We start from the raw sequence: 57507 nt of genomic DNA, 5'->3' as shown, positions 1-57507 counted from the left end.
CAGGGGGCTCCGGGCTCGGGGGCGGTGGACGCCTGCCAGAAGCGCTCGACGAACGCGTCGATGCGCGGGTCCTCGGGGGAGTCGAGGGCGACCTGGGCGTCCCAGGCGCTGAGCACGATGGGCGACTCGAGGCCCTCGTAGGGCGAGACGACGGTGTAGGTGTCGGGAAGGGCGGCGATCAGCGCGTCGACGTCGGCCTGGGGGAGCGCGGGGTCGTAGGTCGCCCAGACGGCGCCGTGCTCGAGGTCGTGCACCGCGTTCTCGTTCGGGACGGGCTGGTCGTAGACGCCGCAGTTCATCCAGACGGCGTTGTGCGGGCCGCCCGCGGGGGAGTCTGCTCGTACTCGACCGCGCCGGTGACGTGATCGGCCTCGTTCTCGAAGGTCTGCAGCCCGTCGATGTTCCGCGCCTCGACGATCTGCTGGTTGCCGATGACCGTGACCGCGACGATGGCGCCGACGGCGAGGATCGCGAGCGACGTGAGCGTGATGATCCAGATGCGGCCGCTCCGCTTCTTGCGCTCCTGCTCGCGCTTGTAGGCCTCGACCTTCTCCTGGCGGGCGCGGTTCTTGGCGGACATCGTGTCTTTGGGCACGGCGGCGTTCTCTCGTTCCATCCGGGGGCGGTGGCGCCGTCGAGCGGCGCGGGCGCCCTGAGAGGCGCTCTCAGAGGATAACGAGACAGCCTCCGGATCGGATCAACGCGGCAGCGGGCCCTCAGCCTGCGAACGTCAGCCAGAGCAGCAGGCCGTTGAGCACGATGAGGAACACCGCGGCGAGGATCGCGCCCAGCGTGGTGAACCAGCGGTTGGCCTGATCGCCCATCAGCGCCTTGTCGCGCGTCAGCACCACCAGCGGCACGAGCGCGAACGGGATGCCGAACGACAGCACCACCTGGCTCAGCACGAGGGCGCGGGTCGGGTCGAAGCCGACGGCCAGCACGACGAGCGCCGGGATCAGCGTCACGAGCCTCCGCGTCACGAGCGGCACCCGCACGTGCAGCAGCCCGTGCATGATCTCGGCGCCGGCGTAGGCGCCGACCGAGGTCGAGGCGAGCCCGGAGGCGAGGAGCCCGACCGCGAACAGGGTCGCGATCACCGGTCCGAGCGCTGCCCCGATGGCGGCGTGCGCCCCCTCGAGGCTGTCGGTGCCGGCGACTCCGGCGAGCGAGTGCGCGGCGAGGAGGAGGATCGCGAGGTTCACGGTGCCGGCGATCGCGAGGGCGACGGTGACGTCGATCCGGGTCGCCGTGAGGATCCTCCGGCGGGCGCCGACCCCGTCGACACGGCCGAAGCGGTCGCGGGCGAGGGCGGAGTGGGCGTAGATGGCGTGCGGCATGACGGTCGCGCCGAGGATCGACGCGGCCAGCAGCACCGACTCCGATCCCTCGAAGCGCGGCACGAGCCCGGCGATCGCCGAGCCTGCGTCCGGCGGATCGACGACCACGCCGATCGTGAACCCGACGGCGATGACGATCATGAGCGCCGTGATGACGCGCTCGAAGGGGCGGGCACCTCCGCGGGTCTGGATGAGCAGGAGCGCGAGCGAGACCGCTCCGGTGAGCAGACCGCCCGCCAGCAGCGGCAGGCCGAAGAGCAGGTTCAGAGCGATCGCACCGCCGATGACCTCGGCCAGATCGGTCGCCATGGCGACGATCTCGGCCTGCACCCAGTAGGCGCGCCTGCCCCAGCGGCCGCGGAGCCGGTCGCCGAGCAGTTCGGGCAGGCTCCGGCCGGTCATCAGCCCGAGCTTCGCCGAGAGGTACTGGATGAGCCAGGCCATCAGGTTGCCCAGCACGACCACCCAGACGAGCAGGTAGCCGAAGCGGGCGCCCGCCGTCATATTGCTCGCGACATTGCCCGGATCGAGGTAGGCGACTCCGGCGACCATGGCCGGGCCGAGCAGGCGGAGGAGGCGGCCGTCGGCGGGACGCCGCGGAACGGCGGCGATCGGAGTGGTCATCGGGGTCCGTTCCGCACGTCGGGAGGGGCGTCTCGCGCGACCGCCGGCAGCGTCGCGGACCCCCACGATAGGGCACTGCGCAGGATCGCGGCAGAGGCGTCCCGCGGGCACGGTGGACGCGTTCGCGGGCTCCCGTCATACGTCCTGGACCGATTGCTACGCTTTTCCCATGACCCTCGATCGAGCCCTGCCAGCACGCCCGGACACCGGGATGGCCTACGCCGAATCGGTGCTGGACCTCATCGGGGACACCCCCCTCGTGAAGCTCGGCCCGGTCGCCTCCGGAGTGCAGGCCACCGTGCTCGTGAAGGTGGAGTACCTCAACCCCGGCGGATCCTCGAAGGACCGCATCGCCACGCGCATCATCGACGCGGCCGAGCGCGACGGGCTGCTGAAGCCCGGCGGCACGATCGTCGAGCCCACGAGCGGCAACACCGGCATCGGCCTGGCGCTCGTCGCGCAGCAGCGCGGCTACCGCTGCGTCTTCGTGCTGCCCGACAAGGTCGGCGAGGACAAGCGCAACGTGCTCACCGCGTACGGGGCCGAGATCGTCGTGACGCCCACGGCCGTCGCCCCCGAGGACCCCGACTCCTACTACTCCGTCTCGGACCGCCTCGCCCGCGAGATCCCGGGGGCCTTCAAGCCGAACCAGTACGCGAACCTCAACGGGCCGCTCAGCCACTACGAGACCACGGGCCCCGAGATCTGGCGCGACACCGCCGGCCGCATCACGCACTTCGTCGCCGGAGTGGGCACGGGCGGCACGATCAGCGGCACCGGCCGCTACCTCAAGGAGGTCTCGGACGGACGCGTGCAGACCATCGGCGCCGACCCCGAGGGCTCGGTCTACTCCGGCGGCGGCGGGCGCCCCTACCTGACCGAGGGCGTGGGCGAGGACTTCTGGCCCAGCGCCTACGACCCGAGCGTCGTCGACCGCATCATCGCCTCCAGCGACGCCGAGTCGTTCGCGATGACCCGGCGGCTCGCCCGCGAGGAGGGCCTGCTCGTCGGCGGCTCCAGCGGGCTCGCCGTCTCCGTCGCGCTCAAGGCGGCGGCCGACCTCGGCCCCGACGACGTGGTCGTCGTGCTCCTCCCCGACGGTGGGCGCGGCTACCTCGGCAAGATCTTCAACGACCGCTGGATGCGCTCCTACGGGTTCCTCGAGCACCGCGAGGAGGACACCGTGCGCGACGTCCTGCGCGCCCGCGCCGCGAATCCGCAGACCGGCGAGCTGCCCGACCTGGTGCACGCGCACCCGAGCGACACCGTGCGCGACGCGATCGAGATCATGACCACCTACGGCGTCTCGCAGCTGCCGGTGCTCACGGCCGAGCCGCCCGTGGTGATGGGCGAGGTCGTCGGAGCGGTGGACGAGCGCGAGCTGCTCGACCGCGTCTTCAGCGGGGCCGCGTCGATGACCGACCCGCTCGGCCCCTCCGCCGGAGCCCCGCTGGCCCTCATCGGGCTCGGCGAGAGCGTCTCGGCGGCCCGCGCGGCGCTCACCGAGAACAACGCGCTGCTCGTCACCGACGAGGGCAAGCCGGTCGCCGTCATCACGCGGCAGGACCTGCTGTCGTTCGCGACCGGGTAGCCGGCGCACCCTCCCTCCCGACTCCGCACCTCCTCTCGATCCGGAAAGCACGCTCATGCCCAAGAAGCAGCACTTCGACACCCGCGCCATCCACGCCGGACAGGAGTTCGACCCCACCACGGGCGCCGTCGTCCCGCCGGTCTACATGACCTCGACCTTCGTCCAGGACGGCATCGGAGGGTTCCGCGGCGGCTACGAGTACGCCCGGTCGGCGAACCCGACCCGCGACTCCCTGCAGGAGCTGATCGCGTCGATCGAGGGCGCCGACGTCGCCTACTCCTTCTCCTCGGGACTCGCGGCCGAGGACACCCTGATCCGCGCGGCGCTGGCTCCGGGCGACCACATCGTGCTGGGCAACGACGCGTACGGCGGCAGCCACCGGCTGATCGACCGGGTGCACGCGGCGTGGGGCATCCGCAACACCGCGGTCGACATGTCGAACCTGCGCGAGGTGCAGCGGGCGATCGTCCCGGGCGAGACCAAGATGCTGTGGGTCGAGACCCCGTCGAACCCGCTGATGACCATCAGCGACATCGCCGAGCTGGCCGATCTGGCCCACGCGCACGACCTGATCGTGGTCGTGGACAACACCTTCGCCTCGTCGGCGCTGCAGCAGCCGCTGGCCCTCGGTGCCGACGTGGTCGTGCACTCGACGACGAAGTACCTCGGCGGGCACTCCGACGTGGTGGGCGGCGCGCTGGCGCTGCGCTCCGGTCCGCTGGCCGAGAAGGTCGCGTTCCTGCAGTTCGCGGTCGGAGCGATCTCGAGCCCGATGGACGCGTGGCTCACGGTCCGCGGCATCAAGACGCTCGCGGTGCGCATGGAGCGGCACTCGAAGAACGCCCAGGCGGTCGCCGAGTTCCTGGCCGAGCACTCGGCCGTCACGGCGGTGCACTACCCCGGCCTGCCGACGCACCCGGGCCACGAGCTGGCGAAGCGCCAGATGTCGGGCTTCGGCGGCATGCTGTCGGTCGAGCTCGCGACGCCGCGCGCCGCGCGCAAGTTCGCGGAGTCGACGAAGCTGTTCCAGCTCGCCGAGTCGCTCGGCGGGGTGGAGTCGCTGATCGGCTACCCCAGCGAGATGACGCACGCGTCGGTCAAGGGCACGCCGCTCGAGGTCTCGGAGTCGCTCGTGCGCCTCTCCGTGGGCATCGAGGACGCGAGCGACCTGATCGCCGACCTGTCGGCGGCGCTGCCCAAGCGCTGAGCGAGGCGGGCGGCGCCCCGGCTCGATCTCCGGCTCGTGGGATCCGGTTCGGCTCGCAGGAACCGGCGGATTCCACGAGCCGGACGTGGTTTCGCGAGCCGGAGGTCGACGCCCGGGCCGCTCTGACCTGAACGGCGGCCTACTTGGCAGGATCTCGTGCGACAGCGCGATCCTGCCACTGCGAGGATCGCCGCATGATCTCCTCCGCACGCCGCCTCGTCGACCTCAGCCACACCGTCTCGGACGGCCTCGTGACCTACCCGGGGCTGCCCGCCCCGCGGATCCGGCCGCACCTCACCCGCGAGGCGTCGCGCGCCTCCTACGCCCCCGGCACCGAGTTCGCGCTGGACGTGATCGAGATGATCGGCAACACCGGCACGTACCTCGACAGCCCCTTCCACCGCTACGAGGGCGGGACCGATCTGGCCGGGCTCGATCTGGCGACGCTCGTCGACCTGCCGGCCGTCGTCGTCACGGCACGGGGCGACCGTGCGATCGGACCGGAGGCGTTCGACGGCCTCGACGTCCGCGGTGCGGCCGTGCTGCTCTCGACGGGGTGGGACGCGCTGTTCGGCGAGCCCGGGTACGCGAGCGACGCGCCCTTCCTCACGGAGGAGGGCGCCCGGGTGCTCGTCGCGGGCGGCGCCGTGCTCGTCGGCATCGACTCGCTGAACATCGACGACACGCAGGGCACGGGCTCCCGTCCCGCGCACTCGCTCCTCCTGGGGGCGGGGGTGCACGTCGTCGAGCACCTGACCGGGTTGTCCGAGCTGCCCCCGTCCGGAGCGCGCTTCACCGCGGTGCCCCCGAAGGTCAGCGGATTCGGGACCTTCCCCGTGCGCGCGTTCGCCGTGGTCGACGCCCCCTAGCGGCCGCGGGGGCCGGGAGCCGTCTGGTTATCCTGGAACGATGCACCCCGCCCTCGCCGCGCTCGGCCGCCGTGTCCGGCCCCGCACCCGGCTCGCCGCTCTCGGCCGCCGGGTCCGCCCGCGGACGCGACTGCTGGCGCTCGCGCGCGCGGCCGGGTCCTCGCCGCAGCGGCTCCGCGAGCGCCGGGCGGCGGCCGTGGCGGCCCGTCCGATCGACCACCCCTCCTCGCTCGCGTTCCGCCGCGAGCTGCTCGGTCTGGAGCTCGCGAACTGCTTCTCGCACCGCCCGGCCGTCGACAGCGGGAGCGACGTCGTGGTCACGATGACGACGCACGGCGAGCGCATCCGGCGCGTGCACGTGGCCCTGGAGTCGATCGCCCGCGGCGACGCCCGCCCGGCGCGGCTGGTGCTGTGGCTCGACGACCCGGCCCTCGCCGCCGACCTCCCGCGGCCGCTGCGACGACTGCAGCGGCGCGGCCTCGAGGTGCGGCTGGTCGAGAGCGGCTACCGGGTGCACACGAAGTACTACCCGCACCTGCTGTCGGGACGGGCGGGCGAGCGCGACCTCGTCACCTCGGACGACGACATCGTCTACCCGCGCCGGTGGCTCCGGGGCCTGGTCGACGCCCGCTCCCGCTACCCGCGAGAGACGGTGCTCTGCTACCGGGCCCACCGCGTCGCAGTGGTCGACGGCGCCGTCGCCCCGTACACGAGCTGGCGGCCGGTCGCCGACACCCGGGCGCGCTTCGACGTCTTCGGCACCTCCGTGTCGGGTCAGCTGTTCCCGCGCACCCTGATGGAGGAGGTGGCCCGCCACGGCGACGCCTTCCGCGAGGTCGCTCCCGACGCCGACGACATCTGGCTGCACGTGCGCGCGGTCGACGCGGGCCATCGCATCGCCCAGATCGAGCCGACCGCCCAGCTCTTCCCCTTCGTCCCCCGCACCCAGCAGACCGGCCTCTACCTCGTGAATTACTGGGACGGCGGCAACGACCGCCAGGCCGCGGCGAGCTACACGCCCGAGGTCACGGCTCGGATCGCCGGGGCGACTCCCGATCGGCAGGATCCGACCGCATGATGCGCCTCCTCTTCGTCAGCAACCTCTACCCGCCGCAGGTGCTCGGCGGCTACGAGATGACCTGCGCGCGGGTGGCGGAGGCGATGGCTGCGCGCGGCCACTCCGTGCGGGTGCTGACCACGCCGACCTACCTGCCTCCCGAGCCCTCGCCCGTCGAGGTGCACCGCACGCTGGGCCTGCGCACCTACTTCCCGCTGCCGCGGACCGGCGGCGAGATCGCCCAGCTGATGCACCACGAGAGCGCGGTGTCGCGCTTCGAGAACACGCGGATCATGCTCGAGGAGCTGCGCGACTTCGCCCCGACGCACGTCGTCGCCTTCAACCTCGTCGGCCTCGGCGGTCTCGCGCTGATCGATCTGCTGCGCACCGTCGACGCGGCCTGGATGTGGAACCTGGGCGACCGGGTCCCGAACCAGCTCGTCGACGGGCTCCCCGAGCCCGTGCTCGCCGTCTACGGAGCGGACGCCCCCGATCACTTCGCCCGCGGCGAGATCGTGGCGGTCAGCTCCGCTCTCGTCGAGTCGATCGAAGCGGGTGGCCGTCTGCTGGGCGACGTCGAGATCATCGGCCGCGGGGTGAGCACGCCGCCCGACTCCGACGCCCCGCGGAGCTACCGCGACGGGGGAGTGACCCGCTTCACGTTCGCCGCCTCGCTCGGCGAGCACAAGGGCGTCGACCTCGTGCTCGAGGCGGCCGCGGCTCTCGCGGGCGAGACGCGCGACTTCCGCGTCGACCTGTACGGCGACGGCAACGCGGCGGGCTACCGGGAGCGGGCGCTCGCCGCGGGCCTGGACGGCATCGTCGAGTTCCACGGCGCCCGCCCGCGCGAGGAGGTGCTCGCCGCTCATGAGCGAGCGGACGCGTTCCTCTTCCCGACCTGGTCGGGCGAGGCGTTCGGAGTCGCCCCGGTCGAGGCGGCGGCGGCGGGCTGCGTGCCGATCGTGACCGCGACGAGCGGGGTGGCCGAGTTCCTCATCGACGGTGTCGACTGCGTGAAGATCCCGCGCACCGCCGCGGCGCTGCTCGACGCGATGCGCGACGTGGTCTCGGGGGAGACCGATCTGGAGGCGCTCGGGCGCCGGGGACGCGCCGCGGCCCGCGGCCCGCTCTCGTTCGACCGGTCGATCGAGCTGATCGAGCGCTCGCTCGAGCGGCGGTCGCGACCGGGCGATCTCTCGGAGCGCACCGCCGACACCGGCCTGGAGGCCGACATCATGGACAAGGACCGCCGGGCGATGGATCTGCTCCACCGCCGGCTCTCCGGACGGGAGCACGACGATGACCACTGAGGACCAGTACCGGGACGCACCCGGCTCCGTGCCGACGAAGCTCGGCCGCGGCGGGCTGGCGCTGCGGGAGGCGGTGCACCGCCTGGTCGCGCCGTACTTCGAGCAGGCGCGCCTGCGCACCGAGGAGGTGGGCGCCGAGACCGCCGCTCTGCGCGACGAGCTGGCGGCGGTCCGCGCCGGGCTCGCGGCGCTGCACGCCGACACGACCGCGCTGCGGGAGGCGACGGAGGAGCTCCGCACCGCGCTCGCCGAGACGACCGCCTCGGCGGCGGAGGAGTCGGCGCACCGCCTGCGCGAGTCCGAGCACCGAGCGGACGGTGCCGAGGAGCGCCTCCGCGGCGTCGAGCTCGAGCTGCGCGCGCTGACGCGGCGGATGGCCGACGTGGTCGACAGCGGGCTCTGACGCCTCCGATCGTCGGGCGCCGGACGCTCCGCGCCAGACGATCCGGCCATACTTATATGTGGTTCCCTCGTCTCGATCGACAACGATCCATCGAGAGAGGCCGGACAATGGCACGACGAATCCCTTCAGAACTCCCCGCACGCCGGCGTAGCGAGGGAGGAGGGGCTCTCGCGGTCGCCGCGGCATCGGCGCTCGCGGCGGTCGCGATCGTGATCGGCGGTGCCGCTCCCGCGGAGGCCTCTCAGACCCTGTACTGCCCCGATGGCCAGTACTGCGCGTGGGAGGACGATCTGCGCCAGGGGCACATCTTCAACCACGTGGCGACTCTGGGCTACGTGGGCGACGGCTGGAACGACCGCTTCTCATCGCTTCAGAACCGCGGCAGGGACGTGGTCGTCTTCTACGAGCACGACTACGGAGCAGGCGACGGGCGCGTCGTCGGCCGCGGGGAGGTGGCGAAGCAGCTCCAGTTCGAGTGGACAGAGCAGGGGCGCCTCTGGAACGACCGCATCACCAGCGTGACGGCGTACTGATCCGTGGTGAAGGCAGTGCAGGTCCTGGCGGCGACGGTCGCGGCGGCCGGCGTCCTCGTCGTCAGCGGGTGCGTCGCCGGGCCGGATTCCGAGGAGGAGAGACCACCCGCCGTCGAGATCGTGCCGAACGCCGCCGTACTCGACGAAGCCTCCGGGACGATGCTCGGGCCGCTCGACGCCTACGGCCTCGATCCGCGGGAGCGCCGGCTGCTCGACCGCGCCTCCGATCTGCTGATCGAGGACTGCGTGCACCGCTCGGGTCGGGAGCTCACCCTCATCGACGTCCTCCAGTACCCGCCGTCGACCCAGTGGTCGCTGAACTACTTCGGCCCCTGGACGACCGAGCGAGCGGCGCGGACCGGGCTCGCCCCGCCGGCCGACGAGCGGGCCGAGGCTCGCCGAGCGGAGGACGAGGCCATGCCGGCCGACACCTACGCGGCGATCATGGACTGTCTGGACCCCGAGGCGATGACCGAGGAGGCGGCGGTGCTCGAGCAACGGGGCCCGGAGGAGTCGCTCGTCGAGCGCGGCCGCTCGTCGAGCTTCAGCTGGGCGAGCGAGGACGCGGTCTGGCAGGAGGCGCTCGGGCGCCTGCAGGGGTGCATGGGCGACCGCGGCTACGTCTACGACGCGTCGCGGAGCCCCTACCTCCCGACGATCACAGGCGAGCCGGACGGCGAGGCGGGGATCCGGGCGGCGCTCGATCACGTCGAGTGCCTGGGGGAGACGGGCGCCGCTCAGACGTTCGTCGACGTGGTCGCGGCGTACCAGGTCGCGTTCATCACCGAGAACGAGGGAGCCCTGGCGGCGGAGGAGAAGGAGACCCGGGAGCGCGTCGCGCTCGCCGAGAGGGTGATCAGTGAGCACTGACGCTCCCCGGCTCCGCCTCGGCCCGCGCCCCTCGGTGGTGGTCGTCGTGGTCGCCGTGGTGCTCGGCGCGATGGCCGCGGCGTTCCTCGCGGGGCTCGCCCTCCGCGAGCCCGACGCCGCCGCCTACGACAACGGCCTCCGCTCGCTCACGACCACCGGTGTCGTCGAGACTCGGACGATGCCCGTGCCGACGGCCCTCGGCACCGTCGGGGGAGGCGCGTCGGTCGAGGTGCGCGGATCGGCTCCGGCGGGAGCCGCGTCGGCGCAGATCACCGCCGCTCCGCTCGGTCCGGGCGCCGCGGTCGTCGACGGGGCGCTCCTGTTCGCCGTGGCCGAGGCCCCGGTGTTCGCTCTTGCGCTCGACGGACCGCACTACCGGGACCTCGTCCGCGGCGACGAGGGGGCGGACGTTCTCGCCCTGAACGGCGCGCTCTTCCGGCTCGGGTACGCGGCCGATCCCGAGGAGGACGCGTTCGACGGCGACACCGCGGCCTCGCTCGCCGCGTTCTACGACGACCGCGGCTACCGCGCCCCGCGCGGCCCGGACGTCGTCGCCGCACCGGTCGCCGTCACTCCGAGCACGGCGACTCCGAGCACCGCGACTCCGAGCACCGCCCCTCCGCTGCCGGCGGTCGCGTCGCCCGGCGCCCGAGGAGGTCGGCTGCCGTTCGCCGACGTCGTCGACCTCGATCGCAGCGACTTCACGGTCGGCACTGCACCGACCCTGTACTCGGTGGTCCCGTCCGAGGGAGCGGTGATGACCTGGACCGTGCCGATCGACCGGGTCGTCGCCCGCGTGGATGCGGCGACCGTCGACTCCCTGGCGACGGGCTCGGCAGTGACGATCGTCCAGCCGGCCTCCGGTGCGCGCGTCGCCGGTGTGCTCGAGAGCGTCGGCCCCTTCGCCCCGGCCGTGGACGACGCGCCGCCGGGCTACGACGTCACGGTGCTCGTCGCCGAGGGCGACCGCGCGGCCCTCGCTGCGGGCTCCTCCGTGTCGCTGACCTTCGGCGAGCGGGGCGCCGAGCGGATCGGAGTGCCGGCGACGGCGCTGCGGCAGGACGGCGCCACCACCTTCGTCCTCGTCCAGGAGGTCGGCGAGCCGAGGCGGGTCGACGTCGACGTCCGTGCTCTGGCCGACGGCTGGGCGCTGCTCGACGGCGAGCCGGCACTCGCTGTCGGCGACACCGTCGTGATCGGCTGACGCGGTGCCGGTTCTGCAGTGCCTCGCTCTCGAGCGCCGCTTCGACGCCGAGAACCACCCCCTGCGCGGCGTCGACCTGACCGTGGAGGCGGGCGAGTTCGTCGCGATCACGGGCCCGTCCGGCTCGGGCAAGTCGACGCTCCTGAGCGTCCTCGGACTCCTCGACACCCCCGATGCGGGAGCGGTGCTCGTCGACGGCATCGACACCGCGGCGATGAGCGGACGGCGGCTCGACGCGCTGCGCGGAGAGCGGTACGGCTTCGTCTTCCAGGACCCGCACCTGCTGCCCGGCCGGACGGCAGCGCAGAACGTCGCATTGAACACCACCGGGCTGGACCCGCAGGATCGGAGCGATCGCATCCTCCGGGTCCTCGGCGAGGTCGGCCTCGCGCACAAGGCGCTCACCCGCGTCGAGCTGCTCTCGGGAGGGGAGCGCCAGCGCGTCGCCCTCGCTCGCGCCCTCGTGCACCGACCGAGCGTCCTGCTCCTCGACGAGCCGACCGGCAGCCTCGACGAGGAGACGGGCGACGGGATCGTCGGGGTCCTCGAGTCGCTCCGGAACGGCGGGATGGCGCTCGTCGTCGTGACGCACGACTCGCGACTCGCCGCCCGTGCGGATCGGCACCTCTCGATGCGGCGCGGACGCCTCGAGGGGCCGACTGCCCCGATGCCTGCGGCGGTCCCGATCCCTGCGGCGGTCCCGATCCCTGCGCCGCCGCCGCGGGCGCGGCGCCGCCCGGCCGCGCTCCTGTCGGACGCGGTGCTCGGCCTCCTGGCGAGGCCCTCCCGCGCGCTGATCGCCGTGGCCGTCGTGGCGATCGGCGCCGGAGGACTGGTGGCCGCCGACGCCCTCACGGTGACGGCAGCGCGCCAGGTCGACGAGTCGGTCCGCAGTGCGGCCGGCGCCCTGGTGCGGATCACTCCGACCTCCGCCGACCGCGACGTCACCGAGGCCGATGCCGAGCGCCTCTCCGCGCTCGACGGCGTCCTGCACGTCGGGCTGCGCTGGGACGTCTCGGACCTGCGGGCACCGGTGACCCGTGCGCCCGCCGCCGTCCTCGACACCTCGGGGGACTCCGTGCCGGTGGTCGCCCTCGGAGGCGACGCGGTCGCGGCGCTCGGCCTCGTCACGGCGCCGGCCTCGGTGGGCGCACTGCTCGCGGCTCCGGCGCCGGTGGCCGACTCGATCGCGCTCGTCGGTCTCGAGGCGGCCGAGCGGCTCGGAGTCGTCCCCGGCGCCGACGGAGCGACGGTCTCGATCGGCGGCTCGTCCCTCAGCGTCGTCGGCACGATCACCGGGGCGGGTCCGGCGGCGGCCGATCTGACGCGCGCGATCGTCCTCTCCCCGGGTGCGGCGGCCCGCGTCTCGAAGGGCTCGACCTCGGGCGTGCTGCTGGCGACGACCGAGCCCGGACTCGCCCGGCCCGTGGCCGACATCGCGCCGACCGCACTCGATCCGGCCGCTCCCTCCGCCTTCGCCGCCGAGACGACCGCCGATCTCGCGGGGCTGCGCAGCCGCATCACCGCGCAGCTCGAGCAGCTGGTGCGCTCCACCGGGGCGGTGCTGCTGGTGCTCGCGATCGCCGGAGCCTTCGCCTCGGCCTGGAGCGCGGTGGCCGCTCGACGGTCCGAGATCGGCTTGCGTCGCGCGCTCGGCGCGTCCCGGGCCGGCATCGGTGCGCTCTTCGTGCTCGAGAGCGCGCTCACCGGCCTCGTCGGCGGGGGCCTCGGCACGGCACTGGGGATCGGAGTGGTGCTGGCCGCCTCCGCGGGTCAGGGCTGGACGCCGGTGCTCGCGGTCGGCGTGCTCGCGCAGGGCCCGCTGCTCGGCGCGCTCGTCGGCGGAGCGGCCGCCCTGATCCCCGCGCGGCGCTCGGCGGCCGTCGAACCGGCACGCGAGCTGCGGAGGTGAGCGTTCGCGACCCTCCCTGAGGGGGACCTTGCGGTCGGCTGAGCGAACCCGGATGATCGCCGTGAGCGGCCGATCTGCGCCGCAGCGACATCAGCACCATCCGGGGGGAAGCACGTGGATTCACGCGCGCGCACTGTCACCGGCGGCCTGGGGGCCGCCGTCGTCCTGTCCATCGGCGCAGCGGGGGTGCTCCTCGGAGCAGGGCCCGCTGCGGCCGCCGAGAACGACGGGATCCCCGCCAACGGCGGCACCGTGCAGCTCGATTTCGGCCCGGAGTGGGCGGGCTGGACCGCCGTCGCCGGTTTCCAGGTGCCCGGGTCAGGCGGGTCGATCAGCTGGACGACGGGGTCCTCGACACCGACGGCACGGGGGCCGTCACGACCTACGCCGGTCCGGTCGACATCTACCTGACGAACCCCAGCAACCCGCGGGACGACCCGCCCGCCGACGTGTACGAGGTGTTCGCCTACCGCGGCGAGACCGTGAGCTGGACGATCGACGCCGCCACCTATGAGGAGACGCTCGTCGGCGAGGCGCCGACGCCGGACGTGCCGAGTCTCGACACCCTCGAGAACGGCGGCCTGATCGCCGTCGGCGAGTACGACCTCGCGCCCGCGCAGTACGAGACGGGGGTCGCCTTCGACCTCACCGTCAGCGGACTGCAGTTCAGCGACGAGACGCCGGGCGACCTCGACGGCCTCGAGGTGACGAGCTACCTCTACTCCGAGCCGAAGGAGATCGGCACGTCCGTCGTCGCGGGCGGCGCCTACACGCAGACGATCCCCGCGGAGTTCACGACCGAGCCGCACACCTACGCCTCGTTCGACGAGTACGGACGTCTCATCGCCGCCGCGACGCTCGACGGCGGTGCCTCCAGCGAGGGCCCGGCCGCGACTCCGGCGCCGACCGCCACGGCGGCTCCCGTCGCCCCGTCGACTCCCGCAGCGGTGACGACGTCCGGGAGGACCGGACGCGGCACGCTCGCGAGCACCGGCGTCGAGACCGCAGGGCTCGCCGCCGGCGGTGCCGCGCTGCTCCTCGCCGGAGCCGTCTCGCTCGTCGCCGTGACGCGTCGCGCCTCGCGCGCCTGATCCGCGCGCGTTCTCGAAGGGGAGGCCGGGCATCCGCCCGGCCTCCCCTTTCTCTGCCGTGGGCGAGGACCGGGCACTGGTACCCGTCGGGATGCGCCATCCATGGATGGCCATACGGGCGTGTGCTTGGGTTCGTGTCACACGACGAGAGGCAGACCACATGAGCATCCGACGCACCGAGCAGACCGGCTCGACCCGACCGAGAACCGTCTCCCTGATCGCGGGGGGCCTCGCCGTCGCGGCTGTCGCCGTTCTCAGCGGCGGAGTCGCCCCTGCGCAGGCGTCGCAGACGTTGTACTGCCCTGCGGCGCAGTTCTGCGCGTGGGAGAACGATCTGCGCGACGGCCACCTCTACAACCACAACGCGACCCAGAGCTTCGTGGGTGACAGCTGGAACGACCGCTTCTCCTCGCTCGAGAACCGGCGGCTGAGCCGCGTCGTCTATTACCAGCACGCGTGGGGCCAGGGACATCAGCGGGAGCTCGGGAAGAACTCGACGGCGTTGCAGCTGCAGTTCGAATGGCGTCCGGACGGTGGCACCTGGAACGACCAGATCTCGAGCGTGACCGTCTACTGAGCGCATGCGCCAGCGCCGACGCACTGCCGTCCTTGCAGCGTGCGCCCTCGTGAGCGGCGTCCTCCTCCTCCTCGCGGGCTGCGCGCCGTCGGACCGCTCCGATCACGCCCGACCGGACATCGTCGTCGTCCCCGGCGCTGCGGTGCTCGACCCGGTCTCCGAGACCGTGCGTCTTCCGCTCGACGCCTTCGGCCCGGATGCTCTCGGCAGGCAGCGGATCCAGCGGGCATCCGATCTCCTGACCGAGGACTGCGCCGCGGAACGCGGCGTCGACGTCGCCCTCGTCGATGTGCTCGACTTCCCGCCCACGACCCTGGGCGATCTGAACTTCTTCGGGGTCTGGACCCGCGAGCGGGCTCTCAGGACGGGCCTCGGTCCCGCCTCGGATCCGCTCACCTCGGCACGGCTCGCGTGGGACGGGACCGTGCCGGGAGCCGCCTACGAGGTCGTGCTCGCCTGTCCGGACGAGTCCGACGAGGCGGCTGCGGCACTCGCTGAGCCGTCTCCGGCCGACTCGGTGCTCGCGCGCGGAACCGCCGAGAGCTGGGAGTGGGCGGAATCGGATCCGGTGTGGCGGGCGGCGCTCCTCCGCTACCGGGGCTGCATGCAGGAGCGCGGGTGGACCTTCGACGACGCCTGGACGCCCTACTCGCCGGTGCTCGCCGAAGCCGCCGACAGCGAGTCCGGGATCCGTGCCGCACTCGACCAGGTGGACTGCCTGCAGAGCACGGGGGCGGCGCAGGCCTTCGTCGACGTGGTCGCCGCCTACCAGGTGGCGTTCCTCGGGGAGAACGAGGCGGCGCTCACGGCGGAGGACGCGGAGTGGGAGGAGCGTCTGACGCTGGCCCGTCGGGTCATCGGCGAGCACGGCGGAGAGTGAGGAGAGTCGCGGCGGCGCCTCTCCGCCGCGCTCAGGCCGGCACGGCCGTGCGTGCCAGCAGCTCCGAGATGCGGCCGGTGCAGCCGCCGCAGCCCGTGCCCGCGCGGGTCGCGGTGCCGATGCACGCGACCGTGTCGTTCCCTGCGGCCGCCGCCTCCGTGATGGTGCCGGCCGAGACGCCGTTGCACCAGCAGACCGTGGCGTCGGGAGCGAACGGGTCGCCGGTGGGCGCGGCGCCCGCATCCGGGGCGTCCAGTCGCAGCAGGCTGGAGCGGTCCGCGGGCAGCTCGGAGCCGCGCTCGAACAGCAGCGTCAACTCGGCGCCCACCCGCGGCAGACCCACCGACACGAAGCCGCGGAGCACTCCGCCCACCGTCACGAGCTTCGCGTACCCGCCGCGGGCCGGGTCGGCCCAGACCGTCACCTCGGCGTGGTCGGCGCACGAGGCGGAGTGGGGAGCCGCGTCCCACGGCTCCGGAGTCGGGTCGCCGCCGGCCACCAGGTCGACGCCGTCGGCCTTCAGCATCACCACCGCGGGGCGTGCCTCGGGCACCCGCTCGTCCGCCTCCCGGCCCGCGGACTCCGCGGAGATCCGGGCCGCGAGGCGGTCGGCCTGCTGCCAGCCCGGCCCGATCAGTCCGCTCGGTCCGCCCTCGACGCGGCCGTCGGGCAGAGCGGAGCCGCGCGGCGCGACGTGCGCGCAGTCGCCGATCGCGTAGACGTCGGGGTCACTCCAGCTGCGCTGGTGCTCGTCGACGAGGATCCCGGTCGAGACGGCGAGGTCGGCGCTCGCCGCGAGCTCGGTGCGCGCGCCCACTCCGCACGACAGCACGAGCAGATCGCCCTCGATCTGCTTGCCGTCGGCGCAGACCAGCGCCTGGAAGTGCGCGCGGCCGAGGTCGTCGTGCGCGAGCAGGATGCTCTCGGAGCGGGCGTGCGAGACCATCTCGACCCCGGCCGCGCGCGCCGCTGCGGCGAGCATCCGCCCGCCGCCGTGGTCGAGGTTGCGGCCCATGGGGATGTCGCCGTGGTAGACGACGACGACCTCGGCGCCCTGCTCGGCCGCCGCGAGCGCGAACTCGACTCCCAGCACTCCCGCGCCCAGCACCACGATGCGGGAGCCGGCGCGGACGGCCTCGCGGACGGTGCGCGCGTCGGCGAGATCGCGCAGGGCGACCACGCGGTCGGGCAGCGGGGCGGCGCCGACGTCGAGCGTCTCGGGCGAGGCCGAGCGGACCCGGCGGTCGCGGCGCGCACGCTCCATGCCGGCGAGCGTGGGCACGTTCGCACGGGCGCCGGTGGCGAAGACGAGGCGGTCGTAGGCGAGGCGCTCGTCGTCGTGCAGGCGCACGACGTTCCGCGCGCGGTCGAGGCCGACGGCGGCGGCTCCGAGGCGAAAGACGACCCCCGCCTCCTCCGCCACGGCGCGGTCGCCGAGGTCGAGGCGCTCGCGCGGGGCACGGCCGACGGCGTACTCGGCGAGCAGCACGCGGTTGTAGGCGTCGTCGCTCTCGGCGCCGACGACGGTCAGCGCGACGGAGCCGGCGCGGACGGCGGGGAGCAGCTCCTCGACGAAGCGCGCGCCGACCGGGCCGTAGCCCAGGAGGACGACGCGCTCGGGGTGGCGGTCAGACGGCATCGGACGCTCCTTCCGCGCGCACCCAGACCCGGGTGCGCTTGAACTCCGGCATGGACGAGATCGGATCGACGACCGCCTCGGTGAGCAGATTGGCGCACTGGCGGCCCGCGTAGTGGAAGGGCAGGAACACGGTGTCGTGGCGGATGTCGGCGGTCACGCTCGCGCGGGCGGTGACGACTCCGCGCGCGTTGCCGATCGAGACGGAGGCTCCGTCGCGCACGCCCAGCCGCGACGCGGTGGCCGGGTGGATCTCGAGCCGCGCCTCCGGCCGCGCGGCGTCGAGCTCGGCGACCCGGCGGGTCTGCGTGCCCGACTGGTACTGCTGCAGGTAGCGCCCGGTGATCAGCGTCAGCTCGTCGCCGCGGTCGACGACCGAGCGGTCGGCGGCGGTGACCGCGACCATCCGCGCGCGGCCGTCGGGGTGGCCGAAGCGCTCGCCGAAGAGGCGGGGCGTGCCGGTGCTGCCGGCGGGGGTAGGGCCAGTAGGCCGCGACTCCCGTGTCGAGCAGGTCGTGCGAGAGGCCGGAGTAGTCGGCCGGGCCGCCCGCGGAGGCGCGCGCCAGTTCGTCGAACACCTCCGACGGCACGGTCGACCAGGTCGAGGGCGCGTCCAGGCGGCGGGCGAGCTCGCTCAGGATCCAGAGCTCGCTGCGGACGCCCGACGGCGGATCGAGGGCGCGGCGGCGGCGCAGCACCCGGCCCTCGAGCGAGGTCATGGTGCCCTCCTCCTCCGCCCACTGCGGCACGGGGAGGACGATGTCGGCGAGCGCCGCCGTCTCGGAGAGGAAGAAGTCGCAGACGACGAGGGTGTCGAGCGCGGCGAGTCCCGCCCGCACCGCGTCGACGTCGGGCGCCGAGACGACCACGTTCGAGCCGTGCACGAGGAGGCACTGGACGGAGCGGCCGAGCTCGCCCAGGAGGGCGACGGCGGGGAGGCCGGGTCCGGGGATCGACGCCTCGTCGACCCCCCAGACGCCGGCGACGTGGCGTCGCGCCTCCGGGTCGCGGATCGAGCGGTAGCCCGGCAGCTGATCGGCCTTCTGGCCGTGCTCGCGGCCGCCCTGCCCGTTGCCCTGCCCGGTGAGGGTGCCGTAGCCGGAGCCCGGCCGGCCGACGAGGCCGAGCACCAGCGCCAGGTTGATCGCCGCGGTGGCGGTGTCGGTGCCGTCGACGTGCTGCTCGACTCCGCGGCCCGTGAGCACGTAGGAGCGGCCCTCGGCGAGCCGCCGGGCGGTGCGGCGCAGCAGTTCCACCGGCACGCCCGTGACGGAGGAGGTGCGCTCGGGCCACCACGACGCGACGCTGCGGCGGACCGCGTCGAAGCCTGTCGTGCGCGCCTCGAGGTACTCCGTATCGGCGAGCCCCTCCGCGAGCACGAGGTGGGTGAGCCCGAGCAGCAGCGCGAGGTCGGTGCCGGGTGCGGGCTGGAGGTGGATCCCCGCGCCGTCCTCGGTGAGACGAGCGGTGGCGGAGCGGCGCGGATCGACGACCACGAGTCCGCCGCGTGAGCGCGCCCCCGCGAGGTGGGCGAGGAACGGCGGCATCGTCGCCGCGACGTTCGAGCCGAGCAGGAGGATCGTGTCGGCCTCGTCGAGGTCGGTCACGGGGAACGGCAGCCCCCGGTCGACTCCGAACGCCCGGTTCCCCGCCGCCGCGGCCGAGGACATGCAGAACCTGCCGTTGTAGTCGATCCGGGAGGTGCCGAGGGCGATGCGGGCGAACTTGCCCAGCTGGTAGGCCTTCTCGTTGGTGAGACCGCCGCCGCCGAAGACCGCGACGGCGTCGGCGCCGTGGTGCTCCCGGGTCGAGAGCACCGCCTCCGCCACCGCGTCCAGCGCCCGCTCCCACGACACCTCGGCGAAGTCGCCGTCGGTACCGCGCATCAGCGGAGCACGCAGCCGCTGCCCGCTCGCGAGCAGCTCGGCCGCCGTCCAGCCCTTGGCGCACAGCCCGCCGCGGTTCGTCGGGAACTCCCGCCCGGCGACGGCGATCGGCGTCGGAGCGTCGACCGGCGTCAGCGTCATCGCGCACTGCAGCGCGCAGTAGGGGCAGTGGGAGTCGACGCCCGCGGGGGCGGTCGGTGCGGCGGCGGTCTCCATGCTCAGATCCTGGTCCCCGTCGTCGCGGCGAGGCGGAGGTAGACGCCCGCTGTGATCGCGAGCATCACCGCGTAGGCGGCCACGAACCAGCCCAGTGCCGTCGTGTAGTCGCCGAACGCGGTCTTCGAGAAGCCCAGCAGCTGCGGGATCACGAAGCCGCCGTAGGCGCCGATGGCCGAGATGAGACCGAGGGCTGCGGCGGCCTTGCGCTGGGCGCCGACTCCGTCGCCTCCCGACTGCCGGGCACGCAGGGCGAAGACGGTCGGGATCATCCGGTACGTCGCCCCGTTGCCGATGCCCGCCGCGGCGAAGAGCACGAGGAAGCCCAGCAGGAACAGCCAGAAGCTGCCCAGCGGGAGTGTCGCGATGACCCCGAGGATCCCCGCGCCCATGGCGATGAACGCGGCGATCGTGACCGGGGCGCCGCCGAAGCGGTCGGCGAGGCGGCCGCCGTAGGGGCGGGAGAGCGAGCCGACCAGCGCCCCGAGGAACGCGAGCGTCAGGGTCGCGGAGCCGATGGCGAACGTCGAGTACTCCGGGAACGTGTCGGCGATGAGCTTGGGGAAGACCCCGGCGAAGCCGATGAACGAGCCGAAGGTGCCGATGTAGAGGACCGCGAGGATCCACAGGTGCGGTTCGCGCAGAGCGGCGAGGGAGGCGGCGACGTCGGCCTTCGCGGCCCCGAGGTTGTCCATCCGCTTGTACGCGCCGATCATCGCGACGACGATCAGGGGCACCCAGATCCAGCCGGCGAGCGGCAGGTTGACGGTCGCCGCGGCGCCGATCGTGATCGCGATCGGCACGATCAGCTGGGCGACGGCCGCGCCCAGGTTGCCGCCCGCCGCGTTCAGCCCGAGCGCGTAGCCCTTCTGGGCATGCGGGTAGAAGAAGGTGATGTTCGCCATGGAGCTGGCGAAGTTGCCGCCGCCGAAGCCGGCGAGCGCCGCGATCAGCAGCATCACGCCGAAGGGCGTGTCGGGGTTCCCGACCGCGAGCGCCAGTCCGATGCTCGGGATGAGCAGCAGCGCCGCCGAGACGATCGTCCAGTTGCGCCCGCCGAAGCGCGGCACCATGAACGTGTACGGGATCCGGAGGGTCGCGCCGACGAGGCTCGGCATCGAGATGAGCCAGAAGATCTCGCCGGTGGTGAAGTCGAAGCCCGCCGCGGGCAGCTGTACCACGACGACCGACCAGAGCTGCCAGACGACGAAACCGAGGAACTCGGCGAAGATCGACCAGCGCAGGTTGCGGGAGGCGATGCCCCGCCCCTCCGCCTCCCACTGCGCGGGGTCCTCGGGGTTCCAGCCGTCGATCCAGCGGCCGGGCCGGCGGGTGAGGCCGGAGGCGGTGACGGTCGTGGGGGCGGTGGTCGTCGGCGGTGCAGCAGTCATCGTGTTCCTCCGGAGAAGGGTCGGCGCGCGCGGGGGCGGGCTCGGGAAGGGGAGGTGGAGCGGTGGTGGTGCGGGAGGAGCGGGTGCTCAGGCGTGGCGGCCGAACAGCTCCGAGACGATGTCGACCAGCTCGCGGGCGGGCGGGTCGACGGCGGTGAGCAGGGGGGCGGACGCGAGATCGGCGCCGGCGGAGGCGGCGAGCCCGGCGAAGTAGCCGGGGGCCAGGAGGTAGGTCGAGACGACGACGCGCTCGCCGGGGTGGGCGGCCCGCTCAGCGGCGACCGCGTCGGCGACCCGCGGCTCGGCGGCCGAGATGAACGAGACGCTCACCTCGCGGCCGAGCTCGGCGGCGAGCAGCCGACCGGTCGTCCAGCAGTCGGCGACGGCGCCGGCATCGCTGGAGCCGGCCGCGGCGAGCACGATCCGGTCGCCGTCGCCCAGGCCCGCCTCGCGCAGGCGGCGGGCGAGGATCCGGGCGAGTCGCGGATCCGGCCCGAGCGCGCCGGTGACCCGCACCGGCCGCTCCGCCTCGGCCGCGGCCTCGGCGAGGTCGACGTGCACGTGGTAGCCGGCACTGAGCAGCAGCGGCACGACGACCGCCGACCGCCCGGGCTCGAGGGCGCCCAGGGTCTCGGGCACGTCCGGCTGCTGCACGTCGACGAAGGAGTCCAGGACGTCGACGGCCGGATTCGCGGTCCGCACCGCGTCCACGAGCGCGGCGACGGCGCGGCGGCCGTCGTCGTCCGAGGTGCCGTGGGAGGCGGCGATCAGCGCCGTCCGCTGGGCCACCTCGATCACGCCGTCCGACTCCCGAACCATCCAGGTCGCGAGGTGCAGCGACTCGGAGGTGTAGCACCGGCCGGTCTCGAGGTCGAAGACGTCCTTGTGCAGGGGGGAGGCGATGGTGGCGCGCTGCACGCCGTCGACGCTGCGCGAGCCGACGATGCCGCGCGAGAGCACGGCGGCTCCCGTCGCGGGGTCGAGGTTCGAGACGGCGAAGACGCGGCCGTCGGGGAGGAGGAAGAGGGCGAGCTGCACGCCGCCCACGAGGGCGGCCTCGCCCCAGAGCGGCTCGAGCTCGAGCCGGTTGCAGACGGGGACCCAGGTGGTCGTCGTCGCCGGAGCGGACGGGCTGTCGAGGAGTGTCATGGTCCCGCCTTCTCGATCGAGGGGCCGCATCCGGTGGGAGGCGGTGGAGGACGCGCATCCGGTCGGAGGCGGTGATGGACACGGTAGGGACCCCGCGTTTCGTCCGATGACGCCTGCGGTGTCCCGGGCGTAACGAAGCTCTCACGACGGCCGGACCGCCCCGTGAGACGCCCGTCACAGAGCGTTACGTCCGGGCAACGGTGGGGAAACGGCGCGTGCCTACGGTGGAGGGCATGACAACCGCAGGAGCGAACCCCGCCGCCCGAGCCCCTCGACGCGTGCTCGTCGTCGGCGCAGGGCCCGCCGCGCACCGCCTGGTCGACGCGCTCGTGGCACGGACCGGCTCCGACGCCCTCGACATCACCGTCTTCGGCGAGGAGGTGCACCACCCCTACGACCGCGTCGCCCTCTCGAAGCGGCTCGAGGGACTCGTCGACCTGACCCTCGGCGACGGCGCGCTGTGGGAGTCGGCGCGGCTGATCACCTCCTCCCGCGTCGTCGCGATCGATCCGGAGCACCCCCGCGTCGAGCTGGCCGACGGCCGCTGGTTCGAGGGCGACGAGATCGTGCTGGCCACCGGCTCCTCCGCCACCGTGCCCCCGATCGCCGGCGCCGAGCACGGCCGCGTCTACCGCACGCTCGAGGACGTCGACTCGCTCGTCGCCGATCTCGCCGCCTTCCAGGAGCGCAAGGGCCGCCCGGCCAACGTGGTCGTGGTCGGAGGAGGGCTGCTCGGCCTCGAGGCCGCGGGCGGCGCGCACCGGCTCGGCGCGCGCACCGCGCTCATCCACTCCGGCCGCTGGCTGATGAGCGCCCAGCTCGACGAGGGCGCCGGCCAGGCTCTGGGCCGCATCATCTCGGCGCAGGGCATCGCGCTGCACCTCGGCAACCGGCCCACCGAGATCCTGACGTCCCCCACCGGCACGGTGCTCGGCGTCACCCTCACCGACGGCTCGAGCATCAGCGCCGACGTCGTCGTCTTCTCGATCGGCATCACCGCCCGCGACGAGCTGGCGCGCGCGGTCGGCATCGACGTCGCTCCGCGCGGGGAGTGGTGGTCGACGACGCCTGCCGCACCAGCCGCGAGCACGTCTGGGCCATCGGCGAGGTCGCCGCGATCCAGGGACGCACGGTGGGCCTCGTCGCCCCGGCGAACGCGATGGCCGAGGTCGTCGCCGACAGGCTGCTCGGCGGCGACGCGACGTTCCCCGGAGTGGACGACGCCACCAAGCTCAAGCTCTCGGGCGTCGAGGTGGCCAGCTTCGGCGACGCGCTGGGGGCCGGCGAGGGCGCCCTCGAGGTCGTCTACGCCGACCCGGCCCGCGGGCTGTACCAGAAGATCGTCGTCTCGGACGACGCGAAGACCCTGCTGGGCGGCATGTTCGTCGGCGACGCGGGGCCCTACTCCTCCCTCCGCCCCCTGCTCGGCCGCGAGCTGCCCGCCGAGCCCAGCGCGTACCTCGCCGCGGCCGGCGCCGAGGCTCCGAGCGGCGACCTGCCCGACGACGTGCAGCTCTGCTCCTGCAACAACGTGTCGGTGGGCGAGGTGCGCCACGCCATCGGCGAGGGCTGCACCGAGCTCGGGCCGCTGAAGGCGTGCACGCGCGCCGGCACCCAGTGCGGGTCCTGCGTCCCCCTGGTGAAGAAGCTGCTCGACACCGAGCTCACGAGGGCCGGCGTCGAGGTGTCGCGCGCACTCTGCGAGCACGTCTCGCTCAGCCGGAGCGAGCTGTTCGAGTCGGTGCGGATCCTGGGCCTCCACTCGGCCGAGCAGGTCATGGAGCGCTTCGGCTCGGGGCTCGGCTGCGACGTCTGCAAGCCGGTCATCGCCTCCGTCCTCGCCACGCAGACCAACGCCTACATCCTCGACGCGGGCCAGGCGCCCCTGCAGGACACCAACGACCGCGCGCTCGCCAACATGCAGAAGGACGGCACGTACTCGGTCGTCCCGCGCATCCCGGGCGGCGAGATCACCCCCGCCAAGCTCAAGGTCATCGCCGAGGTCGCCGAGCAGTACGGGCTCTACACGAAGATCACCGGCGGCCAGCGGATCGACATGTTCGGCGCCCGCCTCGAGCAGCTGCCCGAGATCTGGACCCTGCTCGTCGACGCCGGCTTCGAGTCGGGCCAGGCGTACGGCAAGTCGTTGCGCACGGTGAAGTCGTGCGTCGGATCGACCTGGTGCCGCTACGGCGTGCAGGACGCGGTCGGCATGGCCGTGTTCCTCGAGGAGCGCTACCGGGGCCTGCGCTCGCCGCACAAGTTCAAGCTCGGCGTGAGCGGATGCGCGCGCGAGTGCGCGGAGGCGCGCGGCAAGGACATCGGCGTGATCGCGACCGACACCGGCTGGAACCTCTACGTCGGCGGCAACGGCGGCTACCAGCCCGCTCACGCGCAGCTGCTCGCGCAGGACCTCGACGACGCGACGCTCGTGCAGTACATCGACCGCTACGTCATGTACTACGTCCGCACCGCCGAGCGCCTCCAGCGCACGGCGCGCTGGCAGGAGGACCTCCCCGGCGGTCTCGACCACGTGCGCGAGGTGGTCTGCGAGGACTCGCTCGGCATCGCCGCCGAACTGGAGGCCGCCATGGCGACCCACGTGGACACCTACGTCGACGAGTGGGCGGCGACCCTGGCCGACCCCGATCGGCTGCGCCGCTTCCGCTCCTTCGTCAACGCGCCCGACACCGCCGATCCCCGGGTCGCGACCGTGCGCGAGCGCGGCCAGATCCGCCCCGCGGGCAGCGACGAGCGCTCCGACGGACCGGTGCTGGTGGCGGGGACGACGATCCCCGTCGGACCGGTGAGCGTGGTGGGGCCGCCGGCCTCGCTGTCCGCGTCCGCGCCTGCGTCCGGTTCCGCTTCCGCTTCCGTGAAGGAGTCCTGATGCAGCTCTCACTCGACCTGACCGGCCGCCGCGTGCTCGTCGTGGGCACCGCCTCCGGCACCCGCCGCGTGCTCGCCCGCTACCGCGCCGCCGGGGCGCTGGCCGAGCGGCGCGAGGCCGACGACTCGCTGCCCGTGCGGCTGGCCTCCGCCTCCCTCCTGGCCGCGGGCTGCCCCGCGCTCCTCGTGTGGGTCGAGGGCTCCGCCGAGCTGCGCGCCGCCGCCTCCGCCGAGGCCGCCCGCCACGGGATCTGGACGGTCGAGGAGGCCGCCGCTCCGCACCGCCCCCTCGGGCACGTGAGCATCGTCGGCGGGGGCCCCGGCGACTCCGAGCTGATGACGCTCGCCGCGCACCGGGCGCTCCGCGAGGCCGACGTCGTGCTCTACGACCGCCTCGGCCCGCACGACGGCCTCGCCGACTGGGCGCCCGGCGCCGAGCTGATCGACGTCGGCAAGACCCCCGGCCACCACGCGGTGCCGCAGCACGAGATCGAGCGGCTGATGGTCGCCCGCGCCCTCGACGGCCTCGACGTCGTGCGGCTGAAGGGCGGCGACCCCTTCGTCTTCGGCCGCGGGTCCGAGGAGGTGCGCGCCTGCCGCGTCGCCGGAGTCCCCGTCACGGTCGTGCCTGGAGTCACGAGCGCGATCTCGGTGCCGGCCGCCGCCGGCATCCCGGTCACCCACCGCGAGGTCAGCCGCGCCTTCACCGTGGTCTCGGGCCACGCGCCCTTCAGCGAGGAGGAGCTCGGGCACCTGGCCGGCCTCGGCGGCACGCTCGTCGTCCTCATGGGTGTGAACACGCTCCCGCACCTGGTCGCCGGACTGCAGCGCGCCGGGATGGGGGCGGGGATGCCGCTCGCGATCGTCGAGCGCGGCTGGTCGCACGCCCAGCGCACCACGATCACCTCCGTCGGCGAGGTGATGGGGCTGCTCGCCGACCTCGCTCCGCGCTCTCCCGCGGTCATCGTCATCGGCGAGGTCGTGCGCCAGGCCGCGTGCGATGATGCTCAGGATCCCGAGAGCATCGCCCGCGCGGTCGATGCGCTGACCACGTGAGACCCCGAGGCCCCCGATGACCGGCACCGACCGATGAGCGGCACCCCCCGATGAGCGGCACCGACGCGACCGACTCCGACGCCTCCTCGCCCGGGTTCCGCCCCGACCAGCTCGTCGGCTTCCGCATCGGCGTGACCTCGGACCGCCGCTCCGAGGACCTCATCGCCGCCTTCGAGCGCCGCGGCGCCGACGTCACCCACGCACCCACCATCCGGATGCGCGGCATCGACACCGAGGGCGTCCTCGAGGACGAGACCCGGGCGATCGTCGCCGGGCGTCCCGACATGCTGCTCGCCACCACCTCCTACGGCATGCGCCGCTGGCTCGAGGCGGCCGACGCGGCCGGGCTGGGCGACGAGCTCGTCGACGCGCTCTCGGCCGCGCGGATCCTCGTCAGGGGTCCGAAGGCCCGCGGAGCCGTCCGCGCCGCCGGCCTCGACGACCACGGCATGAGCGAGCGCGAGACCACCACCTCCCTCGTCGACCTCGCCCTGCGCTCCGGAGTGGACGGCCGCACGATCGCCGTGCAGCTGCACGGCTTCACCGACCCGCACCAGCTCGAGCGCTTGACCGACGCGGGCGCGACGGTCCTCACCGCCGCGCCCTACCGCTGGAGCGTGCACGAGGACTCCGCGCGCGTCCTGCGCCTGATCGAGGCGATCTGCTGCGGCGGGATCGACGCCGTCACCTTCACGAGCGCGCCCGCGGTCGAGGCCCTGTTCACCGTCGCCGAGGCCGCGGGCCGGCTCGACGCCCTGCAGGCCGCCTTCCGCGAGACGGTCGTCGCGGCGGCGGTCGGCCCCGTCACTGCGGCCCCGCTCGTCGAGGCGCAGATCCTGCCGATCGTCCCCGACCGGTTCCGGATGGGCGCCCTCATCCGCCTGCTCTGCGAGCACCTCGAGCAGAGCGCGCCGCGCATCGCCACCGAGTACGGGCCCCTCGAGCTGCGCGGCCGCCACGCTGTGCTCGCGGGGGAGCGGGTGCCGCTGACCCCCGTGGCGCTGGCACTGTTCCGCACCCTGGTCGCCGCCGAGGGAGCGACCGTCGCGCGCGGCGTGCTCGCCGCCTCCGCCCCCGAGGCGCTCGACGACCACGCGGTCGACGTCGCGATCAGCCGCCTGCGCCAGGCGCTCCCGGAGCCGCGCCTGGTCGCCACCGTCATCAAGCGCGGCTACCGCCTCGCTACCCCCTCTGAGCCCGCCGCCCCGGTCTGCGGGTCGCCGTTGGACACTTTCTGCTGCTCTGACGGCTCCGTAGCCGCAGAAAGTGTCCAACGGTGTCACGCAGCCGGCCGCCAGCCCGCGGCGAGGAGTCGGGCGCGTACCAGAGCGGCACATCCCGCGGGATCTCGGCTGAACGACAGGCCCGAGATCCTGGCGACGGAGTAGCCCGCCGCCGCGAGCCTCTCGTAGCGGATCAGGTCCCGATCCCACTGCGCGCGGTCGGTGCGGTGGTGGTCTCCCTCGTACTCGCCGCCCACCTTCCAGCGGGGGTAGAAGACGTCGACCCGTCCGATGAACACTCCCTCCGCGTCGAACAGCTCGACCTGGAGCTCGGGCTCGGGCAGCCCCGCCCTCAGCAGGGCGAGCCTGAAGCGGGTCTCCCGACGCGACTCGGCACCCGAGCGCACGAGGGCGAGGGCGCGCCTAGCCGCTCGGGCTCCCGGACCGGTGAAGCCGGCGACGCGGCGCTCGAGCTCGTCGCGGGTGACCCAGGGGCGCTGATCCCCGGCGACCTGTCGCACCGGCTGGCGCACCAGCGCATCCCCGACCGCCACGAGGTCCTCGAGAGCGAGCACGGTCGCGAGGTGGCAGAAGAGGCTCGCGCCGTCAGTCAGGCGCAGTCCGTGTCGGATGACGGCGCGCACCTCCGGGTCGCGGATCGAATGCCCGATCACACCTCGCCGCCGGGGAGCTCGACCGGGATGCCGGACCGCGACATGCAGAGGCTCGTCCGGAGCCTCGCGCGGCAGATCGAGTGGCCACAGCCGAGCCGCGGTGAGGTGGCTGAAGACGGCTCCGTCGCCGAGCACGGTCGAGAGCGCCCCGGCCCGCGCCGCGACGGTCGCCGGCGATCCTCTCGGCGCCCGCACGCCCCGATGAGGGATGTCCAGGTCCGCTGCGCGGAGGCGCGCACCGGTGACGTCGTGCGCGGCGGCCTCGGCGATCGAGAACGCACGACCGGGGAGGCCGTCGGGGAGGGGGTGAGGGGCTCGCGCATCGCAGAAGGGTGCCTCGAATCGGGGCTCTCTCGCTCGCGTTCTCCACAGGCCGGCCCCGCGCGCGCGGCTGCCAGAATGGGGCGCATGAGCAGCGCAGCCCTCCGTGTCGTGATCGCCCCCGACTCCTTCAAGGGGTCCGCGAGCGCGGTCGAGGTCGCCGAGGCGCTCGCCGAGGGCTGGCGCGAGGAGCGTCCCGGCGACGCCATCGTGCTCGCGCCGATGGCCGACGGCGGGGAGGGGACGGTCGACGCGTTCGAGGTCGCCGTTCCCCAGGCGGCGCGGCACACGATCACCGCGACGGGGCCCGACGACCGGCCGGTCGAGACCTCGTGGCTCCTGCTGCCCGGCGGTGCGGCGGTCGTCGAGCTCGCGTCGGCCAGCGGCATCACGCTGCTCGACCCGCTCCGTCCTCTCACCGCGCACACCCGCGGTTTCGGGCAGGCGATCGCGGCCGCTCTCGACGCCGGGGCGCACTCGCTGCTGCTCGCGATCGGCGGCAGCTCGTCGACCGACGGCGGCGTCGGAGCGCTGCGCGAGCTGGGCGCGCGGTTCCTCACCGTCTCGGGTCACGACATCGGCGACGGAGGCGGGGCGCTGCACGACCTCGCGGCGGTCGACCTGCACGGCGTGCGGCGGGTGCCGGCCGGCGGCGCGCTGATCCTGAGCGACGTCACCAATCCGCTGCTCGGCGACTCCGGAGCGGCGCACGTCTTCGGTCCGCAGAAGGGCGCGAGCCGTGAGGACGTCGTGCGCCTGGACGACGGACTCCGGCACCTGGCCGCGCACCTCGACGCGGATCCGGAGGAGGCGGGCACGGGGGCCGCGGGCGGCACCGGATTCGGGCTGCTCGCGTGGGGGCGCTCGCCTCGCCCCGGGCTCGGCCGCGGTCGGCGAGGCGCTCGGCCTGCCCGCCCTCGTCGAGGGCGCCGACGTCGTGCTCACGGGGGAGGGGCGCTTCGACGCCCAGTCGATGGCGGGCAAGGTGCCGTCCTACCTCCTCGGGCTCGCGGAGGCGGCCGGGGCCCGGGCGATGCTGGTCGCCGGAGCGATCCAGGCGCCCACCGGAGCGTTCGCCGCGGCGGCCTCGCTGACCGACGCGGCCGGGTCCTCCGCCGCCGCGATCGCGGAGCCGCTGCCCTACCTGCGCGCGGTGGCGCGGGACCTGGCGCGCCTGGTCTGACCGCGCGCGGCCCCGCCTCCGGTGTCGGTGGTGCGGCCTAGCGTTCGAGCATGATCCCGGACGCGCGACGACCCCTAGATGTGGTGGTCGCCCCCTGCCTGCGCACCCAGATGTCGGGAACAGCGACACGCCGACGAGCGTTGTACACAGGGAACGCCGGGAGCTCCTCCACAGCGGTGGATAACTCGGCGCGATCCGCGTCCTTCCGCGGATCCGCGGGCCTCGGCCTGTGGATGAACGGGGGAGGAACCGGTGGATAACTACACGAATGTAACTACTAGCCCTAGTGGGCTCCCGTCGGGCGCCCCCTATATGTAGTATTGCTGAGCAGGTCGGAGCGAGTGCCCCACCGGCGCCCCGCACCACCCCAGACGTACCATTCACGACCGTCTCCCTCCCCGATCGGCACGCCGACGAGGAGCACAGGAGCCGGCCCAGGACACCCTCCCGGAAAGGACGACACGCATGGCCGTGACGGTCTACACCAAGCCCTCCTGCGTTCAGTGCACGGCGACCTACCGAGCCCTCGACAGCAAGGGAATCGACTACGAGGTGTTCGACCTCTCCGTCGACGAGAAGGCCCTCGAGGCCGTCAAGGCGCTGGGCTACCTGCAGGCCCCCGTCGTCATCACCGACGACGACCACTGGAGCGGTTTCCGCCCCGACAAGATCGCGACGCTCTGAGGCACCTGAGCGGCGATCTGCGGCGTTGTCGTCGGGCGCCGTAGCGCCGCTACGGCTTCCTCCTCCGCCTTGCAGCTCACCACTCAGGCGCCTCAGAGCAGGTGCGAGTGGAAGAGCCCCCACGCTCCGTCGGTCCGGGTGGGCAGGTTCTGCCCCGGATCGGCGGAGGATCCGAGTCGCGAGGCCCGGGTCCTCACCGGAACGACCGCCAACGACGCCCCGCAGGGCACCCGGAGGAGGAGCACGCGATGAGTGAGCTCGTCTACTTCTCCAGCAGCTCGGGCAACACGCACCGCTTCATCGAGAAGCTGGGGCGGCCCGCGCAGCGCATCCCGCTGCACTCGCACCGCGACGGCGCCAAGGCCGAGACGCTCCACGTCGACGAGCCGTACGTGCTCGTCCTGCCGACCTACGGCGGCGGGATCGACGGGGAGCGGTGCCCAAGCAGGTCATCCGGTTCCTCAACCAGCCCCGCAACCGCTCCCTGCTCCGCGGCGTGATCGGCGCCGGCAACACCAACTTCGGCGAGGCCTACTGCCTCGCCGGCGACATCATCGCGAGGAAGTGCGCCGTGCCGCACCTCTACCGCTTCGAAGTATTCGGAACCCCAGACGACGTCCGCGCCGTCGACGAAGGATTGGACACGTTTTGGACGCAGCAGTGATCGACGCCCCCCGGGACGCCGCGCAGATGGACTACCACTCGCTCAACGCGATGCTGAACCTGTACGGCCCGAACGGAGAGATCCAGTTCGACAAGGACCGCGAGGCCGCTCGCGAGTACTTCCTGCAGCACGTCAACCAGAACACCGTGTTCTTCCACTCCCTCAAGGAGCGCCTGGACTACCTGGTCGAGAAGGAGTACTACGAGCAGGCCGTGCTCGATCAGTACTCGTTCGAGTTCATCCAGCAGCTGAACGATCTCGCGTACTCCAAGAAGTTCCGCTTCGCGACCTTCCTCGGCGCCTTCAAGTACTACACGTCGTACACGCTCAAGACGTTCGACGGGAAGCGCTACCTCGAGCGCTTCGAGGACCGCGTCGTGATGACCGCGCTCGGGCTCGCCCAGGGCGACGAGAAGCTCGCCGTCGCCCTCGTCGAGGAGATCGTCGCCGGCCGCTTCCAGCCCGCGACCCCCACGTTCCTCAACACGGGCAAGGCCCAGCGCGGCGAGCTCGTCTCGTGCTTCCTCCTGCGCATCGAGGACAACATGGAGTCGATCGCCCGCGGCATCAACTCCGCGCTGCAGCTCTCCAAGCGCGGCGGCGGAGTGGCGCTCTCGCTCTCCAACATCCGCGAGGCCGGCGCCCCGATCAAGCAGATCGAGAACCAGTCCTCGGGCATCATCCCCGTGATGAAGCTCCTCGAGGACAGCTTCAGCTACGCCAACCAGCTCGGCGCCCGCCAGGGTGCGGGAGCCGTGTACCTCTCGGCGCACCACCCCGACATCCTGCGCTTCCTCGACACCAAGCGCGAGAACGCCGACGAGAAGATCCGCATCAAGACGCTGTCCCTCGGCGTCGTCGTGCCCGACATCACGTTCGAGCTCGCGAAGAACAACGAGGACATGTACCTCTTCTCGCCCTACGACGTCGAGCGCGTCTACGGCCTGCCCTTCGGCGACATCTCGATCTCCGAGAAGTACCGCGAGATGGTCGACGACCCGCGCATCAAGAAGACCAAGATCTCGGCGCGCGAGTTCTTCCAGACCATCGCCGAGATCCAGTTCGAGTCGGGCTACCCCTACATCGTGTTCGAGGACACGGTGAACAAGGCGAACCCGATCAAGGGCCGCATCAACATGTCGAACCTGTGCTCCGAGATCCTCCAGGTCAACACCCCGACGACCTACAACGAGGACCTCTCCTACGCCACCATCGGCAAGGACATCTCCTGCAACCTCGGCTCGATGAACATCGCGCTGACCATGGACTCGCCCGACTTCGGCCGCACCATCGAGACCGCCATCCGCGGTCTCACCTCGGTGTCCGACCAGTCGCACATCACCTCCGTCCGCTCGATCGAGGACGGCAACGACAAGTCGCACGCCATCGGCCTGGGCCAGATGAACCTGCACGGCTACCTCGCCCGCGAGCGCATCCACTACGGATCCGAGGAGGGCATCGACTTCACCAACATCTACTTCTACTCGGTGCTGTTCCACGCCCTGCGCGCCTCCAACAACATCTCCATCGAGCGCGGCACCACCTTCGAGGGCTTCGCCGACTCGAAGTACGCCTCGGGCGAGTTCTTCGACACCTACACCGAGAAGGAGTGGGCTCCCGCCACCGAGCGCGTCGCCCGCCTCTTCGCCGACGCCGGCATCGCCGTCCCCACCCAGGACGACTGGCGCTCGCTGAAGGCCTCGGTCATGGAGCACGGCATCTACAACCAGAACCTGCAGGCGGTCCCGCCCACCGGCTCGATCTCGTACATCAACAACTCGACGTCCTCGATCCACCCGATCGCGTCGAAGATCGAGATCCGCAAGGAGGGCAAGCTCGGCCGCGTCTACTACCCGGCGCCGTTCATGACGAACGACAACCTGGAGTACTACCAGGACGCGTACGAGATCGGCTACGAGAAGATCATCGACACCTACGCGGCGGCGACGCAGCACGTCGACCAGGGACTCTCGCTGACGCTGTTCTTCAAGGACACCGCGACCACCCGCGACATCAACCGCGCGCAGATCTACGCCTGGCGCAAGGGCATCAAGACCATCTACTACATCCGTCTCCGCCAGCTCGCGCTGGAGGGCACGGAGGTCGACGGCTGCGTCAGCTGCATGCTGTAGCGTCCGCCGCGGCACCCACCCGAACGACACCGCACGACCTATCCGCACGAAGAAGAGATCATGACTCCCCCTGAGAAGCTCAAGCTGGTCAGCCACGTCAACGCCATCAACTGGAACCGCATCCAGGACGACAAGGACGTGGAGGTCTGGAACCGCCTCACGAGCAACTTCTGGCTGCCCGAGAAGGTCCCGCTGTCCAACGACATCCAGTCGTGGAACACGCTGACCCACGAGGAGCAGCAGCTCACGATGCGCGTGTTCACGGGCCTGACCCTGCTCGACACCATCCAGGGCACGGTCGGCGCGGTGTCGCTCATCCCCGATGCGATCACCCCGCACGAGGAGGCCGTCTACACGAACATCGCGTTCATGGAGTCGGTGCACGCGAAGAGCTACTCGTCGGTCTTCTCGACGCTGTCCAACACCCAGGACATCGACGAGGCGTTCCGCTGGTCCGTGGAGAACCCGAACCTTCAGAAGAAGGCCGAGATCGTCATGGACTACTACCGCGGCGACGACCCGCTGAAGCGCAAGGTCGCCTCGACGCTGCTCGAGTCGTTCCTCTTCTACTCGGGCTTCTACCTGCCGATGTACTGGTCCTCGCGGGCCAAGCTCACCAACACGGCCGACCTCGTGCGCCTCATCATCCGCGACGAGGCCGTGCACGGCTACTACATCGGCTACAAGTTCCAGAAGGGCCTCGAGCGCGTCGACCAGGCCAAGCGCGACGAGATCAAGGACTACACGTTCTCGCTGCTCTACGAGCTCTACGACAACGAGGCGCAGTACACGCAGGACCTCTACGACCAGCTCGGCCTGACCGAGGACGTCAAGAAGTTCCTGCACTACAACGCCAACAAGGCCCTGATGAACCTCGGCTACGAGCCGATGTTCCCCAAGCAGGTCACCGACGTGAACCCCGCGATCCTGTCGGCCCTCTCGCCCAACGCGGACGAGAACCACGACTTCTTCTCGGGCTCCGGCTCCTCCTACGTGATCGGCAAGGCCGTGAACACCGAGGACGAGGACTGGGACTTCTAGGCGTCGACACCACGTCCGGTCCTCCACGGCGAACGGCCCCTCCCCGACACAGGTGAGGGGCCGTTCCTCGTTCGCGGGGACGGCGCGCTGGTCAGCCGTCGAGGAGCGCGGCCCGGATCGTGCGGAGCAGCGCCGGGGCGTGCACGGTCACGGTCGCCCACAAGCGCTCGTTGTCGAGCGCGGAGTAGTTGTGCGCGGCGATGTTCCGCGTCGCTCGCAGCCCTTCGACCGCGTCGCCGGGCAGCTGTGCGACGACGGCGGCCGGCAGGTCGCGGTGCACGAACTCGGCGAGAGTGATCAGGGCGAGCGCGCCGATGTCCCTGCTGTCCGAGACGGGGCGGATGAACTCGGTTTCGCCGTCTCGCGCGGCACGATCGAGGCGGGAGAGGAGCCGGTCCGCCTCGAGGATCAGCCGGGAGCGCTTGTCGGCGTCGTCGGCGGGGCGGCGGGGGCGGGCGGTGAAGCGGCCGGGCGTCGTCGCTCCGTCGTCCGGCCAGGTCACAGCGGCACCGCCTCGCGTCGGATCGCCGCCACGACCTCGTCGTCGGGGCTGTCGATCACCACGTCCACCGGGAACCCGAGGAGCGCCTCGGCGCGACCGCGGAACGCGGCCAGGCGGAGGAAGTCGACGGACGGATCCGCCGTGACGAGCAGATCGATGTCGCTCCGTTCGTCGTCCGAGCCGCGGGCAGTCGATCCGAACACCCGGACGTCGCCCAGTCCGTGCTCTGCGGCGAGCTGGAGGACGTCGTCGGCGAGGTACTCCAGAACGATCGACGGGCGGAGTCGGGCGGCCCGGAGGAGTCGCTCGAGCAGTTCCGGACTCGGACGACGCGCCCCGGTTTCGATCGCGGCGATGTTCGGCTGGCGCAGACCGGTGGCCGCGGCGAGTGCCGTCTGCGACATCGCGACGTCCTCGCGGGCGCGCCGCAGAACGGCGCCGAGGGGGAGGCGGTCGAGGTTCACGACCGAATCATATCGCCGTGGTATGTCAGAGCGGCAGGCGCATGAGCACCCGTGGGAAGCCGTTCAGCACCGAGGTCGTGTCGGCCGCCCACGAGAAGCCGGCGCGCTCGAAGAGGGCGCGGGTGCCGACGTAGGCCATCGTCTGCTCGACCGTCGCGCCGCGGTTGTCGACCGGGTAGCCCTCGATCGCCGGGGCTCCGTGCGACCGTGCGAAGTCGACGGCGCCGGCGAGCAGGGCGTGCGAGATGCCGCGGCGGCGGAAGCCGGGGCGGACCCGGATGCACCAGACCGTCCACACGTCGAGGTCGTCGACGTGCGGGATCCTCCGGTTCTTCGCATAGCTCGTGTCCGCACGGCGGTGCACGGCGGCCCAGCCTGCCACCTGGTCGCCGTCGTAGGCGAGCACGCCCGGCGGGGGATCCTGCGCCACCAGCTCGCGCATCCGCTCGCCCCGTGCAGGACCGCGGAGGGAGGTGTTCTCGGTGGAGGAGAGCAGCCGGTAGCTCAGGCACCAGCACACGCTCGCATCGGCTCGCTTCGGCCCGTTCATCGTCGCGACGTCCTCGAAGACGGACGCCGGGCGCACCTCGATCGTCATGACGGCACCCTCTCACCGGGGAGGGGGACGAGCAAGCATCCGGATTGACCACTCCGGCTCATGAATCGCACCAGCACCCGCTGTTGGACGCCACTCAGCCGGCCCCCCTACCGTGGGGGAGTACCCGACGAAGGAGTCCCCCTTGAAGCACGTCCCCCTCGGCGCCTCCGGCATCGAATCCCCGAACGTCGTCCTCGGCCTCATGCGCATCCCCGACATGAGCGACGACGCCATCCGTGATCTCGTGCGCACGGCGCGCGACTCCGGCATCGACTTCTTCGACCACGCCGACGTCTACGGCAACGCCGTGCACCACTGCGAGGAGCGCTTCGCCGAGGCGATGCGGCTCACCCCGTCCCAGCGCGACGAGATCGTGCTGCAGACCAAGTGCGGCATCGTCGGCGACGGCCCCTACTTCGACTTCTCGTACGAGCACATCATCGAGTCGGTCGAGGGGTCGCTGAAGGCGCTGCAGACCGACCGCATCGATGTGCTCCTCCTGCACCGCCCCGACGCGCTCGTCGAACCGGACGAGGTCGCCCGCGCCTTCGACGAGCTGCACGCCGCCGGCAAGGTCACGCACTTCGGCGTCTCGAACCACACGCCGTACCAGATCGAGCTGCTGAAGAAGTCGCTGAACCAGCCGATCGTGGCGAACCAGCTGCAGCTGTCGGTCACGCACGCGCCGCTGATCGCGCAGGGAGTCGCGTCGAACATGGCCGCGCTGGATCAGTCGATCATGCGCGACGGCGGCATCGTCGACTACTGCCGCCTCAACGACATCACCGTGCAGGCGTGGTCGCCGTTCCAGGCGGGCTTCTTCACCGGTGTCTTCCTCGACAACCCCGCCTACACGGAGCTCAACGCGGTGATCGACCGCCTCGCCGGGCAGTACGACGTGCCCGCTATCGCGATCGCCACGGCGTGGATCACGCGCCACCCCGCGAACATGCAGGTCGTGCTCGGCACCACCAACGAGCAGCGCGTGCACGAAGCGGCGCTCGGCTCCGACATCCCCCTGACCCGGGCCGAGTGGTACGAGATGTTCCGCGCCGCCGGCTACACGGTCCCCTGATCTCCCACCCCGGAGGAAATGCGCGTCGGCGCACAGAGAGGCACGGCTCCGGCCGTGCCCTCTCGCACGTCCGGGAGGCGTCAGATGCGCAGGCGCACGGTGACGGCGGAGTCGACCTCGACGCCCTCCGCTCGGCGCACGGAGGTCTTGAGCGGCACGAGGTAGCCGCGGTCCTTCGGCCACAGCGACGTACTCCAGGTGCTCGAGCCGAGCGTCACCGTCGCGGGGATCATGCCCCAGCCGTACGACACGTGGGCTGCGGCGTCCGCGATCGCCGGGACGTGCTCCTCCGGCACCCGCACGAAATGCCAGGGCGCCGGCCCGCGCCAGAAGACGACGATCGCGTCGAACTCGATCTCCACGTGCTCAGCACCCGGGGCCGTCAGTCACCGAGTCGGCTCTTGCGGCCTGGGCTCTCGCGCAGTCCTCGACGATCAGGTCGAGCCGGCGTGCCGATCGGTCCGTCACAGAGGCACCGCATCGCGGAGCATGGCGTCGTCTCGTCCTCGACGCAGGCCGGATCGGAAGACGGCGTCGACGGAGCGACCGAGAAGCGCCTCCGCGCCGAGAGCGAACGCAGCGAGGGAGAAGTAGCTCGTGCCCGGCTCGGCGTCGACGATCACGTCGACGTCGCTGCCGCTCGTCGACGTGCCACGCGCGACCGAACCGAAGACGGCGACCGCGGTGATCCCCGATCGAGATGCGAGATCGAGCAGTTCCTCTCGGTGCGCTCGCAGTTCCTGCAGCGACGGAGCCGTCGGTGTCGCACGCTCCTGCGCACGCACCTCTCCTCCATCACTGCTCATGACTCGACGGTACCGAGGGCGGGAGGAGGTGTGCGGCGAAGACCCGGGAATAGGATCCGGCCCTCCGCGTTGAACTTGAGTGCAAGTGACTCAACTCTTCAGGAGGACTGGTGCCCGACAACTTCAACGAGGCCGGAGCGAACTCGTTCGACGACTTCCTCGCCCGTTACCTCGACGGTGAGCGCGCCCGCGCGGCGCGGTCCATCGACCTCAGCCGATTCCTCACCGCCCGTACCCAGAGCATCCTGCAGGCCGCAGGACGCTTCGCCCTCGAGCGCGGACAGACCGAGCTCGACGCCCTGCACGTGCTGCGCGTGCTCATCGACGACGAGGCCGTGGCTCAGGCCGTGCGCCGCATCGGCGTCGACCCCGGCGCGATCGCGACGGCCACGGAGGCGCGCCTGCCGCAGGCCGGCGAGGCCCACGCCTCGCAGAGCGCCGCCACCATCACGCCCAGTGCGCAGCGCGCGCTGTTCCACAGCTACCAGGTCGCCCGCTCGAGCGGATCGACCTACATCGACCCCGAGCACCTCTTCTTCGCGCTCGTGCTCGGTCAGGACGCGCCCGCCGGGCAGGTCCTGGCGCGCGCCGGAGTGACCGCGGAGGCGCTCACCCAGGGACTGCGCGAGACCGTCACGACCGGTCCGGAGCAGCAGCAGGAGGCCGGCACCCCCGCCTCCGAGACTCCGATGCTGGACAAGTTCGGCACCGATCTCACGCAGCTGGCCCGCGACGGCCGGCTCGACCCGGTGATCGGCCGTGCCGACGAGATCGAGCAGACCATCGAGATCCTCAGCCGCCGCACCAAGAACAACCCGGTCCTCGTCGGCGAGGCCGGCGTGGGCAAGACCGCGATCGTCGAGGGCCTGGCCCGTGCGATCGTCGCGGGCGAGGTCCCGGAGCAGCTGCGCGACAAGCGCGTCGTCTCGCTCGACCTCCCCGGCATGCTCGCCGGAACCCGCTACCGCGGCGACTTCGAGGAGCGCCTCACGAAGACGATGGACGAGATCGCGGCCCGCTCGGGTGAGCTGATCGTCTTCATCGACGAGGTCCACACCGTCGTCGGCGCCGGGGGCGCGGGCGAGGGCGGCATGGACGCGGGAAACATCCTCAAGCCCCGGCTCGCCCGCGGCGAGCTGCACCTGGTCGGTGCGACCACGCTCAAGGAGTACCGCACGATCGAGAAGGACCCGGCGCTCGAGCGCCGCTTCCAGCCCGTCCGCGTGGGCGAGCCGTCGGTCGAGGACGCCGTCGCGATCCTGCACGGACTGCGCGCGGCGTACGAGGAGCACCACCGCGTGAGCTTCACCGACGACGCCCTCCGCGCCGCCGTCGAGCTCTCGGACCGCTACCTCCCCGACCGCGTGCTGCCCGACAAGGCGATCGACCTGATCGACCAGGCGGGTGCGCGACTGCGTCTCAGTCTGGGCGCGGGAGTGGACACCTCCGCTCTTCTCGAGCGCCTCGCGGTGCTCGAGGGCGACAAGAACGCGGCGGTCTCGGCCGAGCACTACGAGGAGGCGTCGCGACTGCGCGACGAGATCTCGGCCGTGCAGGCCCGGCTCGACGAGGCGACCACGACCGGGCGCGCCCCGGTGGAGGCCGTGGTCGGCGAGACCGAGATCGCGGCGGTCGTGGCCCGTGCCACGGGCATCCCCGTGTCGCGACTGACGGAGGGGGAGCGCGAGCGCCTCGCCCACCTCGAGGACGAGCTGCACCGGCGCGTCATCGGCCAGGAGGACGCGGTGACCGCGGTCGCCCGCGCCGTCCGCCGCAGCCGCACCGGACTCGGCGACGCCTCCCGGCCCGTCGGATCGTTCCTCTTCCTCGGCCCGACCGGGGTCGGCAAGACGGAGCTCGCCCGCACGCTGGCGGGGTCGCTCTTCGCCGACGAGCAGTCCGTGATCCGCTTCGACATGAGCGAGTTCGGCGAGCGGCACACCGTCTCGCGACTGGTCGGCGCCCCTCCCGGGTACGTGGGCTACGACGAGGCCGGCCAGCTCACCGAGCGCGTGCGGCGGAACCCCTACTCCGTCGTGCTGTTCGACGAGATCGAGAAGGCGCACCCCGACGTCTTCAACCTGCTCCTGCAGGTGCTCGACGACGGTCGCCTGACCGACGGCCAGGGCCGCACGGTCGACTTCCGCAACACGGTGATCATCATGACCTCGAACCTGGGGTCGGAGTTCCTGGCCTCGCGCTCCGGTGCGCTCGGCTTCGTCGCGCAGAGCGACGCATCGGCCGAGGGCTTCGCCTCGGAGAAGGACCTGCGCGACCGCGTCATGGGCCGTCTCCGCGAGGCGATGCGGCCCGAGTTCCTGAACCGCATCGACGAGATCGTGCTGTTCCGCAAGCTCGGCCGGGCGCAGCTCCGCGAGATCGTCGGCATCGTGCTCGACGCCACCCGTGCCCGGCTCGCGCCGCGCGAGGTGTCGCTCGAGGTCACGGAGGCGGCGATCGACTGGCTCGCCGAGCACGGCTACGAGCCGCAGTACGGCGCCCGTCCGCTCCGCCGCCTGGTGCAGCGCTCGGTCGACGACCGCATCGCGGACCTGTTCGTGAGCGGTGACGTGACCGACGGCGGCGCGGTGCGCGTGGACGCGGTCGGCGGCGAGCTCGTCGTCACGTCCGCGTCGCGGATGCCGATGGCGGCGTAGGCCGCCCGGATCCGACGCCCCGGCTCCCCTCCTCGGGAGCCGGGGCGTCGTCGTGTCCGGCGACGGGCCCTCGCGCGACCGCTTGCGCGGGGGAGCGGGGCCGGATAGACACGGGAGAGCACGAGAACCGGAGGCCCGATGTCGAATCCGCGCTACTACGACCCGGTCGGTCGCGCGATCCGCGCCCTCCTCTGGATCGCCCTGGTCTGCTTCGGACTGGCGGTCGGCTTCTTCGCGCTCGACGTCGTCACTCCGGGATCGATGACGGACGCCTCGCGCCCCTACGCCGAGGCGAGCGGGGCGCTCGCGTGCTTCGGCATCGCGGCGCTCATCGTGCACTTCGCCGTCGTCGCGATCGTCGGCGCGATCCGCGGGCGCGGGCAGTAGGGACGGAGCCGGGGCGCGTTCGGCTCGCGGAAACACGTTCGGCTCGCAGGAATCCGTGGATTCTGCGAGCCGAACGTGGTCTCACGAGCCGGAGTCAGCCGAGGCGGCTCACGGGCACTTCTTCGCCGTGATCGAGACCTTCAGGGTCGCGTCCGGAGCGACGGAGGATCCGCCCGCCGGCTCCTGACCCGTCACCTGGCCGGCGTCCGGAGCGTTGCCGTCCTCGGTGCAGGCGAGGGTGATCTTCGTGAAGCCCGCTGCTCCGAACGCCGACTTCGCGGCCTCGAGGTCCTGCCCCGTCACATCCGGCACGGTCTTCTGGTTGCCGGTGCTCGTGAACACGGTGATGCCGGTACCCGCCTGGGCCGAGCCCGACGGGTCCTGACGCGTCACGGTGCCGACCGCGGCATCGCTGGCCTCGGTCCCGCCCTCGATGAGCGAGAAGCCGGCCGCTGCGAGCTTGGCCTTCGCGTCGGCGACGGTGAGGCCCTTCACATCCGGGATCTCGACCTTGGGCACGACCTGCAGCGAGCCGTTCGCCTCGGGGAACGCCTCCCCGCCGTACTTCGCGTTCGCCGCGGCCATGACGACCGGCCAGATCCGGTGCCGGGCCGTGGCCGCGGATCCGGAGTCGAACGCGTAGCGGCCCGAGCGCAGGCTCGCCTCACCCTTGACGTTGAAGACGCCGACGGCGGTGGCGACGCGGGTGCTCGCGCCGGTCATCCAGGTGGCGACGGCGTCGTCGGTGGTGCCCGTCTTGCCGATCAGGGGGACGCCGTCGCGCGTCCTCGACGCGGAGGCGGTGCCACCGGACGTGAACGTGGACTGCAGGGCGACCGCGGCGGTGGCCGCGACGTTGCCGTCGAGCGACTGGCGGCAGTTCGCGGCGGGCACGGGCTGCTCCGCGCCGGCCGCGTCGGTGATCCGGTCGATCGCGATCGGATCGCAGGTGATGCCGCCGGAGGCGATGGTGGCGTAGGCGCCGGCCATCGAGAGCGGGGAGACGTAGTTCGTGCCGAGGACCGTCGCCGGGAAGCGGTCGAGCTCGCCGTCGCTGCCCTGCACCACGCCCATGTCGACCGCCGTGTCGCGGATCGCGCAGAGGTCGAGCTCGCGTGCCATGCCGACGAAGCCCGTGTTCAGCGACGTCTTCGTGAAGTCCGCCGCGGTGCCGACCTGTCCGCCGCCGCCCTCGTCGTTCCGGGCGCTGGTGTCGTTGCTGGTCGTGGTGCCCCCGGGCTCGCAGGAGTCGGTGAAGGTGCCCCACGTGGGCTTGCGGGTGCCGTCGACCCGCTCGTTGATGCTGTGCCCCTCCTTCAGCCACTCGACGAGGGTGAACAGCTTGTAGGTCGAGCCGGGCTGGATGCCGGACGAGCCGCCGTAGGCCTTGTCGGTGCTGAAGTTGATGGCGCTGTAGGACGCGTCGGCGTTCAGGACGTCGGGGTCCTGCGAGTACTTCTTGTTCTGGGTCATGGCGAGCACGCGACCGGTGCCGACCTCGACGCTGACCGACACGGCTCCGACGTCGAAGTTCCACGTCTGCGGGACCTGCGCGTTCACGGCGTTCACGGCGGCGTCCTGCAGGTCGACGTCCAGCGTCGTGTAGACGTCCTGGCCGCCGCGGCGGAAGTTCGTCCAGCGGGTGTCCTCGTCGGCGCCGAAGATCTCGTTGTTCTTCAGGACGTTGGTGACGTAGTCGCAGAAGTAGCCGGCGTTCCCGGCCGTCGAGCACCCGGTGCTGGGCTCGGTGATGACGGGCTCGACGGGAGTGGCGATCGCGGCGTCGTGGTCGGCCTGCGTGATCTTCCCCTCCTCCAGCATCTTCCCGATGATGTAGTCGCGGCGCTCCTTGTTGCGGACGTAGCCGTTGGCGGCGCCGTTGTCGGGGTTCTCGGGCTGGTCGATGCGCAGGTTCGCCGGGTTGTTGACGATCGCGATGAGGCTGGCGGCCTGGGCGATCGTGAGGTTCGCGGCGGAGGTGTTGAAGTAGTAGTTCGCGGCCGTCTCGAGGCCGTAGGTGGTGCCGCCGAAGAACGCGATGTTCAGGTACCCCTGGAGGATCTGGTCCTTCGTGTACTCCTTCTCGAGGCCGATCGCGAGCTTCATCTCGCGGAGCTTGCGCTCGGGAGTGGTCTTGGTGGCCGCGTCGATCGCGGCGGCGCGCTCGACCTCGTCCGTGATGTTGCGGACGGCCTTCTCGACGAGGACGTTCTTCACGTACTGCTGGGTGATCGAGGATCCGCCCTGGACGTCGTTGCCGAGCACGTAGGTCTGGGCGACGGCGCGCAGCGTGCCGGGGAGGTCGACCCCGCCGTGCTCGTAGAAGCGCGGGTCCTCGCCCGAGACGGCGGCGTCCTTGGCGAACTGCGAGATCTGATCGAGCGGCACCTCGATGCGGTTCTCGACGTAGAAGGAGGCGAGCAGCTGGGTCGAGCCGTCGGTGCGCGTGGCGAAGATGTTGCTCTTCTCGGAGAGCTTGTCGACCTCGAGGTACTCGGGCAGTCCGTCGAAGACCCCGATGGACTGGTTCGCCGCGACGCCCGCGATCGCCACAGCGGGCGTCACCGTGGCGGTCACGAGGACTCCGGCCACGACGCTCATGCCCAGGAAGCCCACGATCGCCTTGATCACGCCGCCGGTGGTCCTTCTGTCGCTCGCCAATACGTCTCCTTCGGGTACCCCCGGTCTCGCGGGGGCGGCAGCCCTCGCCCTGACGCGCTCTGCGACAGGTCAACCTCGACAGACTAACCCGAGACCTCCGGAAGACGAAGGCCCGGTCCGGGGCCTGAACGGAGGCTGTGACGCGGCGTCGGGGCGGCCCGGCGGCGGGTGTGCGCGTGCAGGGGGCCGCGCGAGCGCCTCCTTCTTCCGCGTCGAGGTGATGGTCGTCTGAGAAGACACACAGGTTTGTGACGCTCCGGGCTATGGTCCCGGGGCGGCGAGAGAGCGCGGCCTCACTGCGGGGGCTCGCCTCACCGACTCCGCACGTCGTCGAGCGCTCGGGCTCAGCGAGGCTCCTCCACAGGCGGGCCGCGTTGCGCCACACGAGTATGCCCTCTACTCTCCGAGGAAACCTCACCGAACCGAAGGAGATCTCATGTCACTCACCCGGCGCGCAAGCGCTCTCGCCCTCGCCGCGGTCGCGGTCGCGACCCTGACGGCTCCGGTCGCTGCGGCGGCGGAGAGCCAGTGCCCCACGGGCTGGAGCTGCGTGTGGACGGACAAGGACTACTCGAGCAGCTTCTCCGGGCGCGGCAACGCGAACTACAACGAGTACCACGCGCCCGGGGGCTTCATCTTCAATGACTCGATCTCGAGCATCAAGAACCGCTTCCCCGGGTACAAGAACTGGTACGAGCACATCGACCGCGGAGGCCTGAGGCTGGAGGTCCGCGCTGGCCAGAAGATCGCCAACCTCCAGTCCGAGGGCACGGGGGTCTGGTGGCACCCGGACTGGAACGACTTCATCTCGAGCGTCGACTGATGCCGCAGCTCCGCCCGCTGGGTCTGATCGCGCTGCTCGTCCCGGTGCTCGGCGTGAGCGCGTGCACCGCACCGACTCCGGGGCCTCGGATCAACGGGATGCCCGCGAATGTCGACATCAGTGCCTACGCCGATGTCCATGCGGTCCTGAACAGGGAGGACGAGACGATGGTCTTCCCGATCGATGCCTTCTTCATCGACCCGCCGACGCGCGGGCGGATCCTGCAGGCGAATGCACTGCTCTGGGACGAGTGCATGCGGGCCGGCGGGCGGAGCTACCCTCCGGCGGAGTTCGATCTGACGGGGTCCGCTCTCGTTCCCGACACGAACTACGGCATCTGGAGCGCGGACCGGGCGGCGCACTTCGGCTACGGGATGGACCCGTCCGACGGAGCGGAGATGGAGGCGGCCAACGCCGCCTACATGGCGACCGACGCGGATCCGGGGTGGGAACCCGCGTTCGAGAAGTGCACCGACACCACGGTCCTCCTCCCGGAGCCGGGCCGGTGGACCGCGGGCCCGGAGGCGATGGCGGTCGCAGGGCCGGCGAAGCAGGTGGCGAGCGACGCGTACGCCCTCGCGACCGCCGACCCGGAGTGGGACCGCGCGCGGTCCGAGTGGAGCGACTGCCTCGTCGCGAACGGCCTCCGGCTCCGCAGCGGTGAGGAGTCGCCGTGGGGTCCGGAGGTGCCCGAGGATCCCGAGGCGGCCATCCGCACTGCGGTGCTGGACGTGCAGTGCAAGCAGGAGACGGGTCTGGTGGAGACGTTGAGCTCGCTGGAGGCGCAGTACCAGGCGGCTCTGATCGATCAGAACAGGGCGGCGCTGGACGAGGTCGCCGAGAAGGAGCAGGAGATCATCGCGCACGCCGACAAGATCCTCGCGGAGCACAGGCGATGAGCGAGCAGCCGCGGCCCCGCGTCCGACTCCCGGCCGTGGTCCGTCCGCGGGCGCTCGCGGTGTTCGTCGTCGTGGTGCTCCTGGTGGGGGTCGGCGGGTATCGCGATCGGAGCGTCGATGCCCTCGACCGCGGATGTCGACGAGGCCGCGATGCAGGCGCCTCCGCAGGTCGATGCCGCCGTCGAGCGGCGCTCCATCGATCCTCCGCGCATGCTGCAGGGGCTCGTCGACGCGGGCGACACCCGGAAGGTGGCGTTCGGCGGGGTGAGCGGCGGAGTGCTGCCCTACGTCACCGAGGTCGGCACGGCGGCCGGATCCCCGCTCTCGAACGGGCGGCTGCTGATCGCTGTCGCCGACCAGCCCCGCATCGCGCTGCACGTCGAGGCTCCGCTCTACCGCGATCTGCAGGTGGGCGACGAGGGGCGGGACGTGCAGGCGTTCGAGTCGGCGCTCAAGGCGGTCGTCCCGGGCGACTTCGACGTGGACGAGGACTTCACCGCGAACACCCTGGCTGCCGCGGAGAAGCTCTGGGACGGACTCGGGTACGACCTCCCGACCCGCGTCGTCGACGCCGTCGCACCGTCGTCCTCCGGGGTGACGACCACTGCCACCACGGCATCGTCGGCTCCTGTACCTGCTGCGTCCGCACCCGCCGGCGCCGCATCGGCTGCCCCCGTGCCCGTCGCGTCTGCGTCCGCCGCCCCGGCCCCGAGTGCCGCCGCGGTGACGCAGGCTTACATCGACGTGACCCAGATCGTGCAGCTGCCCGCCGACTCGGTCGGGGTCCTGAGCGTGCTCGCCGTCGGGGCGACCGCCGCCGCCGACGCCCCGCTGGCGACGCTGCAGACGAGCCCGCGCCGGGTCGTCGCGCGGGCGTCCGTGCTCGATGCCGAGGAGTTCGCCGTCGGGGTCTCGGTGACCCTCCGCGTGAGCGGCCGGTCCGATCAGAGCGGCGTCGTCGTGCGGCAGGGCGAGTTCGTCGCCTCCGACGGCTCCGCGCAGAGCATCGCGGGCAGGGACGTCTTCGTCGATCTGCCCGGGGACTGGGCCGACCTCGCCGAGAAGTCGACGGTCATGCTCACCACCGTGGAGGCCGGCGAGCCGGTGCTCGCCGTGCCGCTCGCCGCCGTCCACGACGCCTCGACGGCCCCATTCGTCCTCGCCTGGGGCGGCGACCGCTCCGACCCCGGCGAGCACGTGCCCGTCGAGGTGCTCGGCGCGGGTGACGGCTGGGTGCGGATCGGCGAGGAGTCCGGACTCGTCGAGGGCGACCGCGTCGTGGTGAGCCCGTGACCGCTCCGCTGCTCTCCCTCCGCGGAGTCTCGCGGCGCTACGCGGGTGCGGCCGGGGCGCCGGCGCTCAGGGGGATCGATCTCGACGTCCACGAGGGGGAGTTCGTCGCCGTCGTCGGCCGCTCGGGCGCCGGGAAGTCGACGCTCCTCAACGTCCTCGGGCTGCTCGACTCGGCCGACTCGGGGGAGTACCGCATCGCAGGCTTGGACGTCTCGGGTCTCCCCGAGCGCGAGCGGGACGTCCTGCGCTCGCGCACGTTCGGCTTCGTGTTCCAGGACTCGTTCGTGCTGCCGCGCGAGAGCGTGGCCCGCAACGCGGCGCTGCCGCTGCGCATGCGGAGGGAGGGGCACGACGCGCAGATCTCCGCCGTCGCCGACGTGCTCGACCGGTTCGGCCTCCTGCGGCTGGCGGAGCAGTCGGCGGCCACCCTCTCGGGCGGGGAGCGCCAGCGCGTCGCGCTTGCCCGTGCGGTCGTCGGCCGACCCGCGGTCGTCCTCGCGGACGAGCCCACCGGCAACCTCGACTCGGCGACGACGGCGGTCGTGATGGACCTGCTCGTGGAGCTCCACCGCTCCGGAGTCACCGTCGTGCTGATCACGCACTCGGCGGAGGTCGCCGCGGTGGCCGGACGCTCGATCCGGCTCGAGGACGGCGCGATCGCGTCCGTCAGCGGCGCGTCCTCCGCGGCCGGACCGGGGGGTTCGCCGTCCTCCGAGGCCGCGCCGGCGGCCGCGCCGTCCGCCGAGGCGGGACCGGCGGCCCGCCGGTCGGGTCGCCGGGGACCGGCGTGGGCGCTGGGCGACGCCGTGTCGGCCCTGCTGCTCTCGCCCGCCCGCACGCTGGGAGTCCTCGCCGCCTTCGTCCTCGCGATCGCGGGGCTCGTGTCCTCGGTCGGGATGAGCGCCACGGCCGCTCAGCAGGTCACGCAGCGACTCGACGCGGCGGCACTCGATCAGGTGACCGTCCAGATGCCGGAATCGGCCTCGGACGACGAGCTGCGGAGGGCCGCCACGGCGATCGCCGCCCTCGACGGGGTCGTGGTCGCCGGTCCGAAGGTGTCGCTGGTCGGAGCGGAGAGCCGACCGGGGCGCTTCCTCGGTCCCGACGAGGTGACGACCGAGGCGCCCGTGCTGGCGGTCGACGAGTCCTTCCTCGCCGCCGAGCTGGTCGAGGTCGTGCCTGCGACGGCGTCCGCCTGGCTCGACCTCGCCGACGGGTCGCCGGTGGCGCTCCTGGAACGGGAGCGGCCGAGGACCTCGGCATCCCCGTGGGACGCACCGGCGACACCATCCGGATCGCCGGCCAGGCCGTCGTCGTCGCGGGTTTCATCACGTCCTCGACCCGTGATCCGGCTCTGACGGAGTCGATCCTCGTCTCGCTGACCGACCTGGCCGTCCCGCCCCGGTCCGAGCGGCAGGTCGTCGCCCGTACTCTGCCGGGGCGTCCCGCGGCCCTCGCCGAGTCGATCCCGCTCGTGATCGATCCCGGACGGCCCGAGCGGATCGTGGTGCAGACCGTCGCCGACCTGCGGCTGCTCGCGCGCGGGGTGAGCAGCGATCTCGCGGCGAACCTGCTCGTGATCTCGGCGGTGCTCCTGCTCCTGGTCTGCTTCAGCAGCGCCACGTCGATGTTCCTCACCGTGTCGGCGCGCACCCGCGAGATCGCGCTCCGACGGGCGGTCGGGGCGACCCGGCGCGACATCCGGCTGCTGTTCCTGATCGAGGGGGCGGCGATCGGACTCGCGGGCGGGGTATCAGGTCTCGCGCTCGGCGTCCTCCTGACCGCGGTGCTGAGCGGCCTGCAGGGCTGGTCGCCGGTCCTCGACCCCGCCAGCGCGCTCGTCGGCGTCGCCTCCGGGGTCGGTGCGGGCGCGGTCTCGGCGGTGGGCCCGGCGTTCCGCGCCGCGCGGATCGAGCCCGCGCTCGCTCTGCGGGCCGGATGAGCCGCGGGAGGAGCGGGGCTCCTCGTGGCAGCGGGTGTCTCCTAGGGTGCTGGTATGTCGAGTCCGCACCCTGACCACCGTCCGCAGCAGGGACGGCCCGAGCAGCCCGAGCAGCCCGAGCGGTTCGAGCAGCGGGTCCCGCCCGAGCAGCAGGCCCAGCCCGAGCACCAGGCCCAGCCCGTTCAGCCCGTCCCGCAGCCCGCACCGCCCACCGGCGCGATGCCCTACGCGCTCGGATTCCTCGCCCTGACCGGCCTCCCGTTCCTCTCGATGCTGGTTGCCGGCATCGTGATGGCGGCCGTGCACCCTTCCTCCCGAGCGCGCGGCGGAGTGGCCGCCGAGAACGGCCGCCGGGCCGCGAACTGGGGACTCACGGTGATCCTCGTCACGGTGCTGACGCTGGTCGGGCACTTCGTGCTGCTCTTCGCCCTGACCGCCGACGCCCCGTCGACGTCCTTCTACCCGATCGGCATCCCGATCACGCTCTTCGCCGTGCTCTGCGTGGTCCACCTCGTGGTGATCATCTGCGGACTCGTGACCGCGAACCGCGGCCGCGTCCTCCGGAACCCCCTCGCGATCCCGTTCCTCCGCCGCCGCGCGGCGTGACGCGTCAGGACGTCGCGACCGGCCAGACGTAGTCGAGATCGTCCGGGACCCCCGGGAAGAGCGGGGCGTAGTGCTCGGGGGCCTTGGCGATGAGCTTCGACCGGTGCGACCGGTGCAGCTCCTCCCGGCCCAGCCACGGCGGCAGCGGGAATCCACCGAGGAGGTACGCCTCGGCGTCCTCGGGGACCGTCTCGAGCACGGCCATCGTCTTCTCGAGGCACGTGTCGGCGAAGCCGCGGGCCGACCACACGGCGCACGTCTCGCGCTGGTACGCCATCAGGGCGGGCCTATGGCCGCGCCACATCGCGGTCACCGGGTGGTGCTGCCAGCCGTAGCCCGGCACGATCAGCGCCTTCATCACCTGCAGCGTCTCGACGCGCTGCTTGCCGAGCCTGCGGTCGTCGAGGCTCTCGGCGCTCGCGCGGAAGGAGGGGAAGGGGAGGAAGGTCTGCATCCCCTCCAGTGAACACGAGGGCGTCGCGCATCGGCCACCCGGAGGTCACGTCGAGGACGCCTTCGGACCGTAGCGTGCGGTCCATGACCGGACTCCCCCTCCTCGCCACCGACGACGTCCAGCTGCGCTGGGCGCGGCCCGAGGTGCTCGACTCCTCGCGGCACCGGATGCTCCGCCTCCTCACCCTCGCCGAGCGCCTGCGCTTCGAGGCCACCGGCCGTCGCGAGGCGCGCGACAGCTTCCTGCTCGGCCGCGTGCTCGTGCGCGAGCTCGCCGCCGAGACCCTCGGCATCGATCCGCTCGAGGTCGTCGTGGAGGCGCGCTGCACTCGCTGTGGCGGCCCGCACGGTCGCCCGGTCCTGGGCGGCGAGCACCCCGCGCTCGAGCGGATGCGCATCAGCATCGCGCACTGCGAGGGCGCGGTCGTGGCGGCGCTGGCCACCGGTCGCGACGTGGGCATCGACGCCGCCCGTGCGCGGGTGGTGCGCGAGCGGATCGCCTCCGGCCGGGAGAGCGCCGAGCAGGTGCTCGAGGGGCTGCGCGCGCAGGCCGTCACCAAGGCCGACGGTCGCGGAACGGGTCTGGACGAGTCGGTGCGCTTCCGCACGCGCGAAGGAGCGACCGAGGCCTGGATCGACGGCTCCGAGCGCTACTTCGCCGTCTCGGAGCCGTCGGTCCACTCGGCGCTCGTCGTCACCCTGGCTCTCGCGCAGGACTGATCAGCGCTCGACCGACCAGCGCTCGACCGACCTGCGCGCGCCGCGCGCCTCAGAGGTGCGGCGCCACGTGCTCCGCGAAGCCGGCGGCGACCTTGGCCGCGACGTCCGGGTACGGGGTGTCCCAGACGTCCCGGTGGAAGATCTCGACCTCGATGTCCCCGGTGTAGCCGGCCTCGACGACCGCCCGCGTCAACAGCGGGAAGTCGATGACGCCCTCGCCCACGTAGTGCCGCGAGAGCAGCACGTCGGCGGCCAGCGGAGTAGCCCAGTCGCACACCTGGTACGAGGCGATGCGCCCCTCGGCGCCTGCGCGGGCGATCTGCGGCAGCACCTGCGGGTCCCACCAGACGTGGAACGTGTCGACGACCACACCGACCGCGGCGGGATCGAAGGGCGCGGCGAGATCCAGCGCCTGGCCCAGCGTCGAGACGACGGCGCGGTCGGACGCGTACATGGGGTGCAGCGGCTCGATCGCCAGCTGCACTCCGGTGCCGCGCGCGTAGCCCGCGAGCTCGGCCAGCGCCTCCGACACCCGGGCGCGCGCGCCGACGAGGTCGCGCGAGCCCTCGGGCAGTCCTCCCGCGACGAGCACGAGCGCCGGAGCGCCGAGGGCCGCGGCCTCGTCGATCGCGCGGCGGTTCTCGTCCAGCGCCGCGCGCCGCTCCGGCCCCTCCGGGACCGTGAAGAAGCCGCCGCGGCAGAGGCTCGACACGCGCAGGCCGCTCTCGGCGACCAGGCGCATGGCCTCCGCCATGCCCACCTCGGCCACGGGCTCGCGCCACAGGCCGATCGAGGAGTAGCCGGCGCGAGCGGTGACGTCGAGAGCCTCCCGCAGCGAGGCGAGCTTGATCGTCGCCTGGTTCAGGGACAGCCGCGGATGCACGGTGCCGGCTCCGGCGGCGACGACCGGCTCGAGGGCGGTCATGCGAGCACCGTCCGGAGCGCGTCGACGCCGTTCACGGCGAGCATCCCGGTCCACCGGGCGGCCGCGAGCTCCGGACGCTCGAGCGCCCCGGCCTCGTCGGCCAGCCGCACGATCTCGGACAGGTGCGGCAGCGAGCGGGCGGAGTGCAGCCCGCCGACCATCGAGAACGCGCTCTGGTGGCCGTTCAGCCACGACAGGAACGCGACACCGGTCTTGTAGTACTGCGTCGGAGCGGCGAAGACCTGGCGCGCGAGGGCCTCGGTCGGCCCGAGGATCCGGCGGTAGGCCTCGACGTCGTCCGCGTCGAGCGCCTGGATCGCGGCGGAGGCGTTGGGTGCGAAGGCGGCGAACGCGCCGAGGAGGGCGTCGGAGTGGCGCACCTCGCCGTCGGCGTCCTGCCCGCCCTCGATGAGGCCGACGTAGTTGAAGTCGTCGCCCGTGAAGAGGGTCGCGCCGAGCGGGAGCCGCGCGCGCACGGCGATCTCGGCGTCCGCGTCGAGCAGCGACATCTTGATGCCGCGGACCTTCGCGAGGTTGTCCTCCATGATGCGGATCACGGTGTCCGACGCCGTGGCGACGTCCTCGGAGCCGAAGTAGCCGGTGAGGACGGAGTCGAAGGCCGGTCCGAGCCAGTGCAGGACGACCGGGCGCGACGCCCGCTCGAGCACGGCGCGGTAGACGCGCTCGTAGTCCTCGCCCGACTGCGCCGCCCGCGCGAGGTGGCGGCTGGCCATCAGGACCACGCCCACTCCGGCGTCCTCCGCGACCTCGAGCTGCTCGAGGTAGGCGTCGATGACGCGCTCGAGCGGCACGACGTCGTCGGTGAGCTGGTCGGTGTTCACTCCGACCACGACGTCGCCGCCGACCGAGGCGGCCTCGGCGCCGCTGCGGCGGATGAGCTCGGTCGTCGCGGCCCAGTCCATGCCCATGTTGCGCTGGGCGGTGTCCATGGCGTCCGCGACTCCGAGGCCCCACGACCAGACGTGGTGCCGGAATGCGAGCGTCGCGTCCCAGTCGACGGTGGCGGGGCTCCCGGGCGTGTTCTCGGCCCAGGTGACCGGGACCACATGCGCGGCCGCGTAGGCGACCCGGGCGCCGAGCGGGCGGCGGGGGCGCACGAGGTCCGGGGCGGGGGAGACAGTGTGCGCGCGGAGCGATCCGTCCGGCGCGATCAGCGTGACGTCGGTCACGGAGCGACCTCGCTCGGGGCGGAGGCGGCGAGGGCGCGCTCGTCGGCCTCGGCGTCGAGCGCGGCGATGTCGATGCGGCGGCCGTCGCGCGCCGACTCGAGGCCGAGCTCGGCGAGGCGGACGCCGCGGGCGCCGGCGAAGAAGTCGTAGGGGTGCGGGCCGTTCTCGACCACGTGGCGGATGAACTCCTCCCACTGCGTCTTGAAGCCGTTCTCGAAGACGTCGTTGACGGGCAGCTCCTGCCAGTCCTCGGCGTAGACGTGCTGCTCGGGCAGATCGGGGTTCCAGGTGGGCTTGGGAGTCGCGACGCGCGGCTGCACCTTGGCGCCGAAGAGCCCGACGACCGCGCTGCCGAGCGTGCCGTCGACCTGGAACTCGACGAGCTCCGGGCGGTTCACGCGCACGGCCCAGGAGGAGTTCAGCTGCACGGTCGCACCGCCGGCGACGTCGAAGATCGCGTAGGCCGCGTCGTCGGCGGTCGCCGTGTACTCGTCGCCGTTCTCGTCGACGCGCACGGGGATGTGGGTCGCGGCCTTGGCGTAGACGCCCTCGACGGCGCCGAACAGGTTCTCGAGCACGTAGTTCCAGTGCGGGAACATGTCGACGATGATGCCGCCGCCGTCCTCCTTGCGGTAGTTCCAGCTGGGGCGCTGAGCGTCCTGCCAGTCGCCCTCGAAGACCCAGTAGCCGAACTCGCCGCGCACCGAGAGGATGCGGCCGAAGAATCCGGAGTCGATGAGGCGCTTGAGCTTCTGCAGCCCCGGCAGGTAGAGCTTGTCGTGCACGACGCCGTTCTTGATGCCGGCCTCCTTGGCCAGCTCGGCGAGCTCGAGGGCCTCGGCGTAGCTCTCGGCCGTGGGCTTCTCGGTGTAGATGTCCTTGCCCGCGGCGATGGCCTTCTTCAGCGCGGGGACGCGCGCCTTGGTGACGAGGAAGTCCGCGTAGATCTGCCACTTCGGGTCGGCGAGGGCGGCGTCGAGATCGGTGGTCCAGTGCTCCAGGCCGTGACGGGCGGCGAGCTCGGCGAGCTTGGCCTCGCTGCGGCCGACGAGCAGCGGCTCGAGCTGCACGCGGGTGCCGTCCGAGAGCAGCACGCCGCCCTGCTCGCGGATCGCGAGGATCGAGCGGACGAGGTGCTGGCGGTAGCCCATGCGGCCCGAGACGCCGTTCATGATGATGCCGAGGGTGCGCGGCGCGGCGGTGGCGGGGGTGGTCGACTCTGACACGGGAGGCCCTTCTGATGTGCGGTGCTGCGACCGGCGGAGAGGCCGGGCGGAAAGCGTTTACCAGAGTGTAGGACCGCTCCTCCACCGGGGGCAAGCGCATTCCGTGCCCGGTTGTCCTCCGGCCTTCCGGGGCGACGCAGGATGCCACTCCGGTACGCGACACGCGGTGGGAAGCGGAGGGGAGTTGCATCTCGTGGGAGTCCGCCGTCGGGCCGGGATCCGCGCACGTTCAGCACGGTGTCGTCGGAGGCGGTGTGCTCGAGCGGGCCCGCTCACTCGAAGAGCGACAGCGTGAGCACCGCGGTGTACCGACCCGCCCGGACGCCCGCCGGCGTCCGCAGGATCAGCTCGGCGTCGGCCGTCCACCGGCCGGGCCGGGCGCCCTCGGCGATCGACAGAAGCGGGGCCTCGACGAGTCCGGGGCGCGGCCCGGCCGATCCGCCGTCCAGGACCGTGAGCGCCACGGGCCCCGCCGCGGCGTCGTCGCCCTCGAGCAGGCGCGGGGTCCAGCCGAGGTGCTCGACCCCGATCGGCGGCTGACCGCTCGTCCCGGTGAGGGCGGTCGCGGAGCCGAGCACCGACCAGCCCGGGCGGTCCGCGACGGGTGTGCGGGTGTCGCGCACGGTCACCGTCGGCAGTGCTCCGACGAAGCGGCGGACCGCGGCCGTGCTCCCCGACTCGGACAGCGCCGCCGCGTCGCCCGCGACGGTCATCGCGAGCGCGCCGGGATCCGACGGCGGGTCGATCGCGACACCCACGTCGACGCCGCCCGCTCCCTGCTCGACGGGATCCGGCCCCGGATCGACGGGCGCCTGCTCGACGGGCGCCTGCTCGACCGGCCCCTGCTCGACGGGCAGCGCCGACCCGACGGGGGACTCCCGGGGAGCGGTCCCGACCGGTTCCCCGCCGGAGAGGCCGTCGGAGAGGCCGTCGGGTGCAGGCGCGACGGGTGTCGCGACTCCCTCGTCGGTCATCCCGCTCGAGCGCACCCCGCTGATCGGGTCGGCGGCCGGAGCAGGGACGTCCGCAGCCGCGCTCGTCGCCGTCGGCGCCGGTGCCGACGGCGGAACCGCCTCCGGAGCCGCCGCGGCCGTCGCGAAGAAGAGGGCCAGCACGAGGCCGGCGGTGGGGGCGGCCGCGGCGAGGGCGGCGGTGCGGGTGCGGTGGATCACGGGTGGTTCCTGGTTCTGCCGTGCGTCGTCGGAGCGGCTCTCCTTGGTACCAGCGCTGCCCGCTCCACCGAGACCCCTCGTCCGGTGCACGCGGCGGCGGGACCCCTGGACGTGCAGGAGCCCCGGCCGCGGGAGGGGTTCCTCCGCCCGACCGGGGCTCCTGCGCTGCGCTCCCGGTCAGCAGCTCCGCGGCGGGTACGCGGCGCTCTGCTCGAGCGTCTCGCCGCCGCCGACGGCGGTCACGACGACCTCACCCGCCGGAGCGGTCTTCTGGCGCGTCGTGAACGTGTGCGTCGCGTTCGCTCCGACCGCCACCTGCGTGAACGCCTTCTGGCCGTAGCTCGAGCGGATCGTCACGTCGACGGGCGCCGCGGATCCGTTCGTCGCCGTGACCGACAGGTACGCCTTCCCGGCGATGCACCGGGTCGAGACGGTCACCGGCACCACGAGCGCGGGCGCGGCGGCCTCCGGCACCACGATCTCGGGGATCTTCACGTACGAGTTCGGAGTCGCGAACGTGATCCGCAGCCCCGTCGCCGTCACCGCGCCGAAGGAGAGCGTGGTGGCCGAGCCGTTCGCCGCGACCGGAGCGGCCTGCGCGGTGGTCGGTCGCCAGACGCCGTCGGTGCCGCGGTAGGCGACGCTCGCCGAGGCGAGGGTGCCCTCCGTGTTCGTGAACGTCAGCCGGTCGACGCGGTGCGCCTCGGCGAGGGTGAGCGTGAAGTCCGAGCTGCTCTTAAGCGCGGTCCCGGACCAGGTCGACCAGGCGGTCGCCGAGCTCCCGTCGCAGGCGTTCGCCGCGGGGAGCGTCGACCACTCCGTCTGGCTGAACGAGGCGCGCACGCTCGCCCCCGGGATCCGGCAGAGGTTCACCGGAGGAGCATCGCCCCAGATCTCGACCTCCGAGATCGACTGCCACGTGTTCGCCGCACTGGTGAGGTGCAGGCGCACGGCCGCGGTGTCGGGGAGGGAGGAGAGATCCAGCGCCACGGTCGGTGCGGCATCGGCGGCCACCTGCGTCAGCGTCGCCGAGACGGTCGACGTGCGCCAGGCTCCGTCGACCTGGTACTCGACCTCGACCTTCGAGGGCCAGGTCGCAGCCCCGTCCTTGAACGTGTGCACCGTGAGCGAGTCGAGGTCCTGCGGCGAGCCCCACGAGAACGTGAGGCGGCTGTCGCGCGGGTATCCGGAGGAGGTCCAGTCGTCCCAGCCCTTGCCCTTCACGTCGCCGTCGATCAGCTTCGGAGCCAGATCGGCGCGGCTCGATGCGGTCACCGCGGACTGACGCGCGAGGTTCACGATGCCGGGCTCGGCCACCTCGACGGTGCGCGTGAAGCGACGGCCGTCCGAGTACTCGGCGTCACCGGCGAGCACGCCCGTCACCTGCAGCGTGCCGAGGACGTTCGGCCCGGTCGGCTCCCAGTCGACCGCGGTGTCGCGCGTGCCGCCGGGGGAGCGGACCGACACGGTCGCGGGGAGGGAGGCCCCGATGTCGGCCGCGCGGGTGACCGTCTCGGGGAGGCGGTCGTCGACGACCGACCAGAGGCCGGCCCCGACGCCCTTGTCGTCCCAGTAGGACGCGTCCCAGCCGTCGGCCCAGCGCGCCGGGTCCTCGACGGCGGGATTGCGCATCTCGAGTCGGCCGTTCTCGCCGATGGTCATCGGCAGCCAGACGTAGTTCGAGTCGGCGGCGCCGTCGTTCCACCGGTCGCCCAGGTAGACGTGCTTCCCCGGGCCCAGCGTCAGGACGTCCGTCGACTGCGAGCCGAAGGTGGTCTTGCGGGTGTCGCCGACAGAGAGGAGGCCGTCGCCGCCCTCGGGGATCTGGTTGTAGGGCACGTTCTCGGAGGGGTCGCCGGCCTGGACGCCGCGGATCCACGGTCCGAGCACGCTGTCGGCCGTGTAGTAGGTCTGCGGGTTCGGCGCCCATCCGGTCGCTCCCGAGGCGAGCGTGAAGTACTTCCCGCCCTCGGTGAAGATCGCGGGAGCCTCGAGGACGCCGCACTCCTTCACGATCTGGAAGTCGGTGCCGCGGACCGGGGCGCCGGGCGTCCCGTCGGCGAAGACGTACGGGTACCGGCCGTCGGCCGAGTACTGGTTCGCATCGAGGGTGTCGGTCGTCGTCGTGCGCTCGACGTTCGTGTAGTCCGCGTCGAGCTTCGCGATGTACAGGCTCCGGTTCTCCTCCGAGGAGTAGGAGATGTAGGCGGTGCCGTCCTCGTCCTGGAAGACGGTCATGTCACGGGCCTGCCCCGGCACGGCCGCCGAGATGCACGCCTTGTAGTCGGTGCGGTTGTAGAGGCGGTACGCGCCGGTCATGGTGAACGGGCCGGTCGGGCTGTCCGACACCGCGACCGCGGCCATCGAGCGCGCGTAGGTGCTGCCGCCCGGTGTGATCCGGCCGTCGGAGTGCCACCACATCACCCACTGGTCGTTCTTCTCGTTGTAGAGCACCTTCGGGCGCTCGAAGATCGCGGTGTTGGGGGAGGTCTGGTTCGTGTCGAGGTGGTAGTCGATCTCGGCGATGCGGTCGGCGCGCGGGGTGCCCGCGTCGTCGACCGTGTCGTAGAGGGCGTCGAAGTAGGGCTGCTCGAGCTCCTCGGGAGCCTGGACGCTGCGCAGCGCCGTGCCGCGGTTCTCCCAGTTCAGCCCGTCGGTCGAGCGGTACACGGCGACTCCGGGGGAGTTGTAGTACCCCTTCGTGCGGTCCTCGCCGTACCAGTAGTGCACGTCAGCGCCGTCCTCCTGGACGGTCACGATCTGCCCGCCGTGCGCCTGGATGTGGCGCCCGTCGGTGTCGTACCAGCTCGGCTGGAAGTAGCCGGCCGCACTCCGCCCCGGATCCTGGATCGCGGGGTAGGAGTCGTACACGGGCGGCGGATCCGCGCGCGGGACCCCGTCGGCGGGATCGGTCACCACCGTGCTCGCGAGCGGCGCGGCCGCGACGGCCGGCGCTCCTGCGGCCAGCAGGCCGGTGACGACGAGAGCCGTCACCGCCCATCCGAACGGTCTCTTCCTGGGCGTCATGCTGTGCTCCTTTGCACGGGGACCTCGGGAGTGTTCTCGCGAACAGGTCCCGCGTCCCACCGTACATGGTGACGTCAACATGCGGCAGGGCGGATCGCCCAGGACTCCGGGGCGGACCGCTCAGCGCGGGGCGCGCAGCTCCCGGAGCGGTCCGCCGTGCAGCGGATCCGTGCGCCAGCGGGCGGTGAAGGTGCCCGCGGCGGCGTCGAGCACGAGGTGCAGCCGGTGCGGAGTCTCGAGGAACAGCACGTCGACGAGCAGCTCGCCGCCGGGGGCGCGGCCGGCGCTCGCCGCGAGCACGCCCGTGGTCGTCCACTCCCCGGATCCCGGAGCGACGAGGAGCCGGTCCTCGCCCTCGATCAGCGCGAGCGTCCATCCGCTCCGCTCCGCCGAGATCTCGAGACCGGTGAGCGAGAGGACGTCGGAGTGGGAGGGCCGGAAGCGGCCGGGCGCGACATCGCCGGCGACGGG

Annotated in this window: 48 protein-coding genes and 4 pseudogenes (2 of these 52 cut by a window edge); 31 read left to right on the top strand and 21 right to left on the bottom strand. The window is 72.5% G+C overall.

The window, feature by feature from the left end; translation table 11 throughout:
• The 3 genes from AC0CID_RS08115 to AC0CID_RS08105 form a co-directional block, all read right to left on the bottom strand.
• Positions 1-299, bottom strand: partial view of a DUF3105 domain-containing protein gene (locus tag AC0CID_RS08115; RefSeq protein ID WP_465226391.1) — the 5' portion only. The gene continues 34 nt to the left of window position 1, outside the view; 299 of the gene's 333 nt are visible here — the first part of the coding sequence; its start codon is at positions 297-299; its stop codon lies off the left edge, out of view.
• Positions 296-595 (bottom strand): hypothetical protein, encoded by a 300-nt coding sequence (locus AC0CID_RS08110; RefSeq protein WP_465226390.1) that lies wholly within the window; start codon positions 593-595, stop codon positions 296-298. Before AC0CID_RS08110 ends, AC0CID_RS08115 begins: the two co-directional genes overlap by 4 nt.
• Positions 596-716: 121 nt before the next feature.
• A complete protein-coding gene (locus AC0CID_RS08105; protein WP_207407243.1) occupies positions 717-1961 on the bottom strand; it encodes an Nramp family divalent metal transporter in 1245 nt (414 codons plus the stop codon).
• Between the two features lie 211 nt (positions 1962-2172).
• On the opposite strand from AC0CID_RS08105, the gene AC0CID_RS08100 reads away from it, so the two are divergent.
• The 13 genes from AC0CID_RS08100 (at position 2173) to AC0CID_RS08040 (ending at position 15465) form a co-directional block, all read left to right on the top strand.
• Positions 2173-3552, top strand: coding sequence for a cystathionine beta-synthase (locus tag AC0CID_RS08100; protein WP_465228066.1), 1380 nt, complete (start codon positions 2173-2175; stop codon positions 3550-3552).
• Between the two features lie 55 nt (positions 3553-3607).
• Positions 3608-4759, top strand: a complete 1152-nt coding sequence (locus AC0CID_RS08095) for a cystathionine gamma-synthase (RefSeq protein WP_465226389.1) — start codon at positions 3608-3610, stop codon at positions 4757-4759.
• Positions 4760-4953: 194 nt separating this feature from the next.
• Positions 4954-5628 (top strand): cyclase family protein, encoded by a 675-nt coding sequence (locus AC0CID_RS08090; RefSeq protein ID WP_465226388.1) that lies wholly within the window; start codon positions 4954-4956, stop codon positions 5626-5628.
• A 40-nt stretch (positions 5629-5668) separates the two neighbouring features.
• Complete coding sequence (locus tag AC0CID_RS08085) at positions 5669-6706, top strand: hypothetical protein (RefSeq protein WP_465226387.1); 1038 nt, start codon at positions 5669-5671, stop codon at positions 6704-6706.
• On the top strand, positions 6703-7995 hold the full coding sequence (locus AC0CID_RS08080; RefSeq protein ID WP_465226386.1) for a glycosyltransferase family 4 protein: 1293 nt from the start codon (positions 6703-6705) through the stop codon (positions 7993-7995). Before AC0CID_RS08085 ends, AC0CID_RS08080 begins: the two co-directional genes overlap by 4 nt.
• Complete coding sequence (locus AC0CID_RS08075) at positions 7985-8398, top strand: hypothetical protein (RefSeq protein ID WP_465226385.1); 414 nt, start codon at positions 7985-7987, stop codon at positions 8396-8398. The genes AC0CID_RS08080 and AC0CID_RS08075 overlap by 11 nt, the downstream gene beginning before the upstream one ends.
• Before the next feature lie 107 nt (positions 8399-8505).
• The gene (locus AC0CID_RS08070; RefSeq protein WP_465226384.1) at positions 8506-8931 is read left to right on the top strand and encodes a peptidase inhibitor family I36 protein; all 426 of its coding nucleotides are present in this window, start codon (positions 8506-8508) and stop codon (positions 8929-8931) included.
• A 6-nt stretch (positions 8932-8937) separates the two neighbouring features.
• Positions 8938-9801, top strand: coding sequence for a hypothetical protein (locus AC0CID_RS08065; RefSeq protein WP_465226383.1), 864 nt, complete (start codon positions 8938-8940; stop codon positions 9799-9801).
• The gene (locus AC0CID_RS08060; protein WP_465226382.1) at positions 9791-11005 is read left to right on the top strand and encodes an efflux RND transporter periplasmic adaptor subunit; all 1215 of its coding nucleotides are present in this window, start codon (positions 9791-9793) and stop codon (positions 11003-11005) included. Before AC0CID_RS08065 ends, AC0CID_RS08060 begins: the two co-directional genes overlap by 11 nt.
• A 4-nt stretch (positions 11006-11009) precedes the next feature.
• The gene (locus AC0CID_RS08055) at positions 11010-12917 is read left to right on the top strand and encodes an ABC transporter ATP-binding protein/permease (protein ID WP_465226381.1); all 1908 of its coding nucleotides are present in this window, start codon (positions 11010-11012) and stop codon (positions 12915-12917) included.
• 275 nt (positions 12918-13192) lie between these two features.
• Positions 13193-14008 (top strand): hypothetical protein, encoded by an 816-nt coding sequence (locus tag AC0CID_RS08050; RefSeq protein WP_465226380.1) that lies wholly within the window; start codon positions 13193-13195, stop codon positions 14006-14008.
• Between the two features lie 160 nt (positions 14009-14168).
• Positions 14169-14585, top strand: a complete 417-nt coding sequence (locus tag AC0CID_RS08045) for a peptidase inhibitor family I36 protein (RefSeq protein ID WP_465226379.1) — start codon at positions 14169-14171, stop codon at positions 14583-14585.
• Between the two features lie 49 nt (positions 14586-14634).
• On the top strand, positions 14635-15465 hold the full coding sequence (locus tag AC0CID_RS08040; RefSeq protein WP_465226378.1) for a hypothetical protein: 831 nt from the start codon (positions 14635-14637) through the stop codon (positions 15463-15465).
• 31 nt (positions 15466-15496) lie between these two features.
• On the opposite strand, the gene AC0CID_RS08035 is transcribed toward AC0CID_RS08040, so the two are convergent.
• The 4 genes and pseudogenes from AC0CID_RS08035 to nirD form a co-directional block, all read right to left on the bottom strand.
• A complete protein-coding gene (locus AC0CID_RS08035; RefSeq protein ID WP_465226377.1) occupies positions 15497-17104 on the bottom strand; it encodes an FAD-dependent oxidoreductase in 1608 nt (535 codons plus the stop codon).
• Positions 17094-19203 (bottom strand): annotated as a pseudogene (locus AC0CID_RS08030) (molybdopterin oxidoreductase family protein). Before AC0CID_RS08030 ends, AC0CID_RS08035 begins: the two are co-directional and overlap by 11 nt.
• A gap of 2 nt (positions 19204-19205) precedes the next feature.
• A complete protein-coding gene (locus tag AC0CID_RS08025) occupies positions 19206-20594 on the bottom strand; it encodes an MFS transporter (protein ID WP_465226376.1) in 1389 nt (462 codons plus the stop codon).
• Between the two features lie 87 nt (positions 20595-20681).
• Positions 20682-21743 (bottom strand): nitrite reductase small subunit NirD, encoded by a 1062-nt coding sequence (gene nirD / locus AC0CID_RS08020; protein WP_465226375.1) that lies wholly within the window; start codon positions 21741-21743, stop codon positions 20682-20684.
• Between the two features lie 233 nt (positions 21744-21976).
• Between nirD and nirB the strand changes: the two are divergent.
• From nirB to AC0CID_RS08005, 3 genes and pseudogenes are all read left to right on the top strand, one after another.
• Positions 21977-24633, top strand: a pseudogene (gene nirB / locus AC0CID_RS08015) (nitrite reductase large subunit NirB).
• Positions 24633-25688 carry a uroporphyrinogen-III C-methyltransferase gene (gene cobA, locus AC0CID_RS08010; RefSeq protein ID WP_465226374.1) on the top strand — a complete coding sequence of 352 codons (1056 nt, stop codon included), beginning with the start codon at positions 24633-24635 and terminating at the stop codon, positions 25686-25688. Before nirB ends, cobA begins: the two are co-directional and overlap by 1 nt.
• 50 nt (positions 25689-25738) lie before the next feature.
• Entirely contained in the window at positions 25739-27076 is a 1338-nt protein-coding gene (locus tag AC0CID_RS08005) for a uroporphyrinogen-III synthase (RefSeq protein WP_465226373.1), read from the top strand.
• Here AC0CID_RS08005 and AC0CID_RS08000 read toward each other — a convergent pair.
• The gene (locus AC0CID_RS08000) at positions 26968-27780 is read right to left on the bottom strand and encodes an endonuclease domain-containing protein (protein ID WP_465226372.1); all 813 of its coding nucleotides are present in this window, start codon (positions 27778-27780) and stop codon (positions 26968-26970) included. The two genes, AC0CID_RS08005 and AC0CID_RS08000, sit on opposite strands and share 109 nt — an antisense overlap.
• Positions 27781-27993: 213 nt before the next feature.
• On the opposite strand from AC0CID_RS08000, the pseudogene AC0CID_RS07995 reads away from it, so the two are divergent.
• The 5 genes and pseudogenes from AC0CID_RS07995 (at position 27994) to nrdF (ending at position 33610) form a co-directional block, all read left to right on the top strand.
• A pseudogene (locus AC0CID_RS07995) lies at positions 27994-29089 on the top strand (glycerate kinase).
• Positions 29090-29554: 465 nt separating this feature from the next.
• Positions 29555-29773: a glutaredoxin-like protein NrdH gene (gene nrdH / locus AC0CID_RS07990; RefSeq protein ID WP_068255139.1), complete on the top strand. Its 219-nt coding sequence runs from the start codon at positions 29555-29557 to the stop codon at positions 29771-29773.
• 248 nt (positions 29774-30021) lie between these two features.
• Positions 30022-30437: pseudogene (nrdI, locus tag AC0CID_RS07985) on the top strand (class Ib ribonucleoside-diphosphate reductase assembly flavoprotein NrdI).
• A 26-nt stretch (positions 30438-30463) separates the two neighbouring features.
• A complete protein-coding gene (gene nrdE / locus AC0CID_RS07980) occupies positions 30464-32569 on the top strand; it encodes a class 1b ribonucleoside-diphosphate reductase subunit alpha (RefSeq protein ID WP_056868579.1) in 2106 nt (701 codons plus the stop codon).
• 60 nt (positions 32570-32629) lie between these two features.
• Positions 32630-33610: a class 1b ribonucleoside-diphosphate reductase subunit beta gene (gene nrdF / locus AC0CID_RS07975; RefSeq protein ID WP_055791099.1), complete on the top strand. Its 981-nt coding sequence runs from the start codon at positions 32630-32632 to the stop codon at positions 33608-33610.
• A gap of 91 nt (positions 33611-33701) precedes the next feature.
• Here the strand turns inward: nrdF and AC0CID_RS07970 are convergent, their stop codons facing one another.
• Genes AC0CID_RS07970 through AC0CID_RS07960 form a run of 3 tightly spaced genes read right to left on the bottom strand, consistent with a single transcriptional unit; the run spans position 33702 to position 35174 of the window.
• On the bottom strand, positions 33702-34112 hold the full coding sequence (locus AC0CID_RS07970; RefSeq protein WP_465226371.1) for a HepT-like ribonuclease domain-containing protein: 411 nt from the start codon (positions 34110-34112) through the stop codon (positions 33702-33704).
• A complete protein-coding gene (locus AC0CID_RS07965) occupies positions 34109-34576 on the bottom strand; it encodes a helix-turn-helix domain-containing protein (RefSeq protein ID WP_465226370.1) in 468 nt (155 codons plus the stop codon). The genes AC0CID_RS07970 and AC0CID_RS07965 overlap by 4 nt, the downstream gene beginning before the upstream one ends.
• 25 nt (positions 34577-34601) lie before the next feature.
• On the bottom strand, positions 34602-35174 hold the full coding sequence (locus AC0CID_RS07960) for a GNAT family N-acetyltransferase (RefSeq protein WP_465226369.1): 573 nt from the start codon (positions 35172-35174) through the stop codon (positions 34602-34604).
• Between the two features lie 142 nt (positions 35175-35316).
• On the opposite strand from AC0CID_RS07960, the gene AC0CID_RS07955 reads away from it, so the two are divergent.
• On the top strand, positions 35317-36249 hold the full coding sequence (locus tag AC0CID_RS07955) for an aldo/keto reductase (protein WP_465226368.1): 933 nt from the start codon (positions 35317-35319) through the stop codon (positions 36247-36249).
• A gap of 80 nt (positions 36250-36329) precedes the next feature.
• On the opposite strand, the gene AC0CID_RS07950 is transcribed toward AC0CID_RS07955, so the two are convergent.
• Complete coding sequence (locus tag AC0CID_RS07950; RefSeq protein ID WP_465226367.1) at positions 36330-36611, bottom strand: DUF1905 domain-containing protein; 282 nt, start codon at positions 36609-36611, stop codon at positions 36330-36332.
• Positions 36612-36713: 102 nt separating this feature from the next.
• Positions 36714-37055 carry a nucleotidyltransferase family protein gene (locus tag AC0CID_RS07945; RefSeq protein WP_465226366.1) on the bottom strand — a complete coding sequence of 114 codons (342 nt, stop codon included), beginning with the start codon at positions 37053-37055 and terminating at the stop codon, positions 36714-36716.
• A gap of 110 nt (positions 37056-37165) precedes the next feature.
• Between AC0CID_RS07945 and AC0CID_RS07940 the strand changes: the two genes are divergently transcribed.
• Both AC0CID_RS07940 and AC0CID_RS07935 read left to right on the top strand, forming a co-directional pair.
• Positions 37166-39712, top strand: coding sequence for an ATP-dependent Clp protease ATP-binding subunit (locus AC0CID_RS07940; protein WP_465226365.1), 2547 nt, complete (start codon positions 37166-37168; stop codon positions 39710-39712).
• Between the two features lie 138 nt (positions 39713-39850).
• Positions 39851-40099: a hypothetical protein gene (locus AC0CID_RS07935; RefSeq protein ID WP_207407122.1), complete on the top strand. Its 249-nt coding sequence runs from the start codon at positions 39851-39853 to the stop codon at positions 40097-40099.
• Between the two features lie 108 nt (positions 40100-40207).
• Here AC0CID_RS07935 and AC0CID_RS07930 read toward each other — a convergent pair whose 3' ends face one another.
• Positions 40208-42760 (bottom strand): transglycosylase domain-containing protein, encoded by a 2553-nt coding sequence (locus tag AC0CID_RS07930; protein ID WP_465226364.1) that lies wholly within the window; start codon positions 42758-42760, stop codon positions 40208-40210.
• A gap of 436 nt (positions 42761-43196) precedes the next feature.
• On the opposite strand from AC0CID_RS07930, the gene AC0CID_RS07925 reads away from it, so the two are divergent.
• The 6 genes from AC0CID_RS07925 (at position 43197) to AC0CID_RS07900 (ending at position 48323) form a co-directional block, all read left to right on the top strand.
• The gene (locus tag AC0CID_RS07925; RefSeq protein ID WP_251945666.1) at positions 43197-43583 is read left to right on the top strand and encodes a peptidase inhibitor family I36 protein; all 387 of its coding nucleotides are present in this window, start codon (positions 43197-43199) and stop codon (positions 43581-43583) included.
• Positions 43583-44482: a hypothetical protein gene (locus AC0CID_RS07920; RefSeq protein ID WP_465226363.1), complete on the top strand. Its 900-nt coding sequence runs from the start codon at positions 43583-43585 to the stop codon at positions 44480-44482. The genes AC0CID_RS07925 and AC0CID_RS07920 overlap by 1 nt, the downstream gene beginning before the upstream one ends.
• Positions 44483-44599: 117 nt before the next feature.
• Positions 44600-45775, top strand: coding sequence for an efflux RND transporter periplasmic adaptor subunit (locus AC0CID_RS07915; RefSeq protein WP_465226362.1), 1176 nt, complete (start codon positions 44600-44602; stop codon positions 45773-45775).
• Entirely contained in the window at positions 45772-47133 is a 1362-nt protein-coding gene (locus tag AC0CID_RS07910; RefSeq protein WP_465226361.1) for an ABC transporter ATP-binding protein/permease, read from the top strand. The genes AC0CID_RS07915 and AC0CID_RS07910 overlap by 4 nt, the downstream gene beginning before the upstream one ends.
• Entirely contained in the window at positions 47043-47717 is a 675-nt protein-coding gene (locus AC0CID_RS07905) for an ABC transporter permease (RefSeq protein WP_465226360.1), read from the top strand. The genes AC0CID_RS07910 and AC0CID_RS07905 overlap by 91 nt, the downstream gene beginning before the upstream one ends.
• Before the next feature lie 54 nt (positions 47718-47771).
• A complete protein-coding gene (locus AC0CID_RS07900) occupies positions 47772-48323 on the top strand; it encodes a DUF4870 domain-containing protein (RefSeq protein ID WP_465226359.1) in 552 nt (183 codons plus the stop codon).
• Between the two features lie 4 nt (positions 48324-48327).
• On the opposite strand, the gene AC0CID_RS07895 is transcribed toward AC0CID_RS07900, so the two are convergent.
• Positions 48328-48777 carry an MSMEG_6728 family protein gene (locus AC0CID_RS07895; protein ID WP_465226358.1) on the bottom strand — a complete coding sequence of 150 codons (450 nt, stop codon included), beginning with the start codon at positions 48775-48777 and terminating at the stop codon, positions 48328-48330.
• A gap of 83 nt (positions 48778-48860) precedes the next feature.
• Here AC0CID_RS07895 and AC0CID_RS07890 point away from each other — a divergent pair, with 83 nt between their 5' ends.
• Positions 48861-49496: a 4'-phosphopantetheinyl transferase family protein gene (locus tag AC0CID_RS07890; RefSeq protein ID WP_465226357.1), complete on the top strand. Its 636-nt coding sequence runs from the start codon at positions 48861-48863 to the stop codon at positions 49494-49496.
• A gap of 49 nt (positions 49497-49545) precedes the next feature.
• Here the strand turns inward: AC0CID_RS07890 and AC0CID_RS07885 are convergent, their stop codons facing one another.
• The 6 genes from AC0CID_RS07885 to AC0CID_RS07860 all read right to left on the bottom strand — a co-directional run.
• Positions 49546-50421 (bottom strand): sugar phosphate isomerase/epimerase family protein, encoded by an 876-nt coding sequence (locus AC0CID_RS07885; protein ID WP_207405205.1) that lies wholly within the window; start codon positions 50419-50421, stop codon positions 49546-49548.
• Positions 50418-51611 (bottom strand): DUF993 family protein, encoded by a 1194-nt coding sequence (locus AC0CID_RS07880; protein ID WP_465226356.1) that lies wholly within the window; start codon positions 51609-51611, stop codon positions 50418-50420. Before AC0CID_RS07880 ends, AC0CID_RS07885 begins: the two co-directional genes overlap by 4 nt.
• Positions 51608-52783, bottom strand: a complete 1176-nt coding sequence (locus tag AC0CID_RS07875) for a Gfo/Idh/MocA family protein (RefSeq protein ID WP_207405284.1) — start codon at positions 52781-52783, stop codon at positions 51608-51610. Before AC0CID_RS07875 ends, AC0CID_RS07880 begins: the two co-directional genes overlap by 4 nt.
• A gap of 326 nt (positions 52784-53109) precedes the next feature.
• Positions 53110-54009, bottom strand: a complete 900-nt coding sequence (locus AC0CID_RS07870) for a hypothetical protein (RefSeq protein ID WP_465226355.1) — start codon at positions 54007-54009, stop codon at positions 53110-53112.
• A gap of 177 nt (positions 54010-54186) precedes the next feature.
• A complete protein-coding gene (locus AC0CID_RS07865) occupies positions 54187-57036 on the bottom strand; it encodes a discoidin domain-containing protein (protein WP_465226354.1) in 2850 nt (949 codons plus the stop codon).
• Between the two features lie 120 nt (positions 57037-57156).
• Positions 57157-57507, bottom strand: partial view of a serine hydrolase domain-containing protein gene (locus tag AC0CID_RS07860; RefSeq protein ID WP_465226353.1) — the end only. The gene runs 1035 nt beyond the window's last position; 351 of the gene's 1386 nt are visible here — the last part of the coding sequence; the start codon falls outside the window, past its right edge — the gene reads right to left on this strand; the stop codon is at positions 57157-57159.

It is taken from the genome of Rathayibacter sp. AC451 (genome assembly GCF_979253095.1).
The sequence above is the reverse complement of the archived record's forward strand: the minus strand, read 5'-3'. Positions and strand labels throughout refer to the sequence as shown.

Coding starts and splice junctions, on each gene's coding strand:
- AC0CID_RS08025 (WP_465226376.1), bottom strand. CDS start 20,594: ATGACTGCTGCACCGCCGACGACCACCGCCCCCACGACCGTCACCGCC.
- AC0CID_RS07960 (WP_465226369.1), bottom strand. CDS start 35,174: ATGACGATCGAGGTGCGCCCGGCGTCCGTCTTCGAGGACGTCGCGACG.
- AC0CID_RS08080 (WP_465226386.1), top strand. CDS start 6,703: ATGATGCGCCTCCTCTTCGTCAGCAACCTCTACCCGCCGCAGGTGCTC.
- AC0CID_RS08095 (WP_465226389.1), top strand. CDS start 3,608: ATGCCCAAGAAGCAGCACTTCGACACCCGCGCCATCCACGCCGGACAG.
- AC0CID_RS07935 (WP_207407122.1), top strand. CDS start 39,851: ATGTCGAATCCGCGCTACTACGACCCGGTCGGTCGCGCGATCCGCGCC.
- AC0CID_RS07925 (WP_251945666.1), top strand. CDS start 43,197: ATGTCACTCACCCGGCGCGCAAGCGCTCTCGCCCTCGCCGCGGTCGCG.
- AC0CID_RS07890 (WP_465226357.1), top strand. CDS start 48,861: ATGACCGGACTCCCCCTCCTCGCCACCGACGACGTCCAGCTGCGCTGG.
- AC0CID_RS07865 (WP_465226354.1), bottom strand. CDS start 57,036: ATGACGCCCAGGAAGAGACCGTTCGGATGGGCGGTGACGGCTCTCGTC.
- nrdH (WP_068255139.1), top strand. CDS start 29,555: ATGGCCGTGACGGTCTACACCAAGCCCTCCTGCGTTCAGTGCACGGCG.
- AC0CID_RS08075 (WP_465226385.1), top strand. CDS start 7,985: ATGACCACTGAGGACCAGTACCGGGACGCACCCGGCTCCGTGCCGACG.
- AC0CID_RS08085 (WP_465226387.1), top strand. CDS start 5,669: ATGCACCCCGCCCTCGCCGCGCTCGGCCGCCGTGTCCGGCCCCGCACC.
- cobA (WP_465226374.1), top strand. CDS start 24,633: ATGCAGCTCTCACTCGACCTGACCGGCCGCCGCGTGCTCGTCGTGGGC.
- AC0CID_RS07875 (WP_207405284.1), bottom strand. CDS start 52,783: ATGAACGGCGTCTCGGGCCGCATGGGCTACCGCCAGCACCTCGTCCGC.
- AC0CID_RS07895 (WP_465226358.1), bottom strand. CDS start 48,777: ATGCAGACCTTCCTCCCCTTCCCCTCCTTCCGCGCGAGCGCCGAGAGC.
- nirD (WP_465226375.1), bottom strand. CDS start 21,743: ATGACACTCCTCGACAGCCCGTCCGCTCCGGCGACGACGACCACCTGG.
- AC0CID_RS08035 (WP_465226377.1), bottom strand. CDS start 17,104: ATGCCGTCTGACCGCCACCCCGAGCGCGTCGTCCTCCTGGGCTACGGC.
- AC0CID_RS08005 (WP_465226373.1), top strand. CDS start 25,739: ATGAGCGGCACCGACGCGACCGACTCCGACGCCTCCTCGCCCGGGTTC.
- AC0CID_RS07945 (WP_465226366.1), bottom strand. CDS start 37,055: ATGAGCAGTGATGGAGGAGAGGTGCGTGCGCAGGAGCGTGCGACACCG.
- AC0CID_RS07900 (WP_465226359.1), top strand. CDS start 47,772: ATGTCGAGTCCGCACCCTGACCACCGTCCGCAGCAGGGACGGCCCGAG.
- nrdE (WP_056868579.1), top strand. CDS start 30,464: ATGGACTACCACTCGCTCAACGCGATGCTGAACCTGTACGGCCCGAAC.
- AC0CID_RS07915 (WP_465226362.1), top strand. CDS start 44,600: ATGCCCTCGACCGCGGATGTCGACGAGGCCGCGATGCAGGCGCCTCCG.
- nrdF (WP_055791099.1), top strand. CDS start 32,630: ATGACTCCCCCTGAGAAGCTCAAGCTGGTCAGCCACGTCAACGCCATC.
- AC0CID_RS07920 (WP_465226363.1), top strand. CDS start 43,583: ATGCCGCAGCTCCGCCCGCTGGGTCTGATCGCGCTGCTCGTCCCGGTG.
- AC0CID_RS08045 (WP_465226379.1), top strand. CDS start 14,169: ATGAGCATCCGACGCACCGAGCAGACCGGCTCGACCCGACCGAGAACC.
- AC0CID_RS08070 (WP_465226384.1), top strand. CDS start 8,506: ATGGCACGACGAATCCCTTCAGAACTCCCCGCACGCCGGCGTAGCGAG.
- AC0CID_RS08090 (WP_465226388.1), top strand. CDS start 4,954: ATGATCTCCTCCGCACGCCGCCTCGTCGACCTCAGCCACACCGTCTCG.
- AC0CID_RS08100 (WP_465228066.1), top strand. CDS start 2,173: ATGGCCTACGCCGAATCGGTGCTGGACCTCATCGGGGACACCCCCCTC.
- AC0CID_RS08105 (WP_207407243.1), bottom strand. CDS start 1,961: ATGACCACTCCGATCGCCGCCGTTCCGCGGCGTCCCGCCGACGGCCGC.
- AC0CID_RS07885 (WP_207405205.1), bottom strand. CDS start 50,421: ATGACCGCCCTCGAGCCGGTCGTCGCCGCCGGAGCCGGCACCGTGCAT.